Origin of the sequence: Paenibacillus thermotolerans (assembly GCF_028745515.1) — a bacterium.
Taxonomy (GTDB): domain Bacteria; phylum Bacillota; class Bacilli; order Paenibacillales; family YIM-B00363; genus Paenibacillus_AE; species Paenibacillus_AE thermotolerans.
In genome coordinates this window covers 1-57,671 of sequence record NZ_JAQZSG010000023.1, presented here as the reverse complement: position 1 = coordinate 57,671, position 57,671 = coordinate 1, and the positions used below count along the sequence as shown (strand labels likewise).

Below are 57,671 nucleotides of genomic sequence, written 5' to 3'. Positions count from 1 at the left end.
TCGCGTTCATGGTTCTGGGGCGAATGCAGCCGGGACGGGACGCTTGCCAAGCTAACTGCCATGCGTTCTACATTGCTTGGTATTACGATGGACATTAAGGACGACTTCGCCTATATGATCGCATGTAAAGCGGACGGATCCGCCCCCGTCGACGGTCTCTCCCTGCAGGAAATTCCCGCGTCCACCTGGGCGATCTTCACCTCGGTCGGGCCGCTTCCGCAAGCCATTCAAAGCGTGTTTCACCGGGTTTATCAGGAGTTCTTTCCGGCTACCGGCTACGAGCATTCCGGAGCTCCCGAGCTTGAGGTGTATCTTCCGGGCGATTCTAAGACTGAAGATTATCGCTGCGAGGTATGGATTCCGGTCGTGAAGAAGTAGATCCGCCCTTATATAACGGATCTGGATGCACTTATTTCCTGAAACCCCCATCAGAGTATATCTTATAACGGATCCGGAGGCACTTAACCGATCGGTCAACCTGTCTTTTTCGGCATTCCGGCAGGAATAAATACCTTCGCATCCGTTATTGCAACAAAGAACTGTTTACCCCCGCGATATAAATACCTTTCGATCCGCTATACAAAAAAAGCCTAAGAGCAAAGATCAACGATCAATAGCTCTTAGGCTTTTCTTCCACTACTCCACCTTCAGCATAAGCAGCTCTGCAAGCTCCTCACGGGTGATGCCTCCGAGGTACCGGCTTACGTCGACGCTCTCCAGTGCCTCCATAATCGAGGCCGCATCATACCGAACTCCGGTCAGCACCATCTCCACATCTCCGATTTCGCCGACACCGAAGAAGTCGCCGTAAATTTTGCAGCCGGCAATCCGCCCTTCCTCCACGAACAGACGCACGTCGACGATGCCGGAGGGAAACTTATGGGAATGCTGCACGTTGAATTTCGGGGACCGCCCGTAATTCCAATCCCAGCTCCGGTACCGTTCGTCGGCAAGCTTGCGGACGGCGTCCCAATCGGCCGATGTCATCGGACAGGTCGGGACATCCTGCGGCTCTCGCCCGAAAATTTCCCGCAGCAGCGCATCCCTGAATTGCCCGATCGTCATCGGCTCGGCTAAAAATTCGCTAATATTGGCGACGCGGGAGCGCACCGATTTCGTGCTCTTCGATTCGAATTTCACGGCCTTCACGCGCAGCGCGGAGGCGACCCGTTCCATCTCCGAATCAAAGAGCAGCGTGCCGTGGCTATACATGCGGCCCTTCGTGGCGAACTGCGCGTTGCCGGAAATTTTCCGCTCCCCAACCTGAATATCGTTGCGGCCGGTCAGCTCCGCCTCGACTCCGAGCTTGCGCAGAGCGTCGATCACCGGCTTCGTGAACTTGGCGAAATTGCGGAACGACTCGCCGTTATCCAGCGAGATGAAGCTGAAATTCAGGTTGCCTAAATCATGGTACACCGCGCCGCCGCCGGAAAGCCTCCGCACGACATGAATGCCGTGCTCCTCTACATATTCCTGATTGATCTCTTCGATCGTGTTCTGATTTTTGCCGATAATGATCGAAGGCTCGTTAATATAAAAGAGCAGAATGCCGCCGTCCGTCAAAGGCAGATTGCGCAAAGCATACTCTTCGAGGGCAAGATTCATCGCGGGATCGGTAATCCCATCGTTCGATAAAAACAACATAATACGGCTGCACCGCTTTCCTTAGGATTTCTTTATGACGTTATTGTAAACCATTTTGGACAGTTAATATAAGCAAGCACTCCTGCCCACAGACTCTACTCATGGCGGATGTTGCTTCGAGCGCTCCATGCCACTACATGCTCCAAAGTGATATAATAGTCAAAAAGATACTATAGAGGATAGGAGGGTTATTGATGGAGAAGCAGCCGGAGCCATGCAGTGTGGATGACGCTCTGGGCATATTAGCGGGAAAATGGAAACCGATTATTTTGTTCCACCTATTGCAGGGGGGCACCCAGCGGTTTAGCAAGCTGAAACAAAAGATGCCCGGCATTACGCAAAAGATGCTCACAAACCAACTGAGAGAATTAGAGGAAGAAGACATCGTATCGCGTAAAGTGTACCCGCAAGTACCTCCGAAAGTCGAATATTCCATTACCGAATACGGAAAAACGTTAGAGCCCATCTTAGAAGCTATGCACGTATGGGGAACAAAGCACAGGCAGCACAAAATGGAAAAAGCAAAATCGAAAATCATCGGATAAACGATACAGAAAAGCAGACCATTTCATAAAGAAACCGGTCTGCTTTTTCGTGGAAAGCTGTTATTGTTTAACGACCGAATCTGCCAAACGCCGCGCCGAAGCCTTCACTCGCTCCAACCCTTCAGCGATGATTTCTTGCGCTTTGGCCGGGTTTGCGTTATGGCCTTCGATCACCACTTCGTCGACGATTTGCATGCCGAATACGCCGCCGAATACGTTGCGCATGTAAGTAACGGCCATTTCCATCGGAGCGGCTTCCGGAGACGAATAGATTCCTCCGCGAGCGGAGAGGAAAATCGCCTTTTTGTCCGTCATTAATTGAACCGCTTTTCCTTCGGGGGTATATTTGAAGGCGAACCCTGCAGCGTAAACATAATCGATGAACGTCTGCAATTTCGCCGGGATTGTCAAATTCCATAACGGGAACGCGAACACGACCACGTCCGCTGCCGATAAGGCATCCATCGCTTTCTGCTTTGCGGCCAGGAGACGCGCCTCATGATCCGATAATTCGACGCCGTTTCTTACTTTGCCGAATGCGGCCAAATATTCCTGTCCGAAGTAAGGCGTATCTTCTTCAAATACGTCGTAGACGGTTACGTTCATCCCTTTATTCTCCAGTTCGGCCATAAAGGCTTCGTACATTCGGCTGGATACCGCTTCCGCCGCAGGGCGGTTGTTTGCTTTGACCACAAGTATATTCATGCTGTATAAACTCCCTCTTCCCTTGTTGTGTATTCTTAGTCGCATTAACTATTTTAAACCGATTCATCCTATAATTTAAGTACGCACTTTGAAGTGACATAGTATCTTCGAGGATACTAACGGCCGGCTCCGATAAATAAAAAACGGAGCCGGCAACCGCGGTTGCAAACTCCGTTACGCTTATTACACGGGATATACGAGCGGATTAATCGGACTGGCCGCCAAATCGCCCGGCTTGCAGCCCGGGAACCAGGTGGCCAAGTCGCTCTTGCGCGCGTTGCTGTCCGGTTCGATGATGGTAACGCCGTCCGGTATATAGATTACCGTCATAATTTCTCTCATCGTATCGGTCGGATTGCCCGGCGCGCTGTGCAGCGTCCAACCCGAGTGGAACGTTGCATCTCCCGCGTTCATCGCTCCGTAAGTGACTCTTTCGAAGCCTTTTCCTTCAATGTATTGCTTCAAGGTGCGATGCGATTCGTCGGAGATGACCATTTTGCTAATGTAACCTTCCTTATGGGAGGCGGATGCGAATTCCATCGAGCCCATCTCTTCCGAGATCGGTACGAGCGGCATCCACATCGTGACGGTTTGGCAATCGAGCGGCCAATAAATTTGGTCCTGGTGCCACGGGGTATGGCCGCCGCCCGGCTCCTTAAATAAGGCCTGGTCGTGATAAATTCGGACTCCTTCGACTCCCATCAGCTCAGCCGCGATTTTGGCGAATCTTCTTGCTAATACGAACCTTCGGATTGCTTCGCTCATTGGCCACAGATTGCAGATTTGAATGAACGCTTTCCCGTACGTATCTCTTTCTTCCAAAGGCTTATCATGATAATTTAACTCTTTCACCTTATCGCTGATGATCCGCCCGTAAACATCGATCTCCTCCGGAGCGGCTACACCTTTCAAATAGATGTGCCCTTTTTCCTGATAGCTTTGAATCTGCTCCTTCGTCAACTCGTAATCGCTTTCAAGGGGAGGCAAGTTCGTTTCGATCTCATTTGTCATGCTTCGCATTCTCCTCTCGGTCCACTTCATTCTATTGTTTAATCTTATCGGCGAATGTTTCATTCGATATCATGCCATGTTGAAAATTTTACAGCTTGGTCCCTGTAAATTCTTTGTCAAACTTGCCTGCATTTTTGTCAAAATGTATTGTCCGCGTCGAAAAACTTATGATATGTTAACACCACTAGGAACCATTAGAACCGTAAAGATCGGACGGAAAAACGAATGCATGATTTGCTGGAATTGATGAACAAGCATCCGGTAGTGCCCTTTATCCGCGAAAGCGATTTTGCCGCCGTGAGAAAGCCTTGGCGGGTGCCGGAAAGACGGCTTCTCGATTATTTGCTGATTTACATTAAAGAAGGGGAATGCCGATTTACGATCGACGGTACGGAACACCTGTTCGCCGGAGGCGAGTTTTGCTTCATTCAGCCGGGCAGCGTTGCCGATTTGGAAGGACGCACCGATACCGTTACTCCGTTTGCGCACTTGGACATCTTTTATCATCCCGACCGGGAGCTGAGCTTTCCGACAAAGCCCGGCCAAGTCGATCTGACGGCTTATCTGCACTTGATGCAGCCGCGGTTGAACGATATATACGGCGTTGATCTTCCCGTACGGCTGCAGCCGCGAAGCCCGAGCTCGTTTGCGGATACGTTTCTGGACATGATTCGTCTGTGGCAGCACCGGAATCCGGTCATGCAGCTGAAGGCTCAGAAGCTCGCGACCGAGCTGATCATTGCCGTATTGGAGGATCACCATCCGACCAAAGCCCAGCGCACCGCCGCGCCGTCGCTCTCCTGGATCAACTCTTACCTTTCGTTTCATCTGGCCGAGCCGTTATCCGTGCAGGACATGGCAAACCGCGCCAACTTGTCCGTTTCCCGGTTTACCGCATTATTCAAGCAGCTGTACGGCGTTGCGCCGCATCAGTATTTGCTGGAGCTGCGCATTCGGCATGCCCAAGACTTGCTGGAGACGACCGATCTTCCGCAGGAAGTCATCGCGTCCTACTGCGGATTTGCGGACGTTCACCACTTCTCCAAAGCGTTTAAAAAAAGAACAGGCTCCGCACCGGGAGCCGTTCGAACGAAACGTTAATGCTATTTACTTGTTGCTTCCCGGACGATCGGAGCTACCTCGGCAGCCAGAAGCTCTATGCCTGCGGCAACCTTACCGAAGGGCAAGCCGCCGATGTCGATCTGCGCGAGGAAGCGCTTATGCCCGAAAAGCTCGTGCTGGCGGAGAATTTTCTCGGCGATCTGCTGCGGGCTGCCTACGAACAAAGCCGTATTCGGGCTTGCCATATGCTCGAAATCCGCACGCGACATGCGAAACGCCATCCCTCGCTGACGATTCACATAGGACCAATAATTCGAATAATAAGGGTAAAATTCATCCTTGGCTTGCTGTGTCGTCTTTGCAATGTACCCGTGCCCCGTTACGCCTACCTTGAGATCGTCCGGCGCATGCCCGGCCTTCATCCCCGCCTCACGGTACGCTTCGACCAACGGCATAAACCGCATCGGATCGCCGCCCAGCATGGCAATCGCCATGCCGACGCCCAATCGGCCGGCACGAGCCGCGCTCTCGACCGTTCCTCCGACGCCGATCCATATGGGCAGCCGCTTCTGTACGGGCCGAGGCGCAATCTCGGCATTTCTTAGAGCGGATCGAAACCGCCCCTCCCATGTAATTTTCTCGTTGTCATTCAACTTTAGAAATAATTCCATATGTTCCGAAAACAAAGCGTCGTAGTCGTCCAGCTCATAGCCGAATAACGGGAAAGATTCGATGAATGCTCCACGTCCGGCGATTATTTCCGCACGCCCGTCCGAAACCAAGTCCAAGGTAGCAAAGTCCTCGAACAAGCGGACGGGATCGACGGTGCTCAGTACGGTCGTCGTACTTGTCAATTTGATTCGTTCGGTGGCCTGGGCGATTGCCGCCAATACAACCGGAGGGGCCGACACCGCATAGTCCAGCCTATGGTGCTCCCCGACGCCGAAAACGTCAAGCCCCGCTTCTTCGGCGAGCTTCGCCGCTTCAATAATCTCCTTAATCCTTTGCCGGGCGCTTACGGTTATTCCGGTATGAGGATCCGGACCGATATCGGCAAGCGTATAGAGACCGATTTCTATTCCCGCGCTTGTAGACCGCTCTTCCTCCCGCATCGCACCCATTCCTCCAATCATCGGTCGTCCGCGTCACGCTGAGCCAGCAAACGAATGCGGTTTCCGGAAGGATCCGCCGTAACAAGAACGCCGTTGTCCTCCGTAACGGATGCACCGATACTTCTTAACTGAGCCGCAACCCGCTCCCTTGCCGCTTCGTCCGGCAAATGCAATGTGAAAGATTCGAGCCCGGCGCTGTTTTCAGGCGGCCTTGGCGCTCCAACGCCGTTCCACGTATTTAATCCGATATGGTGATGATATTTGCCGGTTGAGATGAACAACGCTTGACTCCCGTATCGATTCACCACTTCAAAGCCGAGTCCTTGAATATAAAACTGTTCCGTCTTTCCCAGCTCGGATACATGCAAATGAATATGCCCCATGACCGTTCCCGCCGGCAAGCCGTTCCAAGGCTCCGGCGTTACGCCGGAAAGAAGATCTCTGAAATTCAGCGGATCTACCGCCATGTCCACTTCGCCGTTGCTCCAATTCCATTCCGAAGGTTCGCGGTCCCTATAAATTTCAATGCCGTTTCCGTCAGGGTCGGATAAGTAAAGCGCTTCGCTGACCAAGTGATCCGAAGAGCCGACCGGTATGCCCATTTCTGAAAAATGAAGAACGATTTGCGCCAAATCGGAACGAGAAGGCAAGAGAAGGGCAAAGTGATACAATCCCGTCGTTCTTCCTTGCTTCGGTACTGCATGCTCCGGCTGTTCGACGGATAACAGCACCGTCTTTCCGTCCGCGGTCAAATTCGCTTTCGTTTCCGTTCGATCCAGCACCTTGAAACCGATCACCTTCCGGTAGAACGTCAAGGCGCGCTCCAAACTTTGAACCTTCAGGTTCACTTGCCCTACGAACGTATAAGGCTCACGGTGAAACTTCATGTTATGCGTCCCCCCCTTAACCGCGCTTCGAACGAAGCAGCACATTATCTAATGCCCAGCGTGATCTATTGTTAAGCGCAAGGAATACCGAGATAGCCAATAACGCCAAATCAAGCTCATAGCCCGCCATTTGCCCGTTTCCAAGAAAACCTACAGCAAGTAGTTTAACCTTAACGATGGCAACGGCCATGATCAGCGCAAACAGCACGGCTACGATCCTTGTCCCGATTCCGAGCAGCATGGCGATGCCGCCGATGAGCTCAATCAACGCTATAATATAAGCCGCGAAGCCCGGGAAGCCTAAGCTTTCAAAAAAACCGGCCGTATTCTCGATGCCTCCTTGAAATTTTGCAACCCCATGGATCAAGAACGTAATACCTAATACCACCCTCAATACAGCCGCACCAAATTCGTTTTTTCTTACCATTTGCCAAACTCCCCTTTATTATGATTTTGATTCTACAACCAATCCTAACTTTATCAGTTAGTTACTTATAGTAAGTTATTATATTTATAATACTGAATTTGGTCAAGCCTTTTGAAGTGAACAGCCTAAGCTCAATGGCGTATACTCAGTGAAAAAGACGATCCATTCCCTCAAAAATTCGGGTACTGGATCGTCTTTTTGTCATGCTGCTGTTTGCCGCTTTTAAAACTGCAAGTTCTTCAGCGGCCTCATTTGTAACGAGGCTTTTCTTTGTCAACGATACTGACTAATTTGTCAGCGGGTGCTGACAATATTGTCAATATCGCTGACTTCGACCGCAGCTTGTCAATCAAACTGACAAATTTGTCAATGTACGTTGACTAATTCGTCAATATGACTGACAAAGAGTCAGTCCGGGCAGGCGGCGGTCTTTCTGTTGTTCCTCGGTTAGACCGGCTCTTCCTTCATCACCTGCTATGCGGATACGTCCCTTCTCGTAAAAACAAGCCAAGAAACCAGATTAAAGAGGATGAAGTGAACGGCGAGCACGGCGATGGAAAAAGGAAGCGTCATTCCTTCATACCGCGGTACCCCTTTCATCATTCCTGTTAAATCGGTATTTGCAAATAAGAAGTACTTACCCCAGCTGAAATTCGCCAAAAGCATATCGGCGGTCATTTGCCCCGCAAACACGATAAAGATCGAGAAGGCGATCGCCATGGAGCTGCTTCTGGAAACGGTCGAAATCATGAACGCGATCGTAACGACCATGATAAGCTCAATAGCCTGCAGAGCATAGGTGGATACCGCATGCTGAATCGCGCTTCCTTCCTGTACGGAGCCGTCGCCGCCGAAGAAGAGATAAGGGGTCCCCATACTATCGAACCCGATCAACAGTCCGCTCGCCGCGAATGCGGAACCGAACAGTACGGCCATTAAAAATAAGGCAAACAACAACATTGCGGCATACTTCGACAGCAATATGCCGCCTCTGCTCACGGGCCGTATTAACAGCAGCTTAATCGTTCCCCATGTATATTCCCCAGCCACCATGTCGGCCGCAATGATGACGACAAAGATGGTGATGATCTGCAGCATGCCGGAAATATTCATAACCGATTGCCACATCGAGTTCGGGTTGATATCGTGCTCCAGTGCGTATGTTTTCAATGCAATCGAACGTTCCGACTCTTCTTTCTGCAATTGCGGAACATCGGGCGAAGCAAGCTGTTTCTCCAGGGAGCCGATCTCCTGCCGCAAAGACTCCTTCCAGTCTCCCCGGAGCGACGTTTCCATCTTCAACACCGCCGTAATCCCGACGGTCGCCGCAATTAAAATCGCGACAATGACCCAAGTTCTGAGACGGAAAAATATTTTCATATTTTCGTTAGCAATGAGGTTAAGCACCTTTCTCGCCTCCCGTCATCTCAAGAAATGCATCCTCCAGCGTCTTGGACACATATTTAATTTCATAAACGAACAGTCCCGCTCCGACTAAAGCGGAATTAATGAAAGGAACCTGGCTTCGTTCCGCAGCCGCGGTAAAGCCGTCCGACGTCAAAGCAAAGTGTAACCCCGGCAATTTATCCCGTAACACCTCAATAGCCCGCGAAGGCTGATCCACCGCAAAAGCGACGGTATTCGCAACCGCCGCATTCGGCAGAAACTCTTTCAATTTCTTGACCTCCATAAGCTTTCCGCCCAGAATGATGGCGACGCTGTCGCACATCAGCTCCATCTCGGAGAGAAGGTGGGAAGAGACGAGGACCGAGATTCCCTCCTCTCTGGCAAGCCTTCGCAAATAGTCCCGAAGCTCCCGGATGCCCGCAGGGTCCAAGCCGTTCGTCGGTTCGTCCAATATAAGCAGCGAAGGCTTATGTAACAGCGCTTGGGCAACACCCAAGCGCTGACGCATACCGAGGGAATACGTCTTTACCTTATCGTGAATCCGAGCCTCGAGCCCGACCAGCCGAATGACTTCCCGGATTCGTTCCTTCGTGACCCCCGGATGCATACGGGCGAAGTGAACCAAATTCCGATAGCCGCTCAAAAACTTGTAAAGCTCAGGGAACTCGACGATCGCGCCGACATGACCCATGGCTTTCACGAAATCTTGGGTCACGCTCTTCCCCTCGATGAAGACGTCCCCTTCCGTCATCTTCATGAGTCCGACGATCATTCGGATGGTCGTCGTCTTCCCCGCGCCGTTCGGGCCGAGAAAGCCGAACACCTCTCCTCTCGGCACTTCGAACGACAAGTTATCCACAATGGTTTTGTTTCCGATTTTTTTCGTTACATTTTTTATTTCCAACACGTTTGCGTGCGCCACACATGTTCCCCCTTACTCATAACGGAGCGCCTCGGTTAACGGCGTTTTTGACGCCTTAGAAGCCGGCGAGAGGCTGGAAATCCAGCTGACGACAATCCCAAACAGCCCGCATGCCAGCAAAATGGCCCACGATACTTCGAATTTGAACGTCAACGAGTTAATTTGGATGAATGTCGTAGTAATATAGATGAGCACCACGCCGACAATGCATCCGATAACGGCGGCGGCCAAGCCAAGCCCAAGCCCTTCCAGCCGGATCATCTTGACGACCTGCTTACGGGTCACGCCCACCGCCCGCATCATGCCGAGCTCGCGAATGCGCTCCATAATGTTGATCAGCAGCGTATTCGTAATGCCGATGCCGGAAACGATAATCGACAAAATAATGAGGAAGTTGATGATGCTATAAGCGCCTGTGTATTGCCAGCTAACGACGCTTACCCAATCTTCGGGGCCCCACATCTCTTCCAATCTTTCGCCGAATTGGCCGAATACGTTCTCTCTTAATTGCAGCGGGCTCGTATTCGGGTCTTTAATGATCAGCGCATTCCGTTCGTATTTCAAACCGAAATGCTCTCTAAAATAATCCTTGCTCATAAATGCGCCGTACCCGTTGTTTTTCATCGTATCGACGACGGCAACTACTTTAAAAGGACGGTAGCCGTCCAGCGTCTGAAGGGAAATGCTTTCTCCGATCTGTCCGCCCCAAACGTCGAACGATATTTTGTCCAACGCGATTTCATCGTTCTTGAGGCTCTTGATCAGCTCGCTGTCCGACATTCCGGAAACCGTGAATAGCGGGAACCGGTCGATCCAGCGCTCCTCCACGCCGAAAATCGGCAATCTCCGTTTCTGTTCGTTCAAGTCCCAAATCGCTGAATTCAGCGCATACGTCTCCGCTTCGGCCACGCCGGCAGTGCTTCTTAACCGCTCCAAATCGCCGTCTTCGACATGGTGGAACATAATGTCCAGATTCCCGCCGTAGGTGGAGTATATGACTCTTTCATACGACTGAATCATCGCCCAGTTCAAGGAGCTCATTAATATAATCATGGAAACGCCCAAGCTAAGAATTAAGGACGTCATCGACGTACGCGTCAAATTTCGTTCCAAGCTGCGCGCCGCCACCTCGCCGGAAAATCCGAAGAGCCGTTTGTACACCGGTTTTAGCGGGACGCCGAACGCTTTGAAAAGATAAGGATACAGAAGCGTTACACCGGCCATTAAAGGCACGATGAGAAGCAAATGCTTAATGAAGAACGAGGAACCGATCAGCAATATGCCTACGATTACGAGCCACTTTTTATCCAACCGCTTAGCGGCGTTATTTTCTTGAAGCGCTTGGATTACGCTCACTTTGCCGGCTTGGCGGATCGGGTACAGCGCGGCGACGATCGGGACAAGCAGACCTGCAAGCACGGATACGACGAGCCCTTTCCAAAGCTCCATCACAACTTGATCGTAAATACCGAACATCGCAAAGACGATCGATTTCAACACGATGGCAAATCCGTATCCGATCACTAAACCGAGGGCGGTGCCGATCAGCGAAAATAACACGACCTCGAACAGCACCAATTGCCGAAGCTGCTCGGGCGTAAAGCCGATCGTCTTGAGCGCCGCAAACTCCTTTTTCCGTTCGTTTACGCTCACAAAGAGGGAATTAAAAATAACGAACGCGCTTAGGGCAATACCGAGAAACCCCGCAAGATAAAGGGCAAGGAAAAATGTATCCTGCTGGTCGAGCGAATAATCGAGCGTAATCGGCTGCATGTAAATGTCGTTGTGACGCTTGGTCAACGCGTCTACTTGCTGCTCCAGGCTCTCCAGGTCCGTCCCCTTGAGCGCCTTGATTTGTACGGCCTGCACTTTGCCTTCGAGCCCGAACCACTCCTGCACCTTGTCTAACGGTACGGCCGCCGCCCAGTGGTGATATTTGGCCATTCCCCAGTTCGGAGGCCCCATAAGCTCTATCGTATATTTCACAATAGCCGAAACCTCAATCGTCTTGATCCCTTCATCGGTTTCAATCGAGATCGGTTGACCTATATCGAGCTTCAAAGCGTTCGCCGCCTGCTCCGTAATGACGGCGCCGCCCGACGTCAGATCGCCTTTGACCACTTTGAATTTGGTATTATCCGTGGTCAGATCGCTATAACCCGTCAGAACGATCCGCTTTTGAATCGCGTCAATATTTTCATCCTCGATATACAGCTTCGTATTCTGCTTTAAGGCCGCCGTGAAAACTGCGCCTTCAATATTCCGGGCCTCCTCATACACATCTTCGGAGAAATAAGAATCGGTGCCGTACACGACGAGGTCCGACTTGGCGAACGCTTCCTTCAAATAAATCGGGAATGCCTTCTCCGTAGAATCGACCGCGGTAATAACGGCAAAGGTGGAGGCAACTCCAATGATAATCGCCAGTAACGTAAGAAAAGTTCGGCGCTTCCTGCGCATCAAATTGCGCCATGCGATTTGCCAAATCAATGGACCTCCACCTCTTTCCGCGTATCGTTCACGATCGCTCCGTCCTGAATCGTAATGATCCGATCGGCCGTCTTCGCCGCGTCCGGATCATGCGTCACCATCACGATCGTAATATTTTCTTCTTTATTCAATCGGGAAAGCAGCTGCAAAATATCTTTGCCGTTCGTCCGGTCCAGGTTGCCTGTCGGTTCGTCGGCGAAGATCAGCCGGGGCTTCATCGCCAGCGCCCTCGCGATGGCCACGCGCTGCTGCTGCCCGCCGCTCAACTGAGTCGGGAAGCTCGATTGTTTCCCCGCCAAATTCACGTCTTGAAGCAATTGGCTCACTCTGGCGTTCATTTCCGCCTTGGAAGCTTTGTTGGCGGCAAGAGAGAGCGCGATATTTTCAGCTACGGTCATCATCGGCAGCAGCTGATAGTTCTGAAACACGAAACCTACTCTCGTACGGCGAAATAACGTCCTTTCCTTCTCGCTCAAGCGGTTGAGCTGAATGCCGTCCACGGTGATGCCTCCGGAGGTGGGAAGATCCAATCCGCCGATCAGCTGCAGGAGCGTGCTTTTCCCCGATCCGCTCGGGCCCATGATGGCGGTGAATTCCCCTTCCCGAATGTGAAGATCGATATCCTTCAGCGCCGTGAAAGCGCCGGATTCCAAAGCGTACACCTTGGAAACTTTTTCTAGCTTAATCATTTGTTTTCGTCCTCCATATTGTTTGGTATGAAATTGATGATAAATCAAGATCACTTCCTTCAACGCGCAAACTATGAATGCACCGAACGCAAAAAATTGCGGTCTTCGCGCAAAACAACGTGCCGATAGGTGTACGATAAACCAGATTTATTAACTGCCGAGAAACCAACATTAAATCGTTCTTATAAAATGATTAAAAAAAAATAAACTGCCGGCTTTCGCCGGCAGCATCGTATCGATCGTTATAATAGAATGAACATGATTCACGCCTTGAATCGGTAGCCTGCCCCCCAGATCGTTTCGATATACTGGGGGTTTGACGAATCCAACTCGATTTTTTCCCTTATTTTGCGGATATGTACGGTCACAGTAGCGATGTCTCCATGAGAGTCCATACCCCAAAGCCGTTCGAATAGATGTTCTTTGCTAAATACACGGTTCGGATTCGATGCAAGGTACGTAAGCAGATCGAATTCCTTCGTTGTAAAAGCGACCTCCTTGTTATTTACAAATACTCTGCGGGAGGCCTTTTCGATAAGGAGACCGCGGATTCGGATCTCTTCCTTCTTCTGATTGCCACCTGACAAACGTTCATATCGGGTGATATGTGCGTTTACACGCGCCACCAGTTCGCTTGGACTGAACGGCTTGACGACGTAATCGTCCGCTCCGAGACCTAACCCTCGTATTTTATCAATATCTTCCTTCCTCGCGGATACCAATAGGATCGGGATATCCAGCTCGCTTCGAATCGCTCGGCAAATTTCAAAGCCGTCGACCGTCGGAAGCATCAAATCTAAGATGATTAAATCAAACTCGCCTTGAAGCGCTTGCTTCAACCCTCGATCCCCGCTCGATTCGATGTGTACGTCATAGCGATGGAGCATCAAATAATCTCGCTCCAGCTCAGCAACACTGGTATCGTCTTCAATAATCAATATTCGTTTCAATTGAATTGCCCCCGTCTGGCCGTTTCTTCATAGAAATCGTAATTGCTGTACCGGTACCAAGCTCACTGACTGCGCTTATTGCGCCTCCATGCTCTTCTATAATATGTTGCGCAATGGCTAACCCCAGTCCGCTTCCTCCGGCATTGGCGTTCCTTGAAGGGTCCGCCCGATAAAACCGGTCGAAAATGTAAGGCAGCGATTCGGGGGCGATTCCTTGTCCGTTATCCTGAATTACAACCTTGTACCATTCGTCTTCGTCATGCAAAGCGATTCGAATATAGCCGTCTTCTTTATCCATGTATTTCGCTGCATTTTCAATAATATTAACAAATACCCGCCGCAGCTTTTCCCGGTCGGCGATCGTGTAAGCCGGGCCGGGATGTGCCGGAGAGTCAAAAGCAAGCTTCACTCCGCTTTTCTCCACATCGAACTGCAGCTCATCGACACAGCTTTGCAGGAATGCATTCAAATCGACCTCTTCGAAATGAAACGGAAGCTTCTTTAAGTCAAGCTTCGAAAACATGAACAGCTCGTCAATGAGCCGATCCATTTGCGTCGTTTTATGATGAATCGTTCTTAAATATCGGTCCATCTTCTCCGGAGTATCCGCCACGCCGTCTATAATACCTTCAACGTAGCCTTTAATGCCGGTGACCGGCGTTTTCAAATCGTGGGATATGTTGGTGACCAAATGCTTCCGGTTTTCCTCATATTGAATCTGCAGTTCAATCGATTGTTTCAGCTTGAGCCTCATCTCTTCGAACGCCGCGGCAAGCTCCCCGATCTCGTCCCGGGAATGCGGCGTCACCCGGTAGGACAGATTGCCTTCTTTTATTTCGCCGGCCGCTTTCTTCAACGCACGAAGAGGCTTAATAATGCTGCGGGATACGAAATAGGTCAGGATCCCGTTGATGACAACCAGAATGACAAGAAAACTGATGAAGAAGAGCTTGGAGAACCTTGCAAAATACCAATTAAGGAAATCAACATTCAACAAGATATAATAAATGCCTTCCGATCCGTCCGTTAACGTAATATCGAACTTCCGGGTAATGATCCAATTCTCGCTTCCCTCGACCATAACATGTCCCATGGCTGGGGGTAAGCGGGTTGCGAGCTCCGTCCCTTGGAAACCGGGGGAGGCGTAAACCACTTTACCATTAACGCCCGCAATCATTCCCATGTTTAATTGTCTCAGCCTGTTGCTATACTGCTGCATCAGGTCCGGATTCAGCAGCGAATCCGGGTCCTCGTTCATATGCATCCGGATGTCGGCGGCAATGTCGGCCTCTTCGTTAATGACCGCAGCGATCGGGTTCTTTTGCTGCATATCCAAAGTAAAGGCGGATGGAAGCTCTCCAAAGACATAAGAAGCTATGACCAGCATACATATGCCGAGCAGGACCAACGGTACGATCAGCATGGTCAAATAAGATAACAATAGCCTGTTCCGGATCGACATGAAAAAATCCCCTACGAATCATTATTAATTAAACCGCTTATTAACCGGATGCATAGAACACTATAACAAAACCTTGGAAAAAGCTGAAGGCTGCCGTACATTTTCCAAAGCGTCCCATATGACCGGCTTCCGCTTACGCAGCGGCCGCCATACTTTTGACGGGTTGAGCCCGCCCTTTCAAGAGAGTTACAGCAAACGTCACAGTAATACAGCACATAATCAGTGCGAGCAGCGTCCATACGTCTTTCTCCGTCTGGATGCCGCCAAACTGCAAATTCATGAAGCCTTCCACCGCATACGTAGCGGGAAGGAATTGCCCGAGATGCTGATAAAAACCGCTGAGCATTTGTTTCGGAACGATAGTGCCTGAGGTAACCAGCTGCAGCGACAGCGCCGCCATATTAAAAAACATACCCGCCATGCCGAATACCATGAGGAACAGCTGCGCGAAAAACATAAACGTTGCCATCGTCAGGAAGTGGAACAGCCAGAAGATAAAGAAGCTGCTTTGCATTTGGCCGCCGAGCAAAACAATCAGACCGGAGCCGACAATGGAGATCAATGCCGCAGCGAACACAATTAAACCTGTGCGCACCGCAAAATGCTGCCATCTGGAGAGCGACCCGCCGATCGCATCCGCTGCCTGGTGAACGTTCATCGCCATCAACATGGCTCCTACATAGGACGCCAATACGAGCATCATCGGAACCATCTGATTGTTCATACCGTCCACAGGATGCAGTACCTGCACGGAAGAATCCACTTTTTGTCGATGATTCAATTCGCCGGTAATTTTCGTCACCGCGGATTGCATGACGTTCGCGGCGAGCTGCGGATTGGATGCATTCATCACATAACTGAGCTTTGCCGTTGTTTCAGGCGCCGAGAGCGATTCGCCAAAGCCAGCGGGAATCGTGATGACCATATGTACTTGCCGCTTCTCCAGTTGTTGAAGAGCCTGTTCCTTCGGGACGGCGGATATTTGAAACGGCAAATTGTTCTGCAATTGTTGTTCAAGCTGTTCTCCGAATGGTCCGTCCTCATTGACTACAGCAATTTGAAGCTTGTCTACGCGATCCAAAACCCCGTTGTAGGCCGTCATCCAAACGATGCAAAAAATAAGCTGCGCCATAAGTGCGACGACTACCGCGATCGTCGTTTGCGGTTTTGTAAAGTAAGTTTTCCATGCTGATTTCATTTCCATTTCCTCTTTTCATTTTTTGATAGGTCAATATTAACCTATGTCAATTTTATATGTCAATAAAAATATATATTAAATTTAACCTATAAATTTCATTGTTTTAAAAGTGGATATATACTAATATGAACTTATTAAATAGTTAGGGGAGCTGAGAAATGTGGCTTCGATACGGTACGCCTTGTTAACATTATTGGCACGCGAGCCTCTTAGCGGCTACGACATTAAGCAGCACATGAACAATCGCATCGGCCCCTTCTGGAAAGTCGGAAGCAACCAGGTGTACCCGGAGTTAAGCAAGATGGAGGAGGAAGGGCTCGTAAGGCTTCAGGGGGTCGAACAGAACAGCTACCGACCCGCCAGAAAGGTTTACGAAATAACGGAGTCCGGCCGGGATGAATTGATTCGGTGGACGGTCGAGCCGGGCGGTGTGGAAAATACCCGCGACGATTTTCTTTTGAAGGTGTACAACACATGGCTCGTGGAACCTTCCCGGATGGCCGCGCAGGTACGGGAGGTTAAGAAGCAGCATGAGCAACGGCTGTCTTATTATCTGGATAAAGTAGCGGAGCTGGAAAACATGCTTCCCGACTCGCGATCCGGTGCATTCGATCCGATCGCTTCTACGATCCCTGTCGTCGAATTCGGCATCGAGCATGAAAGATTATATATTGACTGGTGCGATCGTTTTATAGCGAAATTGACGGGAAAATGATCGCAAAAAAATCCGGACCCCATTACTTGGGAATCCGGATTTCTTATTAAAAGCTTCACTAAAGCGGAATGACCTTCACTAGCGTATCGGCCGCGATGCCCGCCGTCGGCGGAATGCGGATCAAGCAGTTCGCTTCGGAAATCGTCCGCATGACGGAGGATTGATCCGCCCCGACCGGCTCGGCGAACAGACGCCCGCTGCGCGCCGTAAGCCTGCCCCGCAAAAACCGTTCGTACGCGTTGGTCTTGGTGAAATCCCGGCTCAGGAACGCTTCGGTTTCTTCCGGCTTTGCGCGCTCGACACCTTGCATGCGAAGCAAGGCGGGGCGGACAAACAGCAGAAAGCCGACGAAGCAGGCCCCGGGATTGCCGGATAACGCGAATAGCAGCTTGCCGTCCTTGCTACCCGCGGAGGTCGGACTGCCCGGCCGCATCATTACTTTGTTAAACAGCAGCTTCCCGTCCCACCCGGCAAACCAGTCCGTCAGCACGTCCCGGTCGCCTACGGAAACGCCGCCGGTCGTAATGACGGCATCGCAGCGCTCGAACGCACGGGATAGCCGCTCTCCCAGCTTGCTCGCATCGTCTCCGGCCGGCTCCAGCAGCTCGGGCACGCCCCCGGCTTTCAGCACCTGGGCGGCCAGCATGACGCCGTTGCTGTTGCGGATTTTGCCTTCCGCAAGCGGCGCCTCCACCGGCAGCAGTTCGTCCCCGGTCGGCAGAATCGCCACCTTCGGCTTCCGCCTGACGCGGACATTCGCCGCACCGAACGTTGCCAGCAATGCCAGCTCCCCCTCCTGAAGCAGCGTCCCCTTCGTAAGCAGCCGCTCGTTCGGGCGGATTTCATCTCCCGCTTTCGTCAGGTTCATGCCCGGCGCGGCTTCCCGCTTCAAGCGAATATACCGCTTGCCGCCGGCTTCCTCTTCGATCGTCTGCTCCAGCATAACGACCGCATCCGCTTCAGGAGGCGCCATGGCGCCGGTCATAATCCGCGAAGCTTGCCCCTTCCCGAGCGGAACGGACGGCTTCGAGCCGCACATAATATGATCGACGACCTCCAGCAGGATAGGAGCTTCGCTTGACGCTCCGAGCGTATCGGCGGAACGAACCGCATAGCCGTCCATGCCGGATCGATTGAAGGGAGGATACTCGCCCGGCGCCGCGAAATCCTCGGCAAGCCGATAGAAGGCAGCCTGCCCGATGCCGAGCGGGATCGCCACCGTTTCCCGAATCTCGCTCAATACTAACGAAGTGGCTTCCTCTACGGAAACCGCGCGCCGCTTAAATTTGAAGTCCGTCTCCACCGTCTCTCCCCTCCCCGCAAAACAAGAACCGATTACATTGTATCAAGAAAATATACCCAATATACAGCGGCATCTCTTCGGGCGTTATGCCCCACGCCTTGCAAACCTCCTCCACATGCTTCGGGTTTGTCAGCTTGCTTCGATGAGCAGATGAACCATGCAGTTCGCCAGCGCCAAGTCGGTTCCCGGTCGAAGATACATTTCTCACGGCAAGCTAGTCCTACCCGCCCGATTGCAAAAAAAAGTCATGACGGAGTAGTGATCGCTTCTAACGGACAAGGATGCAGCTATTCGGCGTTTTGAGCGGAGTTTGCAATTTTAACGGACTCCACTGCAGTTATTGCTACGAAAAAGCGGGGAAAAGCGCCAAAAATAGGGGTTTAGCGTCTGTGGTGACCGTTAGAGGTGTGGCAGAAGGCAAATTGACGATATAGCGTCTGTGGTGTCCTTTAGCTGTATGACAGCATTCATGTGCCCCTGCTCGAAAATTTATACTTATATATTAAAAAAGCCGTTCCTTGACGGAACAGCTTTCTTTCACGGTTATAGCTTTAATTTTACCTCTCCTTATTCGTAAACCCGCCGATCCCGAGCCGGTTCAGCTCCCTCCAGTGGAGTTCGGACAGCCGTTCCAGAATGACTGCCCCCCGCTTCGGTCAAATGTACGTAATTGCTGCGCTTATCGTCCGGATTCGGCGTTCTCCGTACATAGCCCTGCTTCTCGGTTCGGTTGACGAGCCCGACGCAAGCATGCTTGGTAATTTGCAGACGTTCGGCAATTTCCGAGATCGTCGCATAATCTCTTCCCGGATATCCTTGTATGGACAGCAGCAGCTGGTGGCATTGCGGAGTAATCCCTTGATCCCGAGCCGCCGTTTCGCTAAAGTGCAGAAACTTTCGTAATTCATACCGAAACCGGGCCAGCTTCTCGTAAATGTCCTTCGTCATGCGTTCATTCGTATTTACATTCGTATTCGTAACCAAATCCGTCCCCCCATCGCGCCCGACGTCCCCTTCTCTCTCCCATCCTAATGGTGTATGGCGGATGAGGTTGTGATTCATATCACATTATGCCCGAACCATAGCCTTTCTCACGTACCAAACGGCGAGTCCCGCACCGATCAAAACAACGGCCAGGATCAAAAGATGCCGGTGCATCGTTTCCGTAACGACCCGCCAATGTTCGCCCAAGTAAGTGCCCAAGGTAATAAAAGCCGCGCTCCAAACCATCGCTCCGGGGGCCGCATACATGCAAAAGCTCGGATAAGGCCATTTGCTGATCCCTGCGCTATAGGCGGTCAAATGGCGTACTCCCGGGATAAAATACCCGACGGTTACGGCAAATTTTCCGAATCGGCCGAACCAGCGCTGCGTACGGTCCATCCTTTCTTTCGTAATATGAATTTTACTCCCGTATTTATCCAAAAGCGGATACCCGAATGCACGCCCGATCCAATAGCTGACGGACATGCCTGCGAAGCTCCCGGCCGTCGACACAAGCACCGTCGGTACATATCGGAGTTTTCCTTCCGATATCAAATATCCGGCGAATGTCATTAAAATTTCATCCGGCATAGGCAATCCGACAATGCCAAGTACCAATGCGCCGAAGATGCCGAAATAGCCGTAATGGACGATGAGCGCCAATAGTTTGTGACTCAGCAACGGTCAATTCTCCTTTCCATCGGATTTATCACGCCAATGCTGCATAAACATAAGTACTACAATCAATAACAGAGGGAGATGAGGTTATGTCGCTGCGCAAAGCCCTTCTGTGCATATTCGCCGGGTTTGTTTTCGCCGTCTTGGTGATCGGCTTGATGCCGTTCCTAACCGTCTATAGTTGGAGTGAGATGACAGGACTTTCCGAGCTTTATTCTTCCCCACTAATGCTTCTAAACAAGTTATATCGGAAAAATAAAGAAAGCTCTGCGCCGAACAAGAAATAGGCTCGCCGACGCCTCGAAACAAGCATTGGCACGGCGGCATTCACGGCGCCCTGATCGGTCAACTATTCGCCGGCAGCCTCATCCTCCTGCTCTTTCGTCCGTCGGCCGGTAGGCTTCTTATGAGAAAAGGGCGTTCCGCAGAGAACACCCTTTCCACCTTCAACGTTGTTCCGCTCGGTGCCGTGACGTCACTGGGAGATTCCGTCGACGATGTGCTTCAACGCTTCCCTGATCGGCGTAACCGGACGGCCGAGCAGCTTTTCGAAATCGTTGCTTTCGACCTCCAGCGTTCCTTCCCGAATACTTTGCTGAATCCCTACGACAAGCGGGATAACAAAGTCCGGCACGCCTACGCTCCTCATAATGTCAGCGTACGCGTCGTCGTTAACTTGCTGCACCGTTACTTCCCTGCCGAGCACGGCACCAAGCTCCGACGCCAGCTCTTCTTGAGTCAGCAGCTTACCCGAAAGCTCATAGATCGTATTCTCATGCCCGGTTCCGGCCAATACGGCAGCCGCCGCTTCCGCGTAATCTTGCTGCAGCGCCCAGCCTACCTTGCCGGACCCTGCCGATGTCACCCAAGGAGCTCCGGCCAGCACGCCTTGCATGCTTGGAATTTCATTTTCCAGGTACCAGTTGTTGCGCAAGAAAGAGTAAGGAATTCCCGTGTTCGAAATCGCTTCCTCCGATACCTTGTGCACCGGAGCAAGGATGTTCTTGCTTTCCTGTGCGTTGGCTATGCTGGTATAGGCGATAAATGAAACTCCGGCACGCTTCGCAGCGGCAACCGCATTGGAGTGCTGACGAATTCTCGTTTCGTTGTCTCCGTCTGCGGAAATAATCAATATACGATCGATGCCTGCAAACGCGGTATCCAATGTTTCCGGACGGTCAAAATCACCCTGGCGAACGTCCACTCCGCGAGCCCGCAATCCTTCCGCTTTCTCCGGGTTTCGAACGCTGACTGCCAATTGATCCGCCGGCACTGTTTTTAATAGCGTCTCTACAACCTTCGATCCTAGTTTACCTGTCGCTCCCGTTACTAACATCTTCATTATTCGTTCCTCCTATTATGATTTGTAAGCGCTGTAACATGAGCGGTTACAACAAATGTATAAAATAAAAGCTCGTAAAGAGCTCTCATTTATTTGAACCTAGTCGTCAGCTGGCTTAAAGTCGTCTGCTCCAGCCGTCGCTCCATCGCGGATTGAGCTTCCTTCAATTCGGATTGGAGTACCGACTCGATGCTCCGCCCGACCGGGCACTGCGGATTGGCGCCTTCATGTATGCGAAATAACCGGTCCTCTTTCGTTACATTTACGGCCCGATAAACATCAAGAAGCGTAATTTGATCGGGTGCTTTGGGCAAAGAGGCTCCCCCTATTCCGGCACGGACTTCCAATAAACCCGCTTTTTTTAACATTCCCATGATTCTTCGAATGATGACGGGATTCGTATTGACGCTGCCCGCAATGAAGTCTCCGGTACACTCGTTCGCACTGACCGCAATGAGAGAAAGGATATGAACCGCAATAGAAAAGCGTGTGCTTATTTGTTTCAAATGCGCCACCACCACCGTTGTAACCATTATAGTTATAACGCATGAAATCGTCAAGTTCGCCGCAGCTAATCGTTATTGCAGCACCCTTCCCCTACATTCAGATGACCGGACCGCTCAATCTTCGTTCTTAGATACTTTTCGTTATACTCCGACACGTCTCCCCATAGCTGGACTCGATCTTCCACATCCATACCGGCCTTTCTGAGCGCCTCCAGCTTTCGGGGATTGTTCGTGATCAGCGTTACCGGCTTTTTTCGAAGGGCTTTTAACACTTGGATCGCATCGCTGTAGTCTCGAGCATCATCGATAAAACCGAGCTTCAGGTTCGCATCGACCGTATCGTACCCGTTCTCCTGCAGGATGTAAGCCAGAGCCTTGCTGAATAAACCGATTCCTCTGCCTTCGTGGTTTGCCAGGTAAAACAACGCCCCGTTCCCATGCTCCGCGATATGCTTCATCGATTGCTTTAACTGGTACCCGCAATCGCACCGTTTGCTCCCGAAGATGTCTCCGGTGTGGCAGATCGAATGGAACCGTATCAAAGCATGCTCGGCATGTTGAAAGTCACCGTGAACCAAGACGCTGGACTGCTGGAATTCAGCCAGGTTGACGGAAGACAGCTTTGCAACGATCCTCTCGAAATTCTCGGTCGCTTCATCGCAGTTCAACCAGCAGTACCATTTGAATTGGACGGTTTCTCCCAGCAAATTGACAGGCAGTGTAATCGGTCCGACTAAGTAGATCGCCCCTTTTTCCGTCTTAATGAGCTGTATTTTATCTTGAAGAAGGGAGATTACTTTGGGGTCGAGCGTTTTTGCGGGCATGACGGTTACCTCCGGGCACATGATACATGTAGTGTGACTAAAAGCTTGCATGTTTATTTCGGGAACGGCTATCGGCCCCCCCTTACCTCGTGATATATGAGGCATATATTTATGGAAAAGCCATATATTTATTCATCATATGTAATGCCCCAAATCATCTCTAGGGAGTTGTTACGGTGTTAGGAAATGCATTTCAACTTGCCGGATGTATCGTACCGTTCGTTCTCCTCTTCGGGCTTGACCGAGTGTTTACTTCAACCAAATCGGTGTCGTTCCTAAACCGGATCGCCCATTTGATTGCATCGGATTCCAAAGCTATGTCCCAAGATCGAAATATTGAAATCGTCAGACGGCGTGTAAGCAAAATTATTAAGTATGAAGCAAATATGTATGGTGCTTGGGCCGTCGGATACATAACCATTGGGTATACCTTGGCGACCGCTTCAGCAGACTGGATCATAAGCAATCTATTGATAAGGCTCATTGTTTTTCTCAGCATCACACTCATGCTGGTTTGGTTGGCGAGCACTGTCTCTTCCTTAACAACGAAAAAATATGCCGATAAAATTCAGCTGCTACAAAAGTAAATAAAAGTTACCGTTTCTAACGTCTAACGGTCAGAGCTGCAGTTATTCGTCGTTTTGAGCGGAGTTTTCAGTTGTAACGGACACCACCGCAATTATTGCCTCGAAAAAGCAGGGATCAGCGCCAAAAATCGGGGTATAGCGTCTGCGGTGTCCGTTAGCGCTTTGGCAGCCGGCAAATTGGCGATATAGCGTCTGGTGGTGTCCGTTAGAACTGCAGGGGTTAGCGAGGAGCGGCAAAAAACGGTGGAGAGCTACTCCAATTCGTTGCGGAGTGCGGCGATGTGCTCAGCCCCTCCGCTGACCAGCAGGCGATCTCCGGTATGAACCGGCGTATTGCCGTGCGGAATAATAAACGAGTCCCCCCGATAAATGCGCAGTATCAGAATATCGCCCGTTAACGGAAGCTCGCGCAGCAGCGATTCCTCATAGCTCGGATTGTTCAACCGAACCTCGCGAATCGTTCCGTCGTCTTCCGAGATGAGACGAACGGCGCTCGGCTGTTCGATCAATGCCTTCAGCAGCGTTCTAGCCGCATACAAGGTCGAGAATACCGTCGTCCGCTCTTCCTCGTCGGTGCCTAGCCTATTGCGGAATTCGGTCAGCTTTCCGGGGTCCTCAATGCGTACGATCACTCTCGGCACTCCCGCCTCTCTGGCCTCGTCGGCTAATTCCATGTTACGGCTGTCCTCCATCGTACCGATCACGATCAGATCGGTATCGAATGCCTGATGCTCCGTTAACGTTCTTGGCGATAGATCGGCGACCGGTATCAAGCCGGCTGCACCTGCGGATTCGGTTGCCTCTGCGGCGCCCGTCGTACCGGCGCTAAACAGCCGAACCGCATATCCGTCCTTATTCATTTGGTGAGACAGCGGAATCGTGATATGGTTCGCCCCGACGACGGATACTCGAAGCGGCTTCCGTTCCGGCTTCGGAACGAGCCGATTGAAAATAACCGGGAAAATGAGACAGCTGATTACGGCGACCAAAATAAGCGCGCCTTGCACCGATTGATCGATAATCCCGAGATTATAAGCGATGGTTGCGGCCGCTATGACCAGCGACAAAGTCGATGACAGCAGGATGCCGGTTCCCGCTACCTCTCTCCAGGAATACCATCGTTTCAGCATTAGCGCAGGAATGATTTTGGACAAGAATACCGCCGCAAGAAGGACCGGGATCAGCAGAAGCACCTGAGTGTCTGAAACTACCGTACGCAAGTCAAGCCTCACGCCAACCATCACGAAAAAAATCGGAATCAAAAATCCGTACCCGAACGATTCAAGCTGATGCACGAATTCTCTTCTCGGGGACAGGATCGAGACGATGACCCCGGCCAGGAACGCCCCGAGAATATGCTCTACGCCAAGCGATTCGGATAGTACGACGAACAACAGGATCAGAGCGAACACGGCCCGCGTGCCGAGCTGTGAAGTTCCCGCTGTGAAAAGACCCATCCTGCCGATTCGGAAGAAGCGGACAATAAACCGATAAATCGCAAACACGATCACGAAGAAAAACAGCAACAGCATCAGCTTCGAAATATCTTTGGCAATTAAGCTGACATAGACGGCGAGCAAAATCATCGTGACAAAATCGGAGATGACCGTCGTAAGGAAAATCGTCTGCCCGAGCTCCGTCCCCATCAGTTTTCTTTCCTTCAGAACAGGTACGACGACACCCAGCGAAATGGTCGAAACGATCAGTGTCATGAAGTAAGGGTCGTCCACAAGACCGACAAGCGAAAGCGCGTACGATAATCCCAAAGACAGAATCAAAATGAAGGCGAATAGCACGATGGAGAGAACAAGCGGACTTCTTCCCTTTCCCCCCGCATTGGCGCTTCTTTGAGGCATGGAAAAATCGATCTCAAGCCCGCTGAGAAACATGAGAAATATGAAGCCGAACAGCGATAGCAGCGTCAGCCATGTGTCCTCGTGCACGACATTAAACCCTGTCTTGCCAAGCAGCAAACCGGCTACGATCTCCGCAACTACGACCGGAATCAGCTTCAGCCGCAATTGATGGAGCAGGATCGGCACCAAGAACGCCACAGCGACCACGATCATGAGCGATGTTAAATCATGCTGCATACAATTCCCCGCTTTCTATACAATCAACCCGGACTTTAACCATGAAATGGTAACATTCCAGGAGTCAAATGTCGATCATATTAACTATTATTACAATATAATGTAAGCTGAATGTATTGCTACGGCACTTTTCGTTACATCAAAAAAATAAAGGAGCAGCCTCTCTATGGCGGGCTGCACCTCGTTTCGTTCGTGCACTATTTTCTTTACTTCAAAGCGTGACGCGCCTTCCGCTTTCGAACGATTTGATCGCGGCATCGGTCGTCGCATCGGTCAAGATGGATGTAAGGAATCGATTAATTGCTGCCGGTCTGTGACAAGAGGCGGCTGCTCCATCCATTTTCGTTCGACCACAATATCAAAAGTGTCTTTAGCGTACAGCATCACTTTACCCACAATTTTCGTGTAATGTGCAATGAGGTCAGCCCGCATGGAAAGAGCCAAGGCGTGCGAAATGAGCACGATGTCAACCGCATTTAGTATGTTGATCATTGACATGATCAGCTTTTCAGAAAACGGGGAAGTTGTCGATGCGGTGACTTCCATACTAACGGTTACCGTTCCGAGCAGTTTTTCATCCAACAGCAATTGGTTAAACAACTCCACTTGTTGTTCACTTAGTTTCTGCCCTCTAATTACATGATCCCTTAGTTTTGTATCCTTCAATACTTGCGCGAATCCAAGCATGATAATAATCGAGAAGTAATTTCTTTCAATATTGAAGAAGATCTCGGATAATTCTACAGCGCTTAACGGTCGCTTCTTACCTAACAATCCGTCGATGAAAGACTCCTGTTGAACGTATTCTATTTTTGAAGGATAGTTCATTTTCGGCGGTCGATCGTAAATGCCCTTCTCCAGCATCATTCTAACGGCTTTGCCGAACATCTCGGTTGAGCTGTGTATGCACTCGTTAAAAAAATCGAGTACATCAAGCCGAACATTGTTGGAGGCAGTAAATGCGAAATTAATCATACCCAAACGATTCACCATGTAAATAAAACTTAAGGTAAACGTATCATGAAATAACGGCGGGGCCGCCAAATTTACATCGCTTTCTGAAAACCCCTCGGGAATCGGGAAATTTTCCGCCGAAAAAAATGCTTTGATCCGGTTCACCCGTCCTGTTGAAATTTCCATTGCCTCCTTGGCTAAAGGAATAATGTCCCCATCCTGAAGGTGATGCAAAAAGTATCTCAAGAAACAAATCGACATACTCTCTTGAATATAAATACTCCAAAGTCCCCCGATTTCCGTACAGCTTAATTTTATATTGTGCGGTTTCACCCGCAAATTATCGGCTTCCATAAATTACCCCCATTTCCGTAATTTATTTTCACCTAATTAATGACGAATATGCGTAAAAATAAGGTCATTAGCCGTATCAACTGCAGGGGTCGATATTACATCTCCGAAATCGCAGGGTTGCGGCTATCTTTGTCAATGTCAGGCAGCCGCTCTTTGACTCGTTTCAACGCGGCGACGATCAGAAAGCTGACAATGACGAGCAGAAGCCAGGAGCTGACCTTGCCTACATGGACGATATGCCAGGCGTCGGATTGATTCGGGTATTGCCATGCGCTAAAAAAGGTCGCGACGTTCTCCGCAATCCATATAAAGAAGCCGATCAGCACGAAGGAAAGAGCAAGAGGCATCCGGTAACGATGACGGCCGACCTCATAGGTAACCCACGTTCGCCAAAATACGATCAACACCAATGCCGACAGCCACCAGCGAATGTCGACCCAATAATGGTGGGTAAAGAAATTCAGGTAAATCGCGGCGGCAAGCGGAGTAACCAACCAGAGCGGAGGCCAGCGAACAAGCTCAACCTTCAGGCGCCGCCAAGCCTGACACAAGTAGCTGGCCACGCTGGCATACATAAATCCGCTGTAAAGGGGGACTCCGTTCACCTTCGTCCAACCGTCTTCCGGGTACGACCAGGACCCCATGTGCACTTTGAACAATTCCAGAGCCAATCCAATCAGGTGAAAGACGGTGATCACCTTCAGCTCGTCGCGTGTTTCAAGGCCGGAGCGCAGCATCCAAACCTGCATGGCCAGACAGATGATCAGCAGCCAATCGTAACGCGGCAGCCAAGGAAGATGAATGTGCTGCGTCAGAGCCAGTGAGGCAAAGATAACCACAGGAAATACACAGGACAGCGCTTGCTGCCAGCCGAAGCGTACCAGCTGCTGCAGGGCATGCCATAAGCGTCTTTGCATAAGCTTCTCGCTTTCCGAGTGGAGTCCTTAAGTCTCTTCGTCACTCTTGTATTCTAAAATATCTCCAGGCTGACAATCTAAAGCCTTGCAAATCGCTTCTAACGTCGACAATCGGACCGCTTTCGCCTTTCCGTTCTTCAATATCGAAAGGTTGGCCATCGTTATTCCGATCCTCTCCGAAAGCTCCGTAACGCTCATTTTCCGTTTCGCCAGCATCACGTCAATATTGATAATAATCGCCATGTGATTCACCTCAGACCGTTAAATCATGTTCCGATTTAATATCGATCGCCTCTTGTAAAAGCTTCTGGAGAACGGCGGCGAATACCCCAATTACCAAGGAAGCAAAAATCAAGACCAATCCGATCACGATGACCCCCGGAGCGTCGTCCGCTTCAGCTATGAGATAAAAAATCGGCATGCCTAATGCATGTAAGATGCTGATTGCGATTGCACAGTATTTGATTTTTTTCAATGCTGTTACGGATAGCTCCGAGAAGGCTCTATTCTTGTCGATATAGCTTAACAGTTTAAAAGCTTGATACAGCGCCAAGTAGAATGGGACCGCCGATGCGTACAAATCGATGAACACGAGATATTTCAAATAAGCCGTATCCGGGTACAATTCAGCCGCAAAGTCTGCGATCTCGGGCACTAAAAATATGCACAAAGCAAGTACCGGAATTCCCATGAGAATTACAGCTGCCTTTAAAAAGAGTGTTGTTCCTTGTTTCATATTTACCCCTCGCTTATATTGAATTCAGTATGACTTTACCATTAAATTTATCGTTTTACAATAAATAAATTGCGTATTTAAATAAATTATTGTTGTTATATAAAAAAATACCCGCCTCCGCAAGCGCAAGAAGACGGGTATTTAAGGTATTTTATTGTTGTTCTGTTATCGGTGCACCCGGCGGTACGTAGAAAGGCGGAACCTTTATCCACCCTCGATAACGCATTAGTTGCTTGAGACGTGTCCCAAGTAACATTTTTTCACCTAGAAATTGTGCAAACATAGCTCCCAAATCCGTTCGAACGGACTCGCATGCTCCTCCCGCTGCACACATAATTAAACTCGTTATCTTTATGGACAATTCATTCGCGATAATTTCATCGGTCATTTTAGCACCGAGAGGGATGCTTTCCGCATTTGACTTCGGCATATCCTCATGCCCAGGCGGAAGCGGTATCCCTTCTCTTATCAGCAGGTCTTTTAACGTTTCCTGTTGTTTAAAATTCAGCTGTAAATCTTCATTTAATATGTTTGATAACTCATCGTCTTTCGTTGTGTTCAGAGCAATCTGCACTGAAGCTTTGGCTAGCTGCAGCCCCGCAAGATAAATCCAGCAAGTATTTGTTTCGCCGATATGCATCGGCTGTTTATCCGCTTCTGTAAGCATAGATTTTATCGTGTCGACTGCAGTTCCGATCATGTTGACCAAGATACTTCCTCCATCACTTCATTTTATGGAGTATTTTTCTACTCATTAATGAAAATATTCATTAATTCATCTTTCAGGTTGTAAATCCGATTAATATAAGGTTCGCCATAAATAAAAGGTGGCGTACGCCTCCCAGCCTTTCCAACCGGCGAACAGCTCGCGAAAACGCTCCGGCGCAGGCTTCTCCGCCAGCCCGAGCGTCGTTTTCACCGCGTTATGCAGACCCACGTCTCCGATCGGAAACGCGCTCGGGTCTCCTAGGCAGCGCATCCGTACATAATGGGCCGTCCACGGACCGATCCCGCGAATAGCCAGCAGCCGCCGCTCCATCAAGTCGTAGTCGCCAAGCGCAAGCAGCCCTTCAAGGGACAACTCTCCTGCGGCCATCAAGCGTGCGACCTCGAGCAGGGCGGCGCTTTTCGCCCGGCTCAGCTTCAGCGAGCCGAGCTCGTCCGGTGATGCGGCGAGCAGCTGCTCCGGCGTCGGAAAACGGCGGTAGACCGTGCCGTCCCACTCCAGAGCGTCGCCGTATGCCTCCGTCACTCTCGCCTTCAGCGTGTAGGCGAACGCCAGATTCACCTGCTGTCCCAATATCGCCCAGCACAGCGCTTCGAACAAATCGGGAATACCCATGATTCGAAGACCGTGGAATCGTTCGACCAACGCGCCGAGCACCCCGTCCGCGCGGGCTAACGCATAGAACGGCGCCAGCTCGCGATCGAGATCAAACCAGGCCCGCACGTAATCGGCCGCTTCCCGCTTCTCCGCCGGAGTGAGCGGGCCGCCGTGCAGGACGGATATGTTCAACGCGCGATCCTCCTTGTTTTGCACGGAGATCAGGACGTTGCGTCCGCCTACGGGGACCAGCTTGCGGATCTCATTCCCGCGGATTTCGTAGAGGCACTCATTCGAGGAGCGGGCCAAATACTCCAGGCAGGGAGCGAATCGGAACGGCTCCGGCGCCGCGACCTCAAAACTGGAATCGTGCGTGTCCGGCCGGTTCAAGCGGCTTCACTCCTTCCAGTCCGAGCAGCATGCTTTTGATCTTCAGTCCGCCGCGGTAGCCGACCAAAGTCTTGTTCGAGCCGACGACCCGGTGGCACGGTACGATCACCGGCACCGGGTTCGCCCCGTTCGCCGCGCCTACCGCCCGAACGGCTTGCGGACGGCCGATCGACACCGCAATATCCCGGTAGGTGCAGGTCGTACCGTAGGGGATTTGCGCCAGCGCCGTCCATACTTCCTTTTGGAAAGAAGTACCCCTCATATCAAGCGGCACCGTCTCGAAGGAGACCGGTTTGCCCCTGAAGTAATTCTCCAACAGCCGAATGACGCCGTACTCCTCGAAGATCTCGCGATTTTCTTGCAGCTGAGCTCCCGGCATATGGCGATTGATCCATTCCGTCGCATCCTCCGGATTATCGTGCGGGTACATCAGGCGGCATATGCCTTTATCCGTAGCGAAAAGCGTCCACTGCTCCTCGCCGGAACCGAATCGGGTCCAATACACAATCGGTTGATTCATTATGTTCTCTTATCTCCTTCCAAATGAACGGCGCGGTATTCGCTAGGCGATTTTCCGACCTCCCGCTTAAACCACGCCGTAAAATGGGACGGGCTCCGAAAGCCCACGGCATCGGCGATGCCGGCCATCGTATCGATGCCGAGCTCCAGCCTTCTTCTGGCTTCCCTTAGCCGGATATGGTGCAGCTGCTCGGCCGGCGTATGGCCCGTCACCCGCTTATACAGCCGTTGAAGATGAAATGGGCTGATCGAAAGCTCGGCCGCCAGCGATCGGAGCGTAACCGGCCGATCCAGCTGCCGTTCCAGCATCTCGTCCACTCGGGCGGCCAATCGTTCGTCCGGGCCTTGCTTGCCCGGTTCCTCCGGCTTGCACCGTTTGCACGGACGGAAGCCGGCTCGGATCGCTTCGGACACCGACGTCACGAACGTCACGTTCTGCGGGTAAGGCGTTCGTGCCCGGCAGGAGGGCCGGCAAAAGATTTTGGTCGTCTTGACGCAGGTATAATAGATGCCGTCATACGTATTTTCCTTCTTGGCTACGGTGGCGTAAATCCGGTCGAACAACAGCCGATCCATTCGTATCACCTCTTGTCGTCAGTATAACCCGAACCCGTGTACGCATAAAGGCCTTCCGACTACGACAGCAACATTTCGATAGGCGCGGTTCATTGGGCAGGTGCGAACAAAAAAAGAGCTTTCTTTGGTTTCATAACCTAGAAAAGCTCATGATTACCGCATCGCTTCATTCAAGTTATGTATCGAATATTCATGTAAGCGTTTCCCACGCCGTAATGTTGTGCTACTATCGGATTAAATAATTGAACTGGGAGGGAAAGGAAATGAGTGTAACCCACGAACAAAAAGTTCAAATGTTGGAGAACGGCTATGTACATCTGAGCGGAATCATTGAGAAAGAACGTCTTGATTTGGCCATGCGGCATATCAATCATTCCATTGGCGAGGCTGTAGATGCCGCCGTTTCTCCGAGTAAGCCGGAAAAGCTGAAGTATCAAGAAATTGCCAATGCGCCTGCCATTACCGACTTGGTCGAAAAAACACCGGTTTACTCGGCGGTGGAATGTATGCTCGGAACGGGAAATGTGAATCCCGTCGGCGGCGCGCAAATTGCATTGCGGTATCCGATATTGAATAATCCCGAGCCTCTCCCGGTGCCGCACCCGCATCTTGACGGCATGCATACCCCAACGAACGGAGTAAAGAAAGGAACGATCGGCAACTTTACGGCTTTAGTCGGTATTTTCTTAAGCGATGTACCGGACGATTATTGCGGCAATTTCACCGTTTGGCCTGGAACTCATCGGATCAACGAGCAATATTTCAAGAAACACGGCCCTGAGTCTTTATTGAATGGAATGCCGGATGTGGAGATGCCGAAGCCGAATCAAATTACGGCCAAAGCGGGCGATGTCGTCATTTGCCATTATTTGCTTGCGCATGGCGTCGCACTGAACCTTTCACCGAATATCCGCTACGCCCTATTTTTCCGAATATTCCATAAGGATCTCGGCAATTGGACCCACAGAACGAATTGGCAAGCCCCTATGACCGATATGTGGCTGCATTGGCCGGGAATCCGCGAAATGATTAAAACGGATTAGGAGGGCGTTTCTCTGACGATTAGACGTTAACTGCGGGTATGAGCCTTAAGCTGGGGCAACGTTTGGTTAGCGGCAAGAACCACAAGGGTGATTAGCTCACGCTGCTTGTTATTCAGGTTTCCTTGATAAAAAACTTCCCCAAAAATGAATCGGCTCAAGATATCCTGAAAATCAGGATCGGCAGCGTATGCCGCCGGCACTCCATCGCCAAATAGCTGTTTATACGTTTCTTGACTCTCTTCAATTCGATTCATAACCAAGCCTCCGACTCTTATTCATTCCCACATAGAGCTCAAATAGGGGCTGCCATTGTATTTCGCACGTATGTGTAGGTCATCGGCTACAGCAATCTTGTTCCGTTCTTTTATAATTCTAAACAGAAACAAAATGCTTGCAATAATCAATTCCTCCCGATGTGTACATTACTCAACAAACCATCAATAATTGCCGATTATCTAAAAAGGGTAATTTTTGGGGTGACTAGAGTGGATAGAAGGGCTTTGCCAATTCGCATCTGAAATGACTTATAGGCAGAGAGTTAACGGAACGAAATATCCGCTAAAAACCGCCTCCCCCCTAAAAGCTGCGAATTAGNAATTCGCATCTGAAATGACTTATAGGCAGAGAGTTAACGGAACGAAATATCCGCTAAAAACCGCCTCCCCCCTAAAAGCTGCGAATTAGCGGAACAAGTTGTCCGCTAATCGCCCGAAAACCGCCAATTTTCGGAGATTCAAGCGAATTAACGGACATTCGGTTCCGCTAATGAGCCCTTTTGCCCGGTTTCGACAAAATTAGCGGCCATCCGGTTCCGTTAGCGCCAAAGCGATTAGCGTCAATTCCTGAAGCAGTTGGTGATGTCCGCCTGGACATGAGAGTTTTTGGGGGCGGCGATCGTGGGAACCGTGGAATGGTGGTTCAAGAATGGAATGCCTTTACCGCCCCGTGTCATTGCAGAACGTTCCCGCATTATTCCACCACATTACGCTCTTTATCAATTTGAACAAAAACAAAATCCTCATCCATGATTCCGTGATGAGGATTTTTTCAATAGGAATTAAATAACAAATGTAACGTTACCGAGCCAACTCACGAAACCAGGTTCTAAATAGCGGCCGTTGCCTTGCGCCTCCGCTCCAGTTCACGCTCAAGACTTTCGAGACCTCGATCCATCGCCCAGTAATGATTCGACCGGAACATTGGCTTCATGATCGGAGACAACCATCTGAGCAGCGGTTTCTCCGCATTAACATACCAATCGAATCGCACGTTCACGTACTCCCCGTCCTGCTCGAATTTCCAAGTGCCGCGGCCGGCTAAATCGCCGGAGGCTTTGAGCGACAGGGAATGGGGCGCATTTTCCTCCGTTTTGCACGACTGCCAGCGCAGCTTGTACGGCAGCTTCCCCCTTGAAAGGAGGGCGTACACTTCATTTCCCGTTTCTTTGTCGGTGCCTGCCACTTGAATATCCAAATAAACTTCCGGCCACCAGCGATGATAATCTTTGAAATTCGAACAGACTTCGTAAACTTCCCGGATGTCTCCCTTGATCCGCCAATCCGTCGGCATATAATATTCGTTTGCTCTCATAGTATCCTCCCGATCGTCGAGTCATGCTCAGCCTCTTATTCAAATATTAACGTTCTACTCCTCACCGAACGGGGAATCGGACAAATGGGTTCGGAGCGTCTCCTTCGCGGCCGCCTCATCCCCGATGCCGCGGTAATAAGACACCAGCATGCGGGCAAGAGCGGCTTGCTGCATCGCTACCTCGGCCGCAAGCCCTAAGCTCCACACATAATCCTTTCCCCCGAACAACGCTCCTCGGCACGACCGAAACTGCTTCTCTCCCTCCGCCGCGTTCCGTTCGTCGATTGCAGTCGTCCGGCCCATAAAGTCGCGGAAGCTTTCCAGATCCGTGAAGGAAGGAGGGATGCGCAGCAAGTATCCTTCGTTGCTGTGAGTCAGCTCCGCGGACAATCCCGCTTCTTTTAACGACTTTTTCAACCGGTAGACGGTGTTGTGCACATTATGGAGCGCACGATCCTCATCCAGATTCGGCCAGAGCAGGTCGGCCAACTGCCATTTGCCCGCAATCCGGTTCGGATACGCAAGAAGATAGGCGAACAGCTCCTCCGTCTTTCGGGTCGGCCAACCGATCAGGCTTCCGTCCGCCTTCCTCGTCTCGAACGTGCCTAAGCAGCTGACGGGCGGATCCCCGGCCGCGGATGGAGGCCGCAGGGCGGAGCGCAGCGAACGGTTCTTCGATAGTCGGGTCACAACTCTCTCAAGCGCGTCTGCCGTGACCGGCTTGAGCAGGTAATCGACCGCGCTCACGCGAAACGCATCGACCGCGTAACCCGGATAAGCCGTCGTGAAGACGACCTGAAGCTCTTCATCGATCGCCCTAAGCCGGTCTGCAAGCTCGATGCCGCCCATCTTAGGCATCTCAACGTCAAGAAAGACGGCGTCGGGCCTAAGCTGCGGATACCGTTCCAGCGCCTCAAGAGGACTCGCGAACGCTCCCGCCACTTCCAATATCGGATGCCGCCCGGCAATCCTTTCCATCAGATCCAGGATCGGCTTCTCGTCCTCCACGATGATGACGCGAAGCTTGTTAACATTTCCTCGCATGTTTAAAAAACGAATCCCCCTCGCATCAAATCATCGCCAGTGCCTTTTTTCGAAATATAGCAGAGCCTGCTCCCAAAATTCTCACAAGAAGAGCAACGCCTTATTGAACCCTTTGCCCGCTGCCCGTCTAACCCGCGGCCAATGACGCCGTACCCGGCTTCGGCAAATAAACGGTTACCTTCGTTCCCCGTTCCAATGCCGAATCGACCGTTACGCTCGCGCCGGGAATGGCCGCCAACCGCCTGCGGACATTCGCCACCCCGATGCCGGCGCCTTCCGGCCGGTCGCCTGCTCTTAGGCGGTAGAGCAGGTCATCCGCCATTCCGACGCCGTCGTCTGTAATATCGAACCGGATATAACCGTTCCCGTCCGTGATCGCCAAGGTTACCGTACCGTTGCCTTCTTTCTCGAACAACCCGTGCCGAATCGCGTTTTCGACGAACGGCTGGAGGGTAAGCGAAGGAATGACGACCGTTTCTAGTTCCGGGTCCGTCTGCAGCTTGTAGGCCAGGCGCTCGCCGAACCGCGCCTTCTCGATTTCCACGTAAGCCCGGATTAGCTCAAGCTCCACATTTAGGGGTACGAACAACGTCTTCTGGTCGCGTTCGAATACCATTCGCAAATAACGGCTTAGCATGGAAAGCAAATAAGCGGCCTTTTCCCCGTCGGTATAGCAGAACGAGACGATGCTGCTGATAGCGTTATACAGAAAATGCGGTTTAATCTGCGCCTGCAGGAACGCCATTTCGTTCTTGACAGCCAATTCCATCGATTTTTTCATCGACAACAACGTCCGGACCCTTGCAGCCAGCGTCTTCGGATCGAACGGCTTGGCGATGAAGTCGTTCCCGCCCGCACGGAAGCAGAGCTCGATATCGTGCAAGGAGTCCTTAACTGTCGCAAACAGAACGGGCAATTCGAGCGCCGAGCGCGTCTCCCGCACGTTCCGGCACAGATCGATGCCCGACATCTCCGGCATCATGACGTCCAGGATCATCAGATCGATCCGCGGATGATCCTCCAGCTTGCGGATCGCCTCATTCGCGGAAAAAGCTGTAAGCACGTTGTACTCATCGCCCAGCAGATTGAGCAGGATCCGGACATTGGACGCCTCGTCGTCGACGACGAGCACGGTGCACTCCCGCTTCTGATCGACGATATCGAGCTCCGCCGGGTACGCCGGGTTTGTCCGTTCCGCTAATGCGGCAACATAACCTTCTGCCGATTCGAAAGCATTAACGTCCGCAAGCGGGAGGGTGAACGCCATCCGCGTGCCTTGCCCCGGCTCGGAGCGCTCCACGCAGATTCGTCCGCCCATCCGTTCCACCAGCTGTCGGCTGATGTACAGACCAAGCCCCATACCTGTGTAACCGTCCTTCGGCAGGTCGCGTTCCGCTTGCTCGAAATAACCGAAAATCGCTTCATGGCTTTCCTTCGGAATCCCGATTCCCGTATCCTCTACCCTCACGGTTACTTGACCGTCCGCAACCGTCGCGCCGATCGCGATCCACCCTTTTTTCGTATGCTTGATCGCATTATGGGTAAGGTTGTACAGCACCTGGCGCACTCGGTTTTCGTCCGCACGGACGAACGTGTCCGGCGCAATGCGGTTCTCCCATCGTACATCCTTGCCGGCCAGTTCGAACTCCAGCACCTGGAATGCCGTCTGGGCGGCGACTCGCAGATCCAGAACCGTTTCTGCAAGCTGCAGATCCCCGTGCTTCAACCGGACGACGTCCACGAGGTCGTTCACAAGCGCCGAGAGCTTCGTCGACGTGTCCTGGATAAGGGACAGTTCGCTTCGCTGTTTGTCCGTAAGGGTACCCGCCTTCCCGTCGAGCAAGTAGGAGGCCATATTTTGGATACCGTGCAGCGGCGTTTTTAATTCGTGCGACGTGTTGGCCAAGAATTCATCTTTCAGCTTATCCCGCAAAATCAATTGCTCTGTCAGCTGTTCTGTCCGATTCATGGCGCGAGCGAGACGGAATGCAAGCAGCGTATTCATGAACGCGATGGCCACAAGAAAAGCGATGCGGCGCCCAAGATCCGTGCTCACCCAGTCGAGCGAATAGAAAAAGCCGACCAGCAAAATCGACATGATCGATACAAGAACTCCGCAGAGGAGTGCGGATTCCTTGCGGTCCAGTTGCCCGTCTTGCTTCAAATACAGCCGCACGGACCGGCAGAAGTAAAACGCGACCAGCAGCAATGCATATTGCCAAGGCAGATTTCCGACGACCGAATACATCGTATATGGAAGTGCCGCGGCGGACGCGATACAGGCGGCGAGCGGAGCGGCGAGCGCCATAAGCAGTCTTCGGGACAACAGCTTCACGTCCAGGTAATGGAGGAATATGCCCAAGACCACGAAATTCGACAACCCGCCGATATAATAAAGCTTCCTCGCCCATTCATAGGAAATTTCCGGCGCCAATTGAAGCAGCAGCTTATCTCCGTCAAGCGCGATGAAAGTAATAAAAGTTAGGAAATAAAGGCCGCTGTACAAATAAGCTTTATCCTTCAGCCTCATGACGTAGATGCTCAAGTGATGCCCCCCGAACATCAACAGGATGAACAGAGCGAAAAACTCGAAAGCGAAAAAAATTTCGTCTTTTCGGAGCATGTCCGCCTGCGTGCCGAGCTGCAAATCCTCGAAGCCCCCGTCGATCGCGGGGTTGTCGCTCGCAACCTGCAGAACGATGGTAAGCTCCCGGCCTTCCGTGTGAAAGAACGTCGTATACGGCTTGTTTTCCGCCTTGAATTCCCGCGGATTGTCAGTCGGATTGCCCCCGCTGCCGATCTCTAAGCCGTTAACGTACAACCGGTGCGCTCTGTTTATGTTGTTCACCCGGATTCCATAGCTGCCGCCGCTCTCCTGCAGCTTAACGGCCAACCGGTACGTGCCGAACGGCGTCGCGCTCGCCTGGTCCGGAGGACTCCCCCCAAACCAGGCGTTCGGGATATTCGCCGTAATGGCCTGGGCAACGAATGGCCCGCCGCTGCGGAAATCGTCCGGCGAAAGCAGCTTGTTCGGGTAGAACGTCCACTCTCCGTCGAGATTGACGATTCCCATGCTGCCGAATTCCCATCCGCTAAGATCCAGGACGCCGTGCGACGCCTCCGGGGCCGACCGATTCGGCACGGTATAATCGTAGATCCCTATTAATAAAAAAATCGAAATTAGCGGGATCAGCGTCAAGCCTAACACCCGAGAGCCGAAACACACCCCTTTTCGCAAGCACAAGCTTCCCACCGCCGTTCCTCCCGAAATCCCGTTTTCGCCAGCATAGCATCTTTCGCTCCCAAAATACTCTCAAGGCCATTATCACAAAATTATCGACAGCCCGCTACGAGAAACTGTGCAGGAAAAACTTCAGCATCCAACTTGCCGGCGCGAAGGACGAAACGAACAAAGCCGAGGGAAATCGGGAGTACCGCCTCTTTTCCCTCGGCTTTACCGAGCGTATGCCTCTTACTCCAGCGAGTCCAACAAAGCTTCAATTTCAGGACTTAACTTGATCGTACGCAAGAGAACGGTTAGCGCTTCGGCCCGGGTGGCGTTCTTCTCCGGTGCGAAAGTATTCGCATCCAGCCCGCTAACGATGCCTGCTTCCGAAGCTTGTTGAATTTCCGCTTTTCCCCAGGTATGATCGATATCCTGGAAGCCGGCCGTTCCCGCTCGCTTCACATCGTTCAGATTCACGATCCTTGCGATCACGGCAACCATCTCTGCGCGAGTAATGTTTTTGTCGGCTCGAAACGATCCGTCCTCGTAGCCGAAGATCAAGCCGTTGCCGGCCAGCGTAAGGACGGCATCCTTAGCCCAGCTGTCCTCGAGATCACTGAAGTTTACCGTCGCTTGACTCCCTTTGGCAAACGGAAAAAGCTTCGTGACCATCATCGCGAATTCGCCTCGGGTCACGCTCTTGTTCGGTTGAAACGTCCCGTTGCCATACCCCTGAACGATCCCGAGTTTTGCGAACAATCGGATGCTGTCGGCAGCCCAGTGGTTTTCCGCGTCTAGAAATGCAGATGTGCTTGTGTTCCGGGAGGCGCGAAGCTTTTCCGTAATCGTTTCTTTCATCACTTCAATGTACTTCGGGTCGTTAACATCAACGGCCGGCCGCCCAGGTACGACATCGATGACAGGAAGGGGCGCCGCCGGCAATGCTGGTATCGGTTCCGGTGCGGGTGCCGGAGGTGCCGGCAATGCTGGCGTCGATTCCGGTACGGGTGCCGGAGGTGTCGCCGGCGGTTTGGGCGCCTCCGGTGAAACGCCGCCGCCGCCGCTTCCCCCGCTCCCGCTCCGTCTATAAATCGTAACGACTTGGCTGCCCGCAACGCCGGACCCGTCGTTCGCCGTTGCCACAACCGTCACGGTGCCGGCATTTCCTGCCGTCAACCATCCGTCGGCGTTGATTACGGCCGTACCGGTTCCGTTCCGAACGGACCAAGTAACCGTTCGATCTCCGGCATCCTCCGGTATTACCGTTGCGCGGAATCGCACTTGTTCCCCGCTGTACAGCGAAGTAACATGATCCGCACTGCTCACGACGATTCCGGTAACCGGTTTGATCCTAACGGTGATGTTGACGGCAGAAGAAATTTGCGTGCCGTCCGTGGAAGTCGCCTTGACGGAAACTGTGCCTGCCTTTATGCCGGTAAGGACACCCGTTGCCGAAATCGCAGTTTCTCCCGTGCCCGCTTCAACCGTCCATGCCACTTGCTTGTTCGTAGCATCGTCCGGGCTAACGCTTGCGTTCATTTGCAGCGTACCGCCCACAAACACGTACTCCGCAGCGCCGGTTACCGTGATGCTTGAAACGGGGACGACGGCGACCGGAGCGGGGATCACTTCGATTATCTTGGATCCGATCACGCCGGTACCGTCTTGGGTGTTCGCGATCACCGTCACTGTACCGGGACGCCGGCCCGTAAGCATACCGGTATCGGCATCGATATCGGCCTGACCCGTACCGCCTGCAATCTCCCATCGTACCGAGGGGTCGGTCGCGTTGTCCGGGAGAACAGAGGCAATCATTCGCAGCGTGCCGCCGACTGCCACCGAATCCGCATCATTCTCGGCAGTAACCGAGATGTGCTCCACACCGACGTTCGGCGCTTGCTCCGGAGCTCTCGTAACGGTGACGGTATACGTTCGGGTAAACCCGCTCGGCGCCGTTACGATCAGCGTGACTGCGTTCGGCCCGACATCCAAACTCACCGGAATCGGATCGGCGTACGTCACCACGTTGCCGTTCACCGTCACGGTCGCCGACGGATCCGCCCTCAACGGAACAACGCTTACCGAGCTTGTCGCATATTCCACGGAAACGCGGTAATCGGTCACGCCGGCGTCAAATTCAGGCGTCAATTCGCCGGGGCTTATCGTCAAGTCGGCTAACTCCGCATTCGAGCTCGGCACCGGAATGACCTTCATCTCGACGGATGCGGACGCCCCGTTATCGCCGTCAACGGTTGCCGATATCGTCCCCGTTACGGAATCCGATACGTGCGGAGCCGTCCAAGACGCCGCGAATGCGCCCGCGCTGTCGGACGTCAACGTCGCTTCGCCGGCTCCCGCCTCGTTCCAGCGGCCTCCCAAAGTGCTGCTTACTTTCACGGTCACGTCCGCCGCAGGAGTGCCGTCTTCATCGTAAACGATACCGGTCACCGTCATTTCTTCGCCGCTTGAAGCCGTCGGGCTGGCGACCGACAAGCGGATCGAAAGCGGCTTGCGTTCCCACTTGGCAAATAGGGACATGTTTCCGGCAACCCGATCCTCCGCGAAATTCCAGACGACCGTATAATCCGGATCTTGGTACCACCCTACGAAACGGTGCCCTTCCTTCGCCGGCGTCGGCGGTTCGGGAAGAAGCGCCCCCTCCGCCGCGGTCGTCTCCGGCAGGACGGTTCCCCCGCCCGTATGATACGAAACGGTAAATCGAGTAGCCTCCCACACGGCATAGAGTGTCAGATCCCCGTTAATTCGTTGTAACTCGTAGCTTTCGCCGGCCGCGTACGTCTGCCCGCTACCATCCGGTTCGGTGTTCCACCCTGCAAACGAATGTCCGAATTTCGTCAATCCGCCGTGCGACTGAATCGGAGTCGAAGAATAATAATGATACCGAACATAATCCTCCGGCGCCTTCCCCCCGGTTTGCCCGTTCCCGTCATATACAACGCGATAATAACTCTCCGTATAATTGTGGAAGTTATTTATCGCATACATGAGCAAATCGGTATCAGGCGGAAAGACCATCGTCACCCTGTTCTGCGTCCCGCCGAACGCTTCGCTATTAAGCCTCACGTTCGCCGGTAAGATCACCCGGGTCAGGTCGTTATTGTAAAAGGCTTGCCTGTCGATCAAGGTCAATGTCCTCGGCAATATAACGGACGATAGCCGATTACTGGAAAATGCGTTATCGCCGATCTCCTTCAAGCCGTCTCCGACAAACGTCAGCTCCTCAAGAAGATTATTATGGAACGAATAGGCATCCAGCAGCGTCACGCTGCTTGGAACCGAAAGCCGCGTCAACCGATTGTTCATGAAAGCGGCTCGGTGGATCGCCGTTACGCCTTCCGGAATCGTCACTTCCGTAAGCGCATTGCCGCTAAATGCGTTCGGGCCAATCGACGTCACGGTTTCCGGAATCGATACGGCAGTCAGCTGCTTGTTCATGAACGCACCCGTACCGATCTCCGTTACGATATGGCCGCCCAGCGTATCGGGAATGACGACGTTCGTTTCCGATCCGATGTAGCTCCGGATCGTAATTCCGCCGCTTACGTCATTAAGGAAGTAAACATAATCTCCGCTCGTCGTTTCGTAGGCTCTGGAAACTGAAATCGTATATGTTCGAGTATGGATGCCGTCCCCCGCCGTAACGACGATCGGGATCACATTCGCGCCGGTTCGCAAGGGGACGTTTACGGCCGACCCGCTGTCGGCAGGGATCCCGTTGATCGTTATCGCAGCCTGGCCGTTGGCCGCTTCGGCGGTAACGGCTACGCTCGTCACGCCGTTGCCGACATCTTCCGAGACATAATCCAAAGCTTCAGCCGAAAATACCGGATTTAGCGTGCCTTCGTTCAACGACAGACCGATGAGCCGGGCATCGGAGCGTTCAGACGGAACGACCTGAATCGACCGGTCGCTTGGAGCAATGTCGGTACCGTCTACGCTCGCCGTCAAAGTGACGTACGTCGAATCTTCCACGAACGGCGCCGTCCATGCCGCTAGGAACGTTCCGTCCGCCCCTGTCGCTACCGACACCCTGCCGCCACTCGACGCGTTCCATGTTCCTAATGAGCTCTCCAGATTTACGACGGCATTCGGGACCGGCGAACCGTCCGCGTCGGTGACGAGCCCCGTGACGGACAGCGTATCTCCGCCGGTCGCGGTGGGGCTGCCCGGCGTCAACTGCACGGAAGCGATCTCTGCGCCGCTCCACTTCCACTTCGCATACAACGTCATCGTTTCAAGGACGGTGTCGTTCGCAAAATCCCAAGGCCGGCGGGTATACCCGGAATCGGTATACCATCCCTCGAAATCGTAGTTCACCCTCAACGGCGCGGGAGGCTCGATCGCAAGTTGTCCATAGGCTACGGTTTGATCGGAAATATTCGTACCCCCTCCCGTATCGAATGCGACTCGATACGTCTCGCGTTCCCAGTTGGCATAAAGCGTGAACGAATCTGCGGCGATGCCATAAATAATCGGATACTGACCGCCGAAATAATTGTTACCCGTTCCGTCCGGCTCCGTGTTCCACCCTTTAAAGACGTGACCGGTTTTCAATAAGGAGCCCTGATCCGGGACGGAACCGTGATTTCGGTAACAGACATAATTGGTGTCCGACGGAGGCGTCCCCCCGGCGCTGCCGTTTCCGTCGTAACGGATTCGATATTCGCAGGGCCAAGTACGGACGCCGTATTGATTCATGTAATTCAGATGAGGCGTAGACCCCCATTTCGCAAAGTACATCGTTACGTTCGTATCGCTGAATACATCTCCGCCGAATTCGAAATTAGGCGGGATCGCGATGCTTTGAATTCGATTGAGCTTAAACGCATTCGCTCCGAGGTACTTTAGCGTGGCGGGCAAGGCCACCGTCGTCAACTCATTTTCGGCGAAGGCATACGGCCTAATGTGAGTGATTGGACCTTGGAACGTCACGCTGCGAAGTTTGTTTTTCTCAAACGTATTCTCTGCGATTTCCTTCACATTGCCGGGGATCGCGATCTCCTCGAGCTGATTGTCGCTGAACGCATAGGCTCCTATTTCCGACACGTTTCCCAGCGTTGCCCGCTGCAGTCGGTTGGTTTGGAAAGCGGCCCTTCCGATATACTCCACGCTGTCAGGAATCTCTACGCTCATTAGTTGATTTCTGTAAAAAGCGAAGCTGTCAATATGCGTAACGCTGCTCGGAATCGTAATTTCGGTTAATGCGTTGTTCGCAAACGCACTGCCGCCGATGAACGTGACGCTATCCGGAATCGTAACGCTCGTAAGCTGCTTATCGTTGAGACCTGTAATGTAGGTTACCGGCTTTCCGGCGATCGAACTAGGAATCGTAACATCCTTACTCGTTCCCACGTAACCCATGATGATTATTTCCGTTTCGCTCTCCAAGTAAATAAAGTCGCTTTCCTGTACGCTATTTGCATGGACCTCCGGGAAAGATAAGCCGCTGCCGAAAAAAATAATCGCAAACATAAATAGTAGGACTCGACGCATCGCCAACCTCCGATATCGATAAATTTTACTCATTTTTCGTTCAAAACGGCTTAAAATAAAGGAGCAAAATCAACAGAAACGCAATCAAGTCATCTTGCAAAATCAGTCTACAAGAAGGCTCTCCCAAAATTCTCCCAAAAAAAGCCGGCACAGAGTCTCCTCCATACCGGCTGAATCCGATCCCCTAATTTCCTATAAAAGGAAGGGCCCCAAATACATTCGGGGCCCATCTTAAACCGATCTAGTTCCAATGTTTCATTACCGGTTCCAGCCTCTCACTCCACCGTCACCGACTTCGCCAAGTTGCGCGGCTTGTCGACGTCATTGCCGCGGGCGAGCGATACGTAGTATGCCAACAGCTGCAGCGGCACAACCGACAACGCCGGCGTAAGCAGCGGGAGCGTGTGCGGGATGTAGATCACATCGTCCACCGACTTCGCCACCTCTTGATCGCCTTCGTTGGCGACCGCGAGCACGCGTGCGCCGCGCGCCTTCACCTCGATAATGTTGCTCAGCATCTTCTCGAACAACGTCTCCTGCGTCGCAAGCGCGATGACCGGCACGCCATCCGTAATGAGCGCCAGCGTTCCGTGCTTCAGCTCGCCCGCCGCGTACGCTTCGGAATGGATATACGAAATCTCCTTCAGCTTCAAGGAGCCTTCCTGCACGACCGTGTAATCCAAGCCGCGGCCGATGAAGAACAGGTTCTCTACACCCTTGATCTCTTCCGCCACGCGCTTAATCACGTCAGCCTGCCCCAATATCGCCTCAACCTGCTCCGGCAGCTTCTTCATCGCATCAATGACGCCGGCGACTTCGGTTTTGTTCAAAGTGCCGAGCGTTTGCCCAAAGAACAAGCCCAGCAAATAAAACGCGATCAACTGCGAAGTGTACGCCTTCGTGGACGCCACCGCGATTTCCGGACCTGCGTGTGTAATGATCACGTCGTCCGCGTCGCGAGCGACGGAGGAGCCGACCACGTTCGTGATCGCCAGCACGCGTGCCCCTTGACGCTTCGCTTCGCGCATCGCGGCGAGCGTATCGGCCGTTTCCCCGGACTGGGAAACGACAATGACAAGCGTATCCTTCGTTATAATCGGATCGCGGTAACGATACTCGGACGCCACGTCCGTCTCGACCGGAATGCGCGTCAACCGTTCGATCACGGTTTTGCCGACGAGGCCCGCGTGATATGCCGTGCCGCACGCGACGATATGAATGCGGCGGATGCCGCGAATGACGTCGGCGCTCATCCCGATTTCCTTCATCACAACGGAATCGCCGTCGATCCGCGGAAACATCGTATCGCGGTACGCCTTCGGCTGCTCATGAATTTCCTTGAGCATGAAGTGGTCGAAGCCGCCCTTTTCCGCCGTTTGCATATCCCAGTCCACACGGAACAAATCGTGGGATACCGGACGGCCTTCCAGGTCGGTAATCGTGACGCTGTTCTTCGTCAACACCGCCATTTCCCCGTCGTTCAAAATATACACGTCCCGCGTATGCTCCAGAATCGCCGGAATATCGGAGGCGATGAAATTCTCGTTCTCGCCTACGCCGATAATCAGCGGAGAGTGCATGCGCACCGCGACCAATTTGTCCGGCTCGTTTTCGGCCAGCACGCCGAGCCCGTACGCCCCGCGAATCCGCTTCACCGCGGCGCGGACCGCTGCGACGATATCGCCTTGGTACAAGTCCGCTACCAAATGCGCAACAACCTCCGTATCCGTTTCGGACACAAACTCGTAGCCCTTGGCGATCAGTTCCTCCCTCAGCTGAACGTAATTTTCTATAATGCCGTTGTGCACGACCGAAATTTTTTTCTTCACGTTCGTATGCGGGTGGGAATTCACGTCGGACGGCTTCCCGTGCGTCGCCCAGCGCGTATGCCCAATGCCGACGGAACCGCAAAGCGGGGCCTCCGTTAATTGGCCCTCCAGCACCGCCAGCCGGCCCTTCGACTTCTTCACCTGCAGCCCTTGCTCCGTAAACACCGCAATACCCGCGGAATCATACCCGCGATACTCCAGCTTCTTCAAACCCTCGACCAAAACCTGCTGCGAATCCCGATGACCGATATAACCAACAATACCGCACATATGTGAAAAACCTCCGAAATAGTTAGTAATAGGAAATATAAGCGTATGAAAATAGAGCCTCGGGGTACCCGAAACTTTTTCAGAAAATGAACGAACAAGTCCATACTTTAAGAAGCCTTTGCCGCAGCACGAAAAAACATACAGCGAAGCAAAGAGTCTCTCACGAAACGTTACAGATCCAATTGAACAGACGAATCCCGTTAACGTTTAATCATGTTAAAAACATGACGGCAACAATCGATGGAACACCCATCAACCCGAAAATTGGGAATAAAAGAACAAGGTGTCCGCCAACCGCGAATACCACAAAACAATCTTACAGTTTCTAACTACATACCGCCTTATGAGAACTTTGTCCGAAAGGTCGCCCTCTCGTTTTCGTTTCTCATTCTCGGCCTAGCGGCGCTGCCGGGAGGTCCCCGCCGAACGGATCCTCGAACACCTCCACCTCGTCAACTTGCCGCGCGCTTAAGCTTATCGGGTTTCCGTGGCCTATAGCCCCCGATTATGCTCGAATCGTCATCAAAATCCAATCCGACACATGCCGCTTATGCCGCTCGCAAGTTCTGGCGCTTGTCTACCGAATTTCCCCGACCCTCTCTTTCTGCTTCAAAGTCATAGTACTATATTATTCATTTCCTACCTGGATGGCAACTTTTATTTTCATGATTATTTTCATGAATGCCAAGTCGCTTATGGACAGTGTATGTGAGTTGCTTCCGAGAAGTGAAGGACAGAAAGCACTATTTTCTCTTCTCAAAATGGCCCCCATGAACTGCGACGCCGGTACCTTTTCTTCCACTTTTCTTCCACTTTTCTTCCACTTTTCTTCCCACGACGACACAAAAAAGCCCAAATCCTCTCCTCCCCTTCGCCGTATCGACGAAAGTAGGAACGAATTTGGGCCTATGATTTTCGGTCTCTACGCTTCCGCAGCGCCCAGCTCCGCACGTACGACGTCCGCAATGCGGCCTGCGTGCGCTTCGATGACGTCGCGGTCCGGCCCTTCCGCCATCACGCGAATGAGCGCTTCCGTGCCGGAAGGACGCACCAGCACTCGGCCGTTCTCGCCAAGCTCGTCGGAGACGGCGCGCACAGCCGCATCGATCGCCGCGTTCCCCTTGAACTTGCTCTTATCGGCGACGCGCACGTTGACAAGCACCTGCGGGAACTTCTGCATCTTCTGCTTCAGCTCGCTGAGCGGCTTGCCGGATTTCACGACCGTGCTCGCCAGCTGCAGCGCCGTCAAAATCCCGTCGCCCGTCGTATTATAGTCGAGGAAAATCACATGTCCGGACTGCTCACCGCCTAGATTGTACCCGCCTTTGCGCATCTCTTCCATGACATAGCGGTCCCCGACGGCCGTCTGAGCCGTTCCCAGGCCAAGCTCGCGGGCGGCTTTGAAGAAGCCGATGTTGCTCATAACGGTCGTAACGACCGTGTCGTTCTTGAGGCGGCCTTCCTGCCGCATCGCATCCCCAAGGATGCAAAGGATAAAGTCGCCGTCAACTTCTTCGCCGGCCGAGTCAACGGCGATCAGCCGGTCGGCGTCTCCGTCGAACGACAGCCCGAGATCCGCGCCGTGGCGCAGCGTTTCCCGGCGGATCATCTCCGTATGGGTCGAGCCGACGCCATCGTTAATGTTCAGACCGTTCGGCGTCGCGCCGACGGTCACAACTTCTGCGCCAAGCTCCGTGAATACGCGCGGCGCCAGCTCGAAGGCTGCTCCATGCGCGCAGTCGAGCACGATCTTCAAGCCGTCCAGACGCTCCGGCGTAATCGACCGCAAATAGTCCGCGTACAGCCATTTCGCCTGATCGTCGTCGCGGACGGTGCCGAGGCCCCCGCCAGCCGGGCGAGGCAGCTCGTCGGACGAGGCGTCCATCAACGCTTCGATCTCGAGCTCCGTCTCGTCGCTCAGCTTAAAGCCGTCTCCGCCGAAAAACTTAATCCCGTTATCTTCTACCGGATTATGCGATGCGGAGATCATGACGCCGGCGTCCGCTCCCAGCTTTCGCGTCAAATAAGCTACGCCCGGCGTCGACACGACACCCAGGCGAAGCACGTCCGCTCCGATGGACAGGAGCCCCGCAACAAGCGCCGCCTCCAGCATCGGTCCGGAAATGCGCGTATCGCGGCCGATGACGACCAGCGGCTTCTCATTGCGAACCTCGCGCCTCGTTAGTACATATCCGCCGCAGCGGCCGATTTTATACGCCAATTCCGACGTCAATTCGCGGTTGGCGACGCCTCTCACGCCGTCCGTTCCGAAATATTTCCCCATAGCTCTATACGATCTCCTTCAACCGTCAATAATCTCTCGCTGCCCATATGACATAATAACGTTCTTCGCGGCAAAAGGTTCCTCACCCCGGATCGCTCCTGCCATAACTCTAGCCTCCCGTACTACAGGCCGTCAGGAGGAGGCGGTACCTCCTCGGATGAGCCGGACGAACCTGCGCCGGAGCCCGCTGAGCCCCCCGAGCCCGTCGTGCCTGAGCCCGAGCTGCCGGAAGAGCCTCCCGAGCCTTCGCTTCCTCCCGTCCCGGCCTGACCGGAGGAAGGCAGATCGCCCGAAGCCGTCCCGCCCGCGGAATCGTTCGGCGGTACGCCGCCCGAACCTCCGGAATCGCCTTGGCCCGGGCTGGAATTTGCGCCGGTTTGCCCGCCGCCTTCTCCGCCCGCTCCGGCGCCGGCCTTCGAAGTGATCTCGAGCGTTACATGCTGCACGTTGCCCGATGCCGCCTTCACGAACGACGGCAAATTATATTCCACCGGCAGCTGGTGCACGCCGGCAGGCATATTGCTGACGTTCACGATCGCCTTCACGTCATCCTTCGTCAGCGTCGCTGCAATGTCTGGCGCCGCCTCGATCGTAACGTTAAACGTCGGATCCGCCGGAGTAACGAGCTTATAGCTGTACTCTTCGCTCTTGCCGTTCACGCTCAGCGGTATATCGTTGAGCGTCGCCGTCGTAGACGGTACGATCGTCACCCGAGCGGTTACGGCCGTCGGGCTCACCAACTCGATGCCTTCATGCATCGGAATCGTAAATTCATAGTTCGTCGTTTGCGTTAAGCCGCTCAAATCGATCGACAAACCGTCGTAAAACTCTAACGAATTTAAGTACGCTTGCTTGCCGTACACCGTTACCTCGGACACGTTCTGCTCGAACGCCCCGACCGCATAGCCGGCCGGCGGATCGCCGTTCAGCTTGATTTGCAGCGGCACGGTCTTGAACGGGCTCGAAACCGGCACTTCTACATCGACGACCGGCGGCGAAATGACCACATCGAGCGGATCGCCTTTCTTATCCAGCGCCGCGAGCTTCACCTGTTGCTTCACCGTAGAAGTCGCGCCGTCGACGCTGATTTCGCCGACTACCTTATCCAGCTTCTCTGCCATCGTCCCCGAAACCGTCACATTCACCCGGTTCGGCTCAACGATCGGCTCGCCCGCCGTATAGCCTTCGGCAGGCGTACCGGTGACGTTGATGGCGACAGGTATTTCCTTGCGCTGCTTTTCTTCCACCGTTACGTACACGTTCGGCGGATCGATGTTTACCTCGACGCCCTTCGGAAAGCCGGTTGCCCGCACCGGTACCAGCTGTTCCCCGGGCTCCACCGAAGACAAATCGAGCTCAATTTTATAGTCGCGTGTGGACACCTTCCGCATGGCGGACGCGCTTCCGTTTATTTCAACATTGACCGTCTTCGGATCGATCGATATGATGGAATACCGGTTTTCGTCCAGTCCGACTACAGTAATGCTTGCATTCGTAATTTTTTCGGAGGTTAAAGAAGGGCTTGCTCCGGTTGTCGAATTTTGCACGTCCAGCCTTACGATAACCCATAGCAAAATGCCGAGAACGACAGCCACGACGCGTATCACGTTATTGTTGTTGAACCATTTATCCATGCCGTTCCCCCTTCCTCTTGCCGAAGAAAGAAGTCCGTTCGCCGGTTTTGCGCTTCATACGGGGATTGAGCTCTTCGTGCAGCTTTGATATGAGCGATTCTTCGTCGATCCCGCGAACCATCTGGCCGTGAATGGCCAACGATATTTGTCCGGTCTCTTCCGAAACCGTCAACGTAATCGCGTCCGATACTTCGCTCATGCCGATGGCGGCCCGGTGTCTCGTCCCCAGCTCTTTGCTGATGAACGGATTTTCCGACAAGGGCAAGTAACAGCCCGCAGCCATAATTTGGCTGCCGCGGATGATGACGGCTCCGTCATGCAGCGGCGTGTTCGGTATGAATATGTTGACGATCAGCTCCGTGCTGATTTGCGATTCGAGCTTCGTTCCCGATTCGATATATTCGGTCAGGCCCGTTTCACGCTCGAACACGATCAACGCCCCGATTCTTCGGGACGACAGATGCTGCGTCGCTTTAATGACTTGCTCGATCCGGTTGTTCATCGCCTGGTCCTCTTCCGAGGCGGCGATCGTAAATATTTTTCCGCGACCTAGCTGTTCCAGCGCTCTTCGGAGCTCCGGCTGGAAAATAATGAAGAGCGCGAGCACCCCGAACGTGAACATCTGGTTCATCAGCCACTGAAGCGTCAACAGCTCGAAAATATAGCTGACCGCCCATACCGCAACAAGCACGACGATCCCCTTGAGAAGCTGAGCGGCCCGTGTGCCTTTAACGAGCAATATTAATTTATATATGATATAGCTCACAATGGAAATATCGATTATCTCTTTAATAACGGTCGTCCAAGACCATGTCCAATCTGCTAAGAAGTTCACTGATCTTCGTCCCCCGAACGTCCCGTGTTCAGGACAGGCAGTTGAAATCATCATACCACAAAAGGCGTGAGCGTTCCTAACACAAAGAAAAGATTCCTTCACTTGGAAGGAATCTTCGCGCGTTACAAATGAGGAGCCGGTCTGCCGACCAGCATGCTGTACCAATCGCCGAACTTATACCAGATCCAGTCGAGCGCCTGATCCACCTTCGTAACCTGTCCCGAAATATGAGCCGTCGACGCCATGGCGAGCTTCCCGTCGACAACGGTCAAATTCCCCTGAACATCTCCGTTCACCAGCAGCGTCCCGTTCTCGACCACCAAATTGCCTTGCATCGTGGAGCCCTCCGGTATGATCACTTGGCGTCCTTGAATAATTACGCCGTCCAGATCGTCCCCTCTGACGACCAGCTGCGTGCCTTGATTCCACAAGGACATGAAGCTGCCGATCATGATGACCAGGAATGCGGCGGCGGCGGTCATCGCCGGATGTCGGCGCACCCACCGGGTCCAAGCCCTCTTCCTCTGTACAGGCGGCAGGCTTGCCATAATCTTGGCCGACAAATCCGACGGCGCCTGCGGCCGATCCAGCAGCTTTACGAGCGCTTCCGCTTTCTCCAGCGCCTTCAAGCGTGCGGAACAGCCGCCGCATTCGTTCAGATGAGACCGAAGCTCGAGTCTTCGCTCGGCATTCAAATGGCCGTCCAAGTATTCGTGAATCAATGGGAGGGCGTCTTTACACTTCACGTCCGGCCACTCCTTTCTGCTTGCAAAAATGCGTCTGTGTATACCATACGTACGAGTTCGCTCGATGTTTCATTTTTACGCTCATAATATATCGTCCAGCTCCATTTTTTTACGTAAAAATTCCCGCCCCCGATGCACCCTCGTCTTCACGGTAGTCACCGGCATATCCAGCACGTCTCCGATTTCCTGCAAGGACATGTCGTGCAAATACCGCAATATAACGACGGATTTGTACTTCTCGGGAAGGGTATCAATTGCCTCGCGTATGCGCCTCTGCGTCTCCGACAGCATCAGGCGCCCCTCCGGGGTCGGCTCCTCGCTCGGAAGCATGGAGTACCAGTCCGTGCCTTCCCCTTCGGACACATCGGCATCCAGCGAATAGGAAGCCTTCCGCTTGCGCAGCCGGTCGATGCACAAATTTGTGCAGATCCGGTAAATCCAGGTCGAAAACTTCAACGCCTCATCGTAACGGTCCAGGCTGCGGTACACGCGCAGGAACGTTTCCTGCACGATGTCCTCCGCCTCTTGGCGGTTGCCGGTCATTCGGTATGCAAGGTGATACAGCTTGTCTTTATAAATTTCAACGATATCCGAGAACGCGCCTCGATCCCCTTGCTTCGCAAGCTTGGCCAGTCGCGTCTCTATATTTTGCATGTCCATCAACTGCGGACAACTCCCCTCGGCGCCAAACAAAGGCCGGGAACGCTTCTCACGCGGATCGTCGTTTGCCCGGCCGTATTTTTACTGCTATTAGACGATCAGCCCGTATTTCTCAAACCTGCCGCAATGCCGTTAATCGTCATGAGCACCTCGCGCAGCAGCTCCGGATCGTCTTCGCCCCGTCCCCGAATCGCCCTCAATTCGCTAAGCAGCTTCACCTGCAAATAGCTCAGAGGGTCTACGTACGGATTGCGGAGCCGGATCGATTCCTGAATAATCGGGACATTGTCCAAAATTTCCTCTTGTCCCGTAATTTGCAGAATCATTTCGGACGTCAGATTGTATTCCTTCTCGATCTCTCCGAATATTCGGTTGCGGACCGTCTCGTCCTTTATCATGCCCGCATATTCCTTCGAGATAAGCAGATCCGCCTTGGCAAGCGCCATCTGGAGGTTATCGATCAAGCCTTGGAAGAACGACCAGTTCTCGTACATTTCCTTCAGCGTCTCCATCCCGTTCGGGATGCTCATTGCGAACGACTTCAACCCCGTACCGGCCCCGTACCATGCCGGGAACAAGTAACGGCTCTGCGTCCAGGAGAACACCCAAGGAATGGCGCGCAGATCTTCGAAACGATCGCTGTTTTTGCGTTTGGACGGCCTCGAGCCGATATTCAGCTCGCCGATCTCCGGCAGCGGCGTCGATTCGCGGAAGAACATGAGGAAATCCGGATCGCGGAATACGAGGTCCTGATATTTCTTCTGGGATACCTCGGACATCGTCTTCATGAACGATTCGTAGCGGTGCTCCTCGAGATCGCTTTGCGGGTTGCGCGCCGCCACCGACGCGGTAAGGAGCGCGGATGTTGCTTGCTCCAAGCTGCGGTATGCGATGCCCTTGAGCGAATAACGGGAGGAGAGCACTTCCCCTTGCTCCGTAATTTTAACGCCGCCGCCAAGCGTATGAGGCGGCTGAGCCATGATGCTGCGGTTCAGCGGCATTCCGCCTCTGCCGAGCGCGCCGCCGCGGCCGTGGAAAAACTTCAGCTTCACGCCGAATTCGTTCGCCGCATCCGTGATCGATTTCAGCGCCACGCGCAGCTCCCAGTTGGCCGTAAGCATGCCGCCGTCCTTGTTGCTGTCGGAGTAACCGAGCATGATTTCTTGAATGCCGTCAAGGGCGCCGATGCTTTCTTTGTACGTAGGAAGCGCGAAAAGCTTTCTCATAATGTTCGGCGCGTCGTGAAGGTCGTCGATCGTCTCGAATAGAGGCACGGCTTGGAACGAAGCGGTCACAGTGCCGTCCGCGCGCTTGCTGAACAAGCCCGCTTCCTTGCCGAGCACCATAACTTCAAGAATATCGCTGGCACCCTGCGTCATACTAATCAAGTAGCTGCGAATGCAGCGCGGGCCGAACTCTTCCTGTGCCCGCTTAATGATGCGGTATACGTCCAAGCACTCTTGAGTCGACTCGGAATATTGGAAATAAGACGAAGTAAGAGGACGCGGATCCTCCAGGAGCTTGTACAGAAGCTGTACCTTCTCATCCTCGGACAATTCCGAATAATTGTCGACGATGCCCATCAGCTTTAATATTTCCTGCATAGCCGCTTCATGCTCTTTGCTGTGCTGGCGCACGTCAAGAGCGGCGAGATAAAAGCCGAACAGCTCGACCTGGCGAATCAGCTTGCGTACGAAGGAATCGGCAGCGAAATCGGCGAAGTGGCTTCGCAAGCTCCGGTCGATAATGTACAGATCGTTCATAAATTCATCCGGAGATTTGTAGCGAGCTTCCGGTTTTCCCGTATCTAATCTCGTATTTTGAATACGTTCTACCATGTATACGAGTTTCACGCGGTATGGTTCCGTATCGTTGCGCCAAACGTATTCGGTCTTCAGCTCCACCTGCTCCTGGTCGACTTGGATGGACGCCAGCAGCTCCGGCGTAACGTCGACAAGCGTCGTGCTGAAGCTGAGCAGCCGAATGCCTTGCTTCAATTGGTCTTCGTATTTCTTTAAAGCAAGCTGACGATGCATGACCAGCGTGTCCCAAGTGACATTGGAACGAACCGAAGGATTTCCGTCTCGGTCGCCGCCGATCCAAGAGCCGAAACGAAGGAACGTCGGAACGTGCCAGTTGCCGCCCGGATAATATTTCTCCATGCAGCGCTCCAGCTCGTCATACACCTCCGGAATCGCATCGAACAGCGTTTCGTCGAAATAGTACAAGCCGTTGCGAACTTCGTCGATAACGGTAGGCTTCCGGTCGCGAAGCTCGTTCGTTTGCCACAGCGTAAGCACTTCATTCAGAAGCTTCCGCCGCAGATCTTCTCTTTCCCGATCCGTAAGCGTCGGGTTGTCGAGCTGCATCATATCGTCGGCGATCCGCTTATGGATGTCGAGAATGGCCCGCCGCATCGCTTCCGTCGGGTGCGCCGTCATAACCAGCTCCAAAGAAATACCGCTAAGTATATCGATGATATCCTCCGCCGGAACGCCGTCTTCCTTCAAAGAAAGGACCGCGCTCTCGATCGAACCCGGCTGTACGGAGCCCGCCGACGCACGCTCGTAATCGCGCTTGCGCCGAATGCGGTGGTTTTGCTCCGCAATATTAACGAGCTGAAAGTATACGGCGAACGCCCTCAGCACTTGAAGACGAACCTTCGGATCCAGCGTATTAATGATCGATTTGAATTCTTCGTGAATCTCGAGGATGTAAGAAGCGCGGAGCGTTTTGCTCATTTCGCGGATTTTCTCCACGATGCCGAGCAGCTCGTTGCCGCCTTGATGCACCAACACCTCACCGAGAATGTTACCGAGAAAACGCACATCTCTGCGTAACAGTTGATTCGAATGCTGCGAATTCGCACCCGCAGCGGTGACAGTTGTATCCGCCATCGTCTCGTTTCACCCCACCTATCCGGCATGTTGCCGTCTGTATATTTTTACATTTTACTAAATTAACGCGAGAAAATCTCGTGTTTTCAGAAAAAATCGTACGCATTTTCCGATGGAATTAGTTGGGCGATACCAGATGAAGCCGAAATTTTCTTGAGATTTCCTGCAGCATCTTTACGCCTGCAACGCTGTTTCCCGCCGGATCGAGTGCCGGTCCGAACAAGCCGAAGCCGCAACGGTTCGGGACGAACGAAACAATCCCCCCGCTGACCCCGCTCTTCGCAGGGAGGCCCACCTTCAAGAAAAACTCCCCGGAAAGATTGTACATCCCCGAAGTCATCATGATGGTAGCCACAATCTGAATGATCTCCTGAGGAATGAGCTGGGTGACTTCGCCTTGCTCGTTTTTCAGCCGTCCCCAGCCGGCCAGAAACAAACCGATCTTCGCCAGGTCGATGCAGTTTACCTCCAGCGAGCAAAGCTTGAAATACAGATCGAGCGTTTCCTCCACATTCACATCGGAGTCGATAATGTCCGTACTCTTCATGAAATAGGCAAGCGCCCGATTCCGGTCGCCGGTCTTTCGCTCCGAAAGAAACACTTTTTCATTCACTTGCATATAGCCGTTACCCGTAATTTTCGCGATTACGTCGACAACGCGCTGCAGCCTCCGTTCGGTCGTATCGCCGGGAAGCATGGACGCAATCACGATCGCTCCTGCGTTGATCATCGGATTCAGCGGCTTTTTGTGATCGACCGTTTCCAGCTTAACGATCGAATTAAACGGATCGACGCTCGGCTCCATGCCGACCTTTTGGAACACCTTCTCCGGGCCGCACTCCGTCAATGCGATCATGAGCGTCACGATTTTGGAGATGCTTTGCAGCGTAAATGTCGACTGCACGTCTCCCTCGGCCAGTAGCTCCCCGTCTGCTGTCGCCACCGCGATTCCGAGGGAATGCGGATTGGCGTACGCCAGCTCTGGAATGTAATCCGCTACCTTACCCTGCTTTGTGCAGGGACGTGCCTCCTGAATCAACTGCTCAAGATATTGTTTCGAAAAGGTTCCCTCCATACCGGTTGCGACCGCCTCCGAAGTTGCCGTATATATCAATTAGTTTAACCATAACGCCGGGGATGCGGCAATTGTTTTTGATTTACATTCCGTTGCACACCGTCGTGCCGCATGCTCGACCGTCTCGAACGGAACTTATTTCCGCTGCAGTCCCACACACCGCACAACTTAGTTGCATACCGCCGGAATACGTTAACCTAACATGAATCGAAAACAATAAGTACATGGAAAGCAAGAAATAAAAAAAGGCTGCCGATTCGCTAAATGCGAGTCAACAGCCATCAATATTATAGAAAGGTTAAAATAATCGAGGAGAAAAAAAGAGAAAAACTTCGCATTTAACGAAGTTTCACCCACAGTAGTAATGGAGCGGGTGATGGGAATCGAACCCACGCTACCAGCTTGGAAGGCTGGAGTTCTACCATTGAACTACACCCGCACAACAATTTAAAATGGTCGGGACGACACGATTCGAACATGCGACCCCCTGGTCCCAAACCAGGTGCTCTACCAAGCTGAGCTACGTCCCGTAAAACAATTTAGTGAAAATGGCGTGCCCTGAGAGATTCGAACTCCCGACCTTTTGATTCGTAGTCAAACGCTCTATCCGGCTGAGCTAAGGGCACATAAACAGATGGAGCGGACGATGGGATTCGAACCCACGACCCTCGCCTTGGCAAGGCGATGCTCTACCACTGAGCCACGTCCGCGAATGCGAATACTAATATATCATAATCCAAAGCGCGATGCAACAAGCAACTTTTGACAATCGGATATGATACATGGTGCGCGTAGAGGGACTTGAACCCCCACGGTCTCCCGCCAGATCCTAAGTCTGGTGCGTCTGCCAATTCCGCCATACGCGCATTCAGGAGATTACAAATGGTGAGCCATGAAGGACTCGAACCTTCGACACCCTGATTAAAAGTCAGGTGCTCTACCGACTGAGCTAATGGCTCAAGCAAGTAATACTGGGGATCCAGGGATCGAACCTGGGAATGACGGAGTCAAAGTCCGTTGCCTTACCGCTTGGCTAATCCCCAATATTGCAATGGTGCCGTCGAGAGGACTTGAACCCCCAACCTACTGATTACAAGTCAGTTGCTCTACCAATTGAGCTACAACGGCTCGCTGCTGAAGTGAAGAGATGGTGGACGCTGACGGGATCGAACCGCCGACCCTCTGCTTGTAAGGCAGATGCTCTCCCAGCTGAGCTAAGCGTCCTTATTATTAGGATAAATAGCTTGTATTATTCCTCTTAAGAAAAATTGGTGACCCGTAGGGGATTCGAACCCCTGTTACCTCCGTGAAAGGGAGGTGTCTTAACCCCTTGACCAACGGGCCGTAAACGTAAGATGGAGCTCCCAAGCGGGATCGAACCGCTGACCTCATCCTTACCATGGATGCACTCTACCTACTGAGCTATGGGAGCAAATATGGCTCCCCGAACAGGACTCGAACCTGTGACAACTCGATTAACAGTCGAGTGCTCTACCGACTGAGCTATCGGGGAATGTTACACAGCTTGGCGACGTCCTACTCTCCCGGGACCCTGCGGTCCGAGTACCATCGGCGCTGGAAGGCTTAACGTTCGTGTTCGGGATGGGTACGCGTGGTTCCCTTCCGCCATTATCACCAAACTGTGTGTGCTCTTTCAGGGATTGCTCCCTGAAAACCGGATGCGAAACGTGAGACATCATTCCAATATAGG

At 52.6% G+C, this 57,671-nt stretch carries 48 protein-coding genes, 12 tRNA genes and 1 rRNA gene (1 of these 61 running past the window's edge); 6 read left to right on the top strand and 55 right to left on the bottom strand.

Features of this window, described 5'->3' with window-relative positions; all coding sequences use genetic code 11:
- On the top strand, positions 1–378 hold the 3' end of the coding sequence (locus tag PT964_RS17950) for an AraC family transcriptional regulator (protein ID WP_274364778.1). It extends 462 nt beyond the left edge of the window; 378 of the gene's 840 nt are visible here — the last part of the coding sequence; its start codon lies beyond the left edge, outside the window; the stop codon is at positions 376–378.
- 258 nt (positions 379–636) lie between these two features.
- On the opposite strand, the gene lplA is transcribed toward PT964_RS17950, so the two are convergent.
- Positions 637–1,644, bottom strand: a complete 1,008-nt coding sequence (gene lplA / locus PT964_RS17945) for a lipoate--protein ligase (RefSeq protein ID WP_274364741.1) — start codon at positions 1,642–1,644, stop codon at positions 637–639.
- A 194-nt stretch (positions 1,645–1,838) separates the two neighbouring features.
- Between lplA and PT964_RS17940 the strand changes: the two genes are divergently transcribed.
- Entirely contained in the window at positions 1,839–2,189 is a 351-nt protein-coding gene (locus PT964_RS17940; RefSeq protein ID WP_274364740.1) for a winged helix-turn-helix transcriptional regulator, read from the top strand.
- Between the two features lie 60 nt (positions 2,190–2,249).
- On the opposite strand, the gene PT964_RS17935 is transcribed toward PT964_RS17940, so the two are convergent.
- Positions 2,250–2,894, bottom strand: a complete 645-nt coding sequence (locus PT964_RS17935) for an FMN-dependent NADH-azoreductase (RefSeq protein WP_274364739.1) — start codon at positions 2,892–2,894, stop codon at positions 2,250–2,252.
- A gap of 183 nt (positions 2,895–3,077) precedes the next feature.
- On the bottom strand, positions 3,078–3,905 hold the full coding sequence (locus tag PT964_RS17930) for a phytanoyl-CoA dioxygenase family protein (RefSeq protein ID WP_274364738.1): 828 nt from the start codon (positions 3,903–3,905) through the stop codon (positions 3,078–3,080).
- Between the two features lie 225 nt (positions 3,906–4,130).
- Between PT964_RS17930 and PT964_RS17925 the strand changes: the two genes are divergently transcribed.
- Positions 4,131–5,006, top strand: coding sequence for an AraC family transcriptional regulator (locus PT964_RS17925; RefSeq protein ID WP_274364737.1), 876 nt, complete (start codon positions 4,131–4,133; stop codon positions 5,004–5,006).
- Positions 5,007–5,008: 2 nt separating this feature from the next.
- On the opposite strand, the gene PT964_RS17920 is transcribed toward PT964_RS17925, so the two are convergent.
- The 10 genes from PT964_RS17920 to PT964_RS17875 all read right to left on the bottom strand — a co-directional run bounded on the left by PT964_RS17920 (position 5,009) and on the right by PT964_RS17875 (position 16,511).
- Positions 5,009–6,079 carry an LLM class flavin-dependent oxidoreductase gene (locus tag PT964_RS17920; RefSeq protein ID WP_274364736.1) on the bottom strand — a complete coding sequence of 357 codons (1,071 nt, stop codon included), beginning with the start codon at positions 6,077–6,079 and terminating at the stop codon, positions 5,009–5,011.
- A 17-nt stretch (positions 6,080–6,096) separates the two neighbouring features.
- Positions 6,097–6,966, bottom strand: coding sequence for a VOC family protein (locus PT964_RS17915; RefSeq protein ID WP_274364735.1), 870 nt, complete (start codon positions 6,964–6,966; stop codon positions 6,097–6,099).
- A gap of 16 nt (positions 6,967–6,982) precedes the next feature.
- Positions 6,983–7,393 carry a DoxX family protein gene (locus PT964_RS17910; RefSeq protein WP_274364734.1) on the bottom strand — a complete coding sequence of 137 codons (411 nt, stop codon included), beginning with the start codon at positions 7,391–7,393 and terminating at the stop codon, positions 6,983–6,985.
- A gap of 474 nt (positions 7,394–7,867) precedes the next feature.
- A complete protein-coding gene (locus tag PT964_RS17905) occupies positions 7,868–8,800 on the bottom strand; it encodes an ABC transporter permease (RefSeq protein ID WP_274364733.1) in 933 nt (310 codons plus the stop codon).
- The gene (locus PT964_RS17900; protein ID WP_274364732.1) at positions 8,793–9,722 is read right to left on the bottom strand and encodes an ABC transporter ATP-binding protein; all 930 of its coding nucleotides are present in this window, start codon (positions 9,720–9,722) and stop codon (positions 8,793–8,795) included. Before PT964_RS17900 ends, PT964_RS17905 begins: the two co-directional genes overlap by 8 nt.
- A gap of 12 nt (positions 9,723–9,734) precedes the next feature.
- Positions 9,735–12,212, bottom strand: a complete 2,478-nt coding sequence (locus PT964_RS17895; RefSeq protein WP_274364731.1) for an FtsX-like permease family protein — start codon at positions 12,210–12,212, stop codon at positions 9,735–9,737.
- Positions 12,209–12,901, bottom strand: a complete 693-nt coding sequence (locus PT964_RS17890) for an ABC transporter ATP-binding protein (RefSeq protein ID WP_274364730.1) — start codon at positions 12,899–12,901, stop codon at positions 12,209–12,211. The genes PT964_RS17895 and PT964_RS17890 overlap by 4 nt, the downstream gene beginning before the upstream one ends.
- A 263-nt stretch (positions 12,902–13,164) precedes the next feature.
- A complete protein-coding gene (locus PT964_RS17885; RefSeq protein ID WP_274364729.1) occupies positions 13,165–13,851 on the bottom strand; it encodes a response regulator transcription factor in 687 nt (228 codons plus the stop codon).
- Positions 13,829–15,313 carry a sensor histidine kinase gene (locus PT964_RS17880; RefSeq protein ID WP_274364728.1) on the bottom strand — a complete coding sequence of 495 codons (1,485 nt, stop codon included), beginning with the start codon at positions 15,311–15,313 and terminating at the stop codon, positions 13,829–13,831. Before PT964_RS17880 ends, PT964_RS17885 begins: the two co-directional genes overlap by 23 nt.
- Before the next feature lie 133 nt (positions 15,314–15,446).
- Entirely contained in the window at positions 15,447–16,511 is a 1,065-nt protein-coding gene (locus tag PT964_RS17875; protein ID WP_274364727.1) for a YhgE/Pip domain-containing protein, read from the bottom strand.
- Positions 16,512–16,671: 160 nt separating this feature from the next.
- Here PT964_RS17875 and PT964_RS17870 point away from each other — a divergent pair, with 160 nt between their 5' ends.
- Positions 16,672–17,226 carry a PadR family transcriptional regulator gene (locus PT964_RS17870; protein WP_274364726.1) on the top strand — a complete coding sequence of 185 codons (555 nt, stop codon included), beginning with the start codon at positions 16,672–16,674 and terminating at the stop codon, positions 17,224–17,226.
- 58 nt (positions 17,227–17,284) lie between these two features.
- Here the strand turns inward: PT964_RS17870 and PT964_RS17865 are convergent, their stop codons facing one another.
- The 6 genes from PT964_RS17865 to PT964_RS17840 form a co-directional block, all read right to left on the bottom strand.
- On the bottom strand, positions 17,285–18,529 hold the full coding sequence (locus PT964_RS17865; protein WP_274364725.1) for a molybdopterin molybdotransferase MoeA: 1,245 nt from the start codon (positions 18,527–18,529) through the stop codon (positions 17,285–17,287).
- Positions 18,530–19,096: 567 nt separating this feature from the next.
- Entirely contained in the window at positions 19,097–19,591 is a 495-nt protein-coding gene (locus tag PT964_RS17860) for a MarR family winged helix-turn-helix transcriptional regulator (RefSeq protein ID WP_274364724.1), read from the bottom strand.
- A gap of 6 nt (positions 19,592–19,597) precedes the next feature.
- Positions 19,598–20,194, bottom strand: coding sequence for a DedA family protein (locus tag PT964_RS17855; RefSeq protein ID WP_274364723.1), 597 nt, complete (start codon positions 20,192–20,194; stop codon positions 19,598–19,600).
- Positions 20,195–20,666: 472 nt separating this feature from the next.
- Positions 20,667–21,533 carry an SDR family oxidoreductase gene (locus tag PT964_RS17850; protein ID WP_274364722.1) on the bottom strand — a complete coding sequence of 289 codons (867 nt, stop codon included), beginning with the start codon at positions 21,531–21,533 and terminating at the stop codon, positions 20,667–20,669.
- 89 nt (positions 21,534–21,622) lie between these two features.
- Positions 21,623–22,039: an Rrf2 family transcriptional regulator gene (locus PT964_RS17845; protein WP_274364721.1), complete on the bottom strand. Its 417-nt coding sequence runs from the start codon at positions 22,037–22,039 to the stop codon at positions 21,623–21,625.
- A 65-nt stretch (positions 22,040–22,104) separates the two neighbouring features.
- Positions 22,105–22,863: a GTP cyclohydrolase II gene (locus PT964_RS17840; RefSeq protein WP_274364720.1), complete on the bottom strand. Its 759-nt coding sequence runs from the start codon at positions 22,861–22,863 to the stop codon at positions 22,105–22,107.
- Between the two features lie 176 nt (positions 22,864–23,039).
- Here PT964_RS17840 and PT964_RS17835 point away from each other — a divergent pair, with 176 nt between their 5' ends.
- Entirely contained in the window at positions 23,040–23,450 is a 411-nt protein-coding gene (locus PT964_RS17835) for a hypothetical protein (RefSeq protein ID WP_274364719.1), read from the top strand.
- Positions 23,451–23,701: 251 nt separating this feature from the next.
- Here PT964_RS17835 and PT964_RS17830 read toward each other — a convergent pair whose 3' ends face one another.
- From PT964_RS17830 to PT964_RS17790, 9 genes are all read right to left on the bottom strand, one after another.
- Positions 23,702–25,543 (bottom strand): cation:proton antiporter family protein, encoded by a 1,842-nt coding sequence (locus tag PT964_RS17830; protein WP_274364718.1) that lies wholly within the window; start codon positions 25,541–25,543, stop codon positions 23,702–23,704.
- A gap of 273 nt (positions 25,544–25,816) precedes the next feature.
- The gene (locus tag PT964_RS17825; protein WP_274364717.1) at positions 25,817–26,851 is read right to left on the bottom strand and encodes a DUF3231 family protein; all 1,035 of its coding nucleotides are present in this window, start codon (positions 26,849–26,851) and stop codon (positions 25,817–25,819) included.
- Positions 26,852–26,946: 95 nt separating this feature from the next.
- Positions 26,947–27,768, bottom strand: a complete 822-nt coding sequence (locus tag PT964_RS17820) for a DUF817 domain-containing protein (RefSeq protein ID WP_274364716.1) — start codon at positions 27,766–27,768, stop codon at positions 26,947–26,949.
- A gap of 27 nt (positions 27,769–27,795) precedes the next feature.
- On the bottom strand, positions 27,796–28,011 hold the full coding sequence (locus tag PT964_RS17815; protein ID WP_274364715.1) for a helix-turn-helix domain-containing protein: 216 nt from the start codon (positions 28,009–28,011) through the stop codon (positions 27,796–27,798).
- Positions 28,012–28,021: 10 nt separating this feature from the next.
- Positions 28,022–28,504 (bottom strand): DUF2975 domain-containing protein, encoded by a 483-nt coding sequence (locus tag PT964_RS17810; RefSeq protein WP_274364714.1) that lies wholly within the window; start codon positions 28,502–28,504, stop codon positions 28,022–28,024.
- Positions 28,505–28,655: 151 nt separating this feature from the next.
- On the bottom strand, positions 28,656–29,204 hold the full coding sequence (locus PT964_RS17805; protein ID WP_274364777.1) for a DUF3231 family protein: 549 nt from the start codon (positions 29,202–29,204) through the stop codon (positions 28,656–28,658).
- 99 nt (positions 29,205–29,303) lie between these two features.
- Complete coding sequence (locus PT964_RS17800; protein WP_274364713.1) at positions 29,304–30,218, bottom strand: DNA-3-methyladenine glycosylase family protein; 915 nt, start codon at positions 30,216–30,218, stop codon at positions 29,304–29,306.
- On the bottom strand, positions 30,184–30,738 hold the full coding sequence (locus PT964_RS17795) for a methylated-DNA--[protein]-cysteine S-methyltransferase (RefSeq protein WP_274364712.1): 555 nt from the start codon (positions 30,736–30,738) through the stop codon (positions 30,184–30,186). Before PT964_RS17795 ends, PT964_RS17800 begins: the two co-directional genes overlap by 35 nt.
- On the bottom strand, positions 30,738–31,313 hold the full coding sequence (locus tag PT964_RS17790; RefSeq protein ID WP_274364711.1) for an Ada metal-binding domain-containing protein: 576 nt from the start codon (positions 31,311–31,313) through the stop codon (positions 30,738–30,740). Before PT964_RS17790 ends, PT964_RS17795 begins: the two co-directional genes overlap by 1 nt.
- 263 nt (positions 31,314–31,576) lie before the next feature.
- Between PT964_RS17790 and PT964_RS17785 the strand changes: the two genes are divergently transcribed.
- Positions 31,577–32,356, top strand: coding sequence for a phytanoyl-CoA dioxygenase family protein (locus tag PT964_RS17785; RefSeq protein ID WP_274364710.1), 780 nt, complete (start codon positions 31,577–31,579; stop codon positions 32,354–32,356).
- Positions 32,357–32,382: 26 nt separating this feature from the next.
- Here PT964_RS17785 and PT964_RS17780 read toward each other — a convergent pair whose 3' ends face one another.
- The 27 genes from PT964_RS17780 to rrf all read right to left on the bottom strand — a co-directional run bounded on the left by PT964_RS17780 (position 32,383) and on the right by rrf (position 57,600).
- The gene (locus PT964_RS17780) at positions 32,383–32,610 is read right to left on the bottom strand and encodes a carboxymuconolactone decarboxylase family protein (protein WP_274364709.1); all 228 of its coding nucleotides are present in this window, start codon (positions 32,608–32,610) and stop codon (positions 32,383–32,385) included.
- A gap of 850 nt (positions 32,611–33,460) precedes the next feature.
- Positions 33,461–33,946: an SRPBCC family protein gene (locus PT964_RS17775; RefSeq protein WP_274364708.1), complete on the bottom strand. Its 486-nt coding sequence runs from the start codon at positions 33,944–33,946 to the stop codon at positions 33,461–33,463.
- Between the two features lie 54 nt (positions 33,947–34,000).
- Positions 34,001–34,990, bottom strand: a complete 990-nt coding sequence (locus tag PT964_RS17770; protein ID WP_274364707.1) for a response regulator — start codon at positions 34,988–34,990, stop codon at positions 34,001–34,003.
- Between the two features lie 127 nt (positions 34,991–35,117).
- Entirely contained in the window at positions 35,118–38,243 is a 3,126-nt protein-coding gene (locus PT964_RS17765; RefSeq protein WP_274364706.1) for a hybrid sensor histidine kinase/response regulator, read from the bottom strand.
- Positions 38,244–38,462: 219 nt separating this feature from the next.
- Entirely contained in the window at positions 38,463–43,730 is a 5,268-nt protein-coding gene (locus tag PT964_RS17760) for a leucine-rich repeat protein (RefSeq protein ID WP_274364705.1), read from the bottom strand.
- A gap of 275 nt (positions 43,731–44,005) precedes the next feature.
- Positions 44,006–45,829: a glutamine--fructose-6-phosphate transaminase (isomerizing) gene (glmS, locus tag PT964_RS17755; protein WP_274364704.1), complete on the bottom strand. Its 1,824-nt coding sequence runs from the start codon at positions 45,827–45,829 to the stop codon at positions 44,006–44,008.
- Between the two features lie 628 nt (positions 45,830–46,457).
- Positions 46,458–46,685, bottom strand: a complete 228-nt coding sequence (locus tag PT964_RS17750) for a hypothetical protein (protein ID WP_274364703.1) — start codon at positions 46,683–46,685, stop codon at positions 46,458–46,460.
- 66 nt (positions 46,686–46,751) lie between these two features.
- Complete coding sequence (glmM, locus tag PT964_RS17745; RefSeq protein ID WP_274364702.1) at positions 46,752–48,113, bottom strand: phosphoglucosamine mutase; 1,362 nt, start codon at positions 48,111–48,113, stop codon at positions 46,752–46,754.
- Positions 48,114–48,235: 122 nt separating this feature from the next.
- The gene (locus PT964_RS17740; protein WP_274364701.1) at positions 48,236–49,747 is read right to left on the bottom strand and encodes a CdaR family protein; all 1,512 of its coding nucleotides are present in this window, start codon (positions 49,745–49,747) and stop codon (positions 48,236–48,238) included.
- Positions 49,740–50,633, bottom strand: a complete 894-nt coding sequence (gene cdaA, locus PT964_RS17735; protein ID WP_274364776.1) for a diadenylate cyclase CdaA — start codon at positions 50,631–50,633, stop codon at positions 49,740–49,742. The genes PT964_RS17740 and cdaA overlap by 8 nt, the downstream gene beginning before the upstream one ends.
- A gap of 71 nt (positions 50,634–50,704) precedes the next feature.
- Complete coding sequence (locus tag PT964_RS17730) at positions 50,705–51,328, bottom strand: zf-HC2 domain-containing protein (RefSeq protein ID WP_274364700.1); 624 nt, start codon at positions 51,326–51,328, stop codon at positions 50,705–50,707.
- 81 nt (positions 51,329–51,409) lie between these two features.
- Positions 51,410–51,982, bottom strand: coding sequence for an RNA polymerase sigma factor SigW (sigW, locus tag PT964_RS17725; protein WP_274364775.1), 573 nt, complete (start codon positions 51,980–51,982; stop codon positions 51,410–51,412).
- A gap of 104 nt (positions 51,983–52,086) precedes the next feature.
- Positions 52,087–54,885, bottom strand: coding sequence for a phosphoenolpyruvate carboxylase (gene ppc, locus PT964_RS17720; protein WP_274364699.1), 2,799 nt, complete (start codon positions 54,883–54,885; stop codon positions 52,087–52,089).
- Between the two features lie 118 nt (positions 54,886–55,003).
- Positions 55,004–55,960: a glutaminase A gene (gene glsA, locus PT964_RS17715; protein ID WP_274364698.1), complete on the bottom strand. Its 957-nt coding sequence runs from the start codon at positions 55,958–55,960 to the stop codon at positions 55,004–55,006.
- Positions 55,961–56,325: 365 nt separating this feature from the next.
- Positions 56,326–56,399: transfer RNA gene (locus tag PT964_RS17710), tRNA-Gly, on the bottom strand.
- A gap of 14 nt (positions 56,400–56,413) precedes the next feature.
- Positions 56,414–56,490 (bottom strand) — tRNA-Pro (locus PT964_RS17705).
- A 19-nt stretch (positions 56,491–56,509) separates the two neighbouring features.
- Positions 56,510–56,586, bottom strand: a tRNA-Arg gene (locus PT964_RS17700).
- Between the two features lie 9 nt (positions 56,587–56,595).
- A tRNA-Gly gene (locus PT964_RS17695) sits at positions 56,596–56,670 on the bottom strand.
- A 73-nt stretch (positions 56,671–56,743) separates the two neighbouring features.
- Positions 56,744–56,826 (bottom strand) — tRNA-Leu (locus tag PT964_RS17690).
- Positions 56,827–56,843: 17 nt separating this feature from the next.
- Positions 56,844–56,919 (bottom strand) — tRNA-Lys (locus tag PT964_RS17685).
- Between the two features lie 12 nt (positions 56,920–56,931).
- Positions 56,932–57,003 (bottom strand) — tRNA-Gln (locus tag PT964_RS17680).
- A gap of 9 nt (positions 57,004–57,012) precedes the next feature.
- A tRNA-Thr gene (locus PT964_RS17675) sits at positions 57,013–57,088 on the bottom strand.
- A gap of 20 nt (positions 57,089–57,108) precedes the next feature.
- Positions 57,109–57,184, bottom strand: a tRNA-Val gene (locus PT964_RS17670).
- A 45-nt stretch (positions 57,185–57,229) separates the two neighbouring features.
- Positions 57,230–57,304, bottom strand: a tRNA-Glu gene (locus PT964_RS17665).
- A 12-nt stretch (positions 57,305–57,316) separates the two neighbouring features.
- Positions 57,317–57,392, bottom strand: a tRNA-Thr gene (locus tag PT964_RS17660).
- 5 nt (positions 57,393–57,397) lie between these two features.
- A tRNA-Asn gene (locus PT964_RS17655) sits at positions 57,398–57,473 on the bottom strand.
- A gap of 10 nt (positions 57,474–57,483) precedes the next feature.
- Positions 57,484–57,600: ribosomal RNA gene (gene rrf / locus PT964_RS17650) — 5S ribosomal RNA — on the bottom strand.
- Positions 57,601–57,671 lie beyond the last annotated feature (71 nt).

Excerpts from the sequence above, each read along its gene's own strand:
- lplA (WP_274364741.1), bottom strand. The coding sequence starts at position 1,644 with ATGTTGTTTTTATCGAACGATGGGATTACCGATCCCGCGATGAATCTT.
- PT964_RS17925 (WP_274364737.1), top strand. The coding sequence starts at position 4,131 with ATGCATGATTTGCTGGAATTGATGAACAAGCATCCGGTAGTGCCCTTT.
- PT964_RS17815 (WP_274364715.1), bottom strand. The coding sequence starts at position 28,011 with ATGGCGATTATTATCAATATTGACGTGATGCTGGCGAAACGGAAAATG.
- PT964_RS17930 (WP_274364738.1), bottom strand. The coding sequence starts at position 3,905 with ATGACAAATGAGATCGAAACGAACTTGCCTCCCCTTGAAAGCGATTAC.
- cdaA (WP_274364776.1), bottom strand. The coding sequence starts at position 50,633 with ATGATTTCAACTGCCTGTCCTGAACACGGGACGTTCGGGGGACGAAGA.
- PT964_RS17825 (WP_274364717.1), bottom strand. The coding sequence starts at position 26,851 with ATGGAAGCCGATAATTTGCGGGTGAAACCGCACAATATAAAATTAAGC.
- PT964_RS17910 (WP_274364734.1), bottom strand. The coding sequence starts at position 7,393 with ATGGTAAGAAAAAACGAATTTGGTGCGGCTGTATTGAGGGTGGTATTA.
- PT964_RS17740 (WP_274364701.1), bottom strand. The coding sequence starts at position 49,747 with ATGGATAAATGGTTCAACAACAATAACGTGATACGCGTCGTGGCTGTC.
- PT964_RS17780 (WP_274364709.1), bottom strand. The coding sequence starts at position 32,610 with ATGAATCGAATTGAAGAGAGTCAAGAAACGTATAAACAGCTATTTGGC.
- PT964_RS17770 (WP_274364707.1), bottom strand. The coding sequence starts at position 34,990 with ATGCGAGGAAATGTTAACAAGCTTCGCGTCATCATCGTGGAGGACGAG.
- PT964_RS17880 (WP_274364728.1), bottom strand. The coding sequence starts at position 15,313 with ATGTCGATCCGGAACAGGCTATTGTTATCTTATTTGACCATGCTGATC.
- PT964_RS17840 (WP_274364720.1), bottom strand. The coding sequence starts at position 22,863 with ATGCCCGCAAAAACGCTCGACCCCAAAGTAATCTCCCTTCTTCAAGAT.
- PT964_RS17915 (WP_274364735.1), bottom strand. The coding sequence starts at position 6,966 with ATGAAGTTTCACCGTGAGCCTTATACGTTCGTAGGGCAAGTGAACCTG.
- sigW (WP_274364775.1), bottom strand. The coding sequence starts at position 51,982 with ATGCAAAATATAGAGACGCGACTGGCCAAGCTTGCGAAGCAAGGGGAT.
- PT964_RS17920 (WP_274364736.1), bottom strand. The coding sequence starts at position 6,079 with ATGCGGGAGGAAGAGCGGTCTACAAGCGCGGGAATAGAAATCGGTCTC.
- PT964_RS17775 (WP_274364708.1), bottom strand. The coding sequence starts at position 33,946 with ATGAGAGCAAACGAATATTATATGCCGACGGATTGGCGGATCAAGGGA.
- PT964_RS17785 (WP_274364710.1), top strand. The coding sequence starts at position 31,577 with ATGAGTGTAACCCACGAACAAAAAGTTCAAATGTTGGAGAACGGCTAT.
- PT964_RS17830 (WP_274364718.1), bottom strand. The coding sequence starts at position 25,543 with ATGCAGCATGATTTAACATCGCTCATGATCGTGGTCGCTGTGGCGTTC.
- PT964_RS17940 (WP_274364740.1), top strand. The coding sequence starts at position 1,839 with ATGGAGAAGCAGCCGGAGCCATGCAGTGTGGATGACGCTCTGGGCATA.
- PT964_RS17795 (WP_274364712.1), bottom strand. The coding sequence starts at position 30,738 with ATGAATCAACCGATTGTGTATTGGACCCGATTCGGTTCCGGCGAGGAG.
- PT964_RS17790 (WP_274364711.1), bottom strand. The coding sequence starts at position 31,313 with ATGGATCGGCTGTTGTTCGACCGGATTTACGCCACCGTAGCCAAGAAG.
- PT964_RS17850 (WP_274364722.1), bottom strand. The coding sequence starts at position 21,533 with ATGAAGATGTTAGTAACGGGAGCGACAGGTAAACTAGGATCGAAGGTT.
- PT964_RS17860 (WP_274364724.1), bottom strand. The coding sequence starts at position 19,591 with ATGAATCACAACCTCATCCGCCATACACCATTAGGATGGGAGAGAGAA.
- PT964_RS17890 (WP_274364730.1), bottom strand. The coding sequence starts at position 12,901 with ATGATTAAGCTAGAAAAAGTTTCCAAGGTGTACGCTTTGGAATCCGGC.
- PT964_RS17875 (WP_274364727.1), bottom strand. The coding sequence starts at position 16,511 with ATGAAATCAGCATGGAAAACTTACTTTACAAAACCGCAAACGACGATC.
- glmM (WP_274364702.1), bottom strand. The coding sequence starts at position 48,113 with ATGGGGAAATATTTCGGAACGGACGGCGTGAGAGGCGTCGCCAACCGC.
- glsA (WP_274364698.1), bottom strand. The coding sequence starts at position 55,960 with ATGGAGGGAACCTTTTCGAAACAATATCTTGAGCAGTTGATTCAGGAG.
- PT964_RS17935 (WP_274364739.1), bottom strand. The coding sequence starts at position 2,894 with ATGAATATACTTGTGGTCAAAGCAAACAACCGCCCTGCGGCGGAAGCG.
- PT964_RS17760 (WP_274364705.1), bottom strand. The coding sequence starts at position 43,730 with ATGCGTCGAGTCCTACTATTTATGTTTGCGATTATTTTTTTCGGCAGC.
- PT964_RS17810 (WP_274364714.1), bottom strand. The coding sequence starts at position 28,504 with ATGAAACAAGGAACAACACTCTTTTTAAAGGCAGCTGTAATTCTCATG.
- glmS (WP_274364704.1), bottom strand. The coding sequence starts at position 45,829 with ATGTGCGGTATTGTTGGTTATATCGGTCATCGGGATTCGCAGCAGGTT.
- ppc (WP_274364699.1), bottom strand. The coding sequence starts at position 54,885 with ATGGCGGATACAACTGTCACCGCTGCGGGTGCGAATTCGCAGCATTCG.
- PT964_RS17805 (WP_274364777.1), bottom strand. The coding sequence starts at position 29,204 with ATGATCGGAACTGCAGTCGACACGATAAAATCTATGCTTACAGAAGCG.
- PT964_RS17820 (WP_274364716.1), bottom strand. The coding sequence starts at position 27,768 with ATGCAAAGACGCTTATGGCATGCCCTGCAGCAGCTGGTACGCTTCGGC.